General features: G+C 34.3%; 47 protein-coding genes and 2 pseudogenes (2 of these 49 running past the window's edge). 24 read left to right on the forward strand and 25 right to left on the reverse strand.

Features of this window, described 5'->3' with window-relative positions:
- From IPJ23_16405 to IPJ23_16425, 5 genes are all read right to left on the reverse strand, one after another.
- A protein-coding gene (locus tag IPJ23_16405) for an MFS transporter (protein ID MBK7632251.1) crosses the window boundary here: on the reverse strand, positions 1–314 show its 5' end (the start). Its footprint begins 1,159 nt before the window's first position; only the first 314 of its 1,473 coding nucleotides appear in the window; it begins with the start codon at positions 312–314; the stop codon falls past the left edge of the window.
- A 92-nt stretch (positions 315–406) separates the two neighbouring features.
- Positions 407–1,228 carry a glycoside hydrolase family 16 protein gene (locus IPJ23_16410; protein ID MBK7632252.1) on the reverse strand — a complete coding sequence of 274 codons (822 nt, stop codon included), beginning with the start codon at positions 1,226–1,228 and terminating at the stop codon, positions 407–409.
- Positions 1,229–1,276: 48 nt separating this feature from the next.
- The gene (locus IPJ23_16415) at positions 1,277–2,524 is read right to left on the reverse strand and encodes an ROK family transcriptional regulator (GenBank protein ID MBK7632253.1); all 1,248 of its coding nucleotides are present in this window, start codon (positions 2,522–2,524) and stop codon (positions 1,277–1,279) included.
- 36 nt (positions 2,525–2,560) lie between these two features.
- Positions 2,561–4,477, reverse strand: a complete 1,917-nt coding sequence (locus IPJ23_16420; GenBank protein MBK7632254.1) for an Ig-like domain-containing protein — start codon at positions 4,475–4,477, stop codon at positions 2,561–2,563.
- 24 nt (positions 4,478–4,501) lie between these two features.
- Positions 4,502–7,669 (reverse strand): glycosidase, encoded by a 3,168-nt coding sequence (locus IPJ23_16425; protein MBK7632255.1) that lies wholly within the window; start codon positions 7,667–7,669, stop codon positions 4,502–4,504.
- Positions 7,670–8,488: 819 nt separating this feature from the next.
- Here IPJ23_16425 and IPJ23_16430 point away from each other — a divergent pair.
- Both IPJ23_16430 and IPJ23_16435 read left to right on the forward strand, forming a co-directional pair.
- Positions 8,489–9,256, forward strand: a complete 768-nt coding sequence (locus IPJ23_16430; protein ID MBK7632256.1) for a type IV toxin-antitoxin system AbiEi family antitoxin — start codon at positions 8,489–8,491, stop codon at positions 9,254–9,256.
- Positions 9,246–10,157, forward strand: a complete 912-nt coding sequence (locus IPJ23_16435) for a nucleotidyl transferase AbiEii/AbiGii toxin family protein (protein ID MBK7632257.1) — start codon at positions 9,246–9,248, stop codon at positions 10,155–10,157. Before IPJ23_16430 ends, IPJ23_16435 begins: the two co-directional genes overlap by 11 nt.
- A gap of 390 nt (positions 10,158–10,547) precedes the next feature.
- Here IPJ23_16435 and IPJ23_16440 read toward each other — a convergent pair whose 3' ends face one another.
- Entirely contained in the window at positions 10,548–11,012 is a 465-nt protein-coding gene (locus IPJ23_16440; GenBank protein MBK7632258.1) for a hypothetical protein, read from the reverse strand.
- Between the two features lie 294 nt (positions 11,013–11,306).
- Between IPJ23_16440 and IPJ23_16445 the strand changes: the two genes are divergently transcribed.
- From IPJ23_16445 to IPJ23_16540, 20 genes are all read left to right on the forward strand, one after another.
- A complete protein-coding gene (locus IPJ23_16445; GenBank protein MBK7632259.1) occupies positions 11,307–15,431 on the forward strand; it encodes a response regulator in 4,125 nt (1,374 codons plus the stop codon).
- Between the two features lie 159 nt (positions 15,432–15,590).
- On the forward strand, positions 15,591–15,902 hold the full coding sequence (locus tag IPJ23_16450; GenBank protein ID MBK7632260.1) for a T9SS type A sorting domain-containing protein: 312 nt from the start codon (positions 15,591–15,593) through the stop codon (positions 15,900–15,902).
- A 20-nt stretch (positions 15,903–15,922) separates the two neighbouring features.
- Positions 15,923–19,069 (forward strand): T9SS type A sorting domain-containing protein, encoded by a 3,147-nt coding sequence (locus IPJ23_16455; protein MBK7632261.1) that lies wholly within the window; start codon positions 15,923–15,925, stop codon positions 19,067–19,069.
- A gap of 65 nt (positions 19,070–19,134) precedes the next feature.
- Positions 19,135–20,598, forward strand: coding sequence for a tetratricopeptide repeat protein (locus tag IPJ23_16460; GenBank protein ID MBK7632262.1), 1,464 nt, complete (start codon positions 19,135–19,137; stop codon positions 20,596–20,598).
- A gap of 246 nt (positions 20,599–20,844) precedes the next feature.
- Positions 20,845–21,408, forward strand: coding sequence for a hypothetical protein (locus tag IPJ23_16465; GenBank protein MBK7632263.1), 564 nt, complete (start codon positions 20,845–20,847; stop codon positions 21,406–21,408).
- Positions 21,409–21,669: 261 nt separating this feature from the next.
- Positions 21,670–22,944: a T9SS type A sorting domain-containing protein gene (locus tag IPJ23_16470; GenBank protein MBK7632264.1), complete on the forward strand. Its 1,275-nt coding sequence runs from the start codon at positions 21,670–21,672 to the stop codon at positions 22,942–22,944.
- A 258-nt stretch (positions 22,945–23,202) separates the two neighbouring features.
- Positions 23,203–25,434, forward strand: coding sequence for a T9SS type A sorting domain-containing protein (locus tag IPJ23_16475; protein MBK7632265.1), 2,232 nt, complete (start codon positions 23,203–23,205; stop codon positions 25,432–25,434).
- A gap of 63 nt (positions 25,435–25,497) precedes the next feature.
- Positions 25,498–26,826, forward strand: coding sequence for a hypothetical protein (locus tag IPJ23_16480; GenBank protein ID MBK7632266.1), 1,329 nt, complete (start codon positions 25,498–25,500; stop codon positions 26,824–26,826).
- 224 nt (positions 26,827–27,050) lie between these two features.
- A complete protein-coding gene (locus IPJ23_16485; protein ID MBK7632267.1) occupies positions 27,051–27,500 on the forward strand; it encodes a T9SS type A sorting domain-containing protein in 450 nt (149 codons plus the stop codon).
- A 146-nt stretch (positions 27,501–27,646) separates the two neighbouring features.
- Complete coding sequence (locus IPJ23_16490) at positions 27,647–28,114, forward strand: hypothetical protein (GenBank protein MBK7632268.1); 468 nt, start codon at positions 27,647–27,649, stop codon at positions 28,112–28,114.
- Positions 28,115–28,331: 217 nt separating this feature from the next.
- The gene (locus IPJ23_16495) at positions 28,332–29,240 is read left to right on the forward strand and encodes a T9SS type A sorting domain-containing protein (protein MBK7632269.1); all 909 of its coding nucleotides are present in this window, start codon (positions 28,332–28,334) and stop codon (positions 29,238–29,240) included.
- A gap of 250 nt (positions 29,241–29,490) precedes the next feature.
- Positions 29,491–29,820: a hypothetical protein gene (locus IPJ23_16500; GenBank protein MBK7632270.1), complete on the forward strand. Its 330-nt coding sequence runs from the start codon at positions 29,491–29,493 to the stop codon at positions 29,818–29,820.
- 61 nt (positions 29,821–29,881) lie between these two features.
- Positions 29,882–30,124: a hypothetical protein gene (locus IPJ23_16505; GenBank protein ID MBK7632271.1), complete on the forward strand. Its 243-nt coding sequence runs from the start codon at positions 29,882–29,884 to the stop codon at positions 30,122–30,124.
- A gap of 160 nt (positions 30,125–30,284) precedes the next feature.
- Positions 30,285–30,443, forward strand: a complete 159-nt coding sequence (locus IPJ23_16510; protein MBK7632272.1) for a hypothetical protein — start codon at positions 30,285–30,287, stop codon at positions 30,441–30,443.
- 1,081 nt (positions 30,444–31,524) lie between these two features.
- Positions 31,525–32,130, forward strand: a complete 606-nt coding sequence (locus IPJ23_16515; GenBank protein ID MBK7632273.1) for a T9SS type A sorting domain-containing protein — start codon at positions 31,525–31,527, stop codon at positions 32,128–32,130.
- A gap of 159 nt (positions 32,131–32,289) precedes the next feature.
- The gene (locus tag IPJ23_16520) at positions 32,290–32,580 is read left to right on the forward strand and encodes a hypothetical protein (GenBank protein MBK7632274.1); all 291 of its coding nucleotides are present in this window, start codon (positions 32,290–32,292) and stop codon (positions 32,578–32,580) included.
- A gap of 6 nt (positions 32,581–32,586) precedes the next feature.
- Positions 32,587–32,760 carry a hypothetical protein gene (locus IPJ23_16525; GenBank protein MBK7632275.1) on the forward strand — a complete coding sequence of 58 codons (174 nt, stop codon included), beginning with the start codon at positions 32,587–32,589 and terminating at the stop codon, positions 32,758–32,760.
- A gap of 176 nt (positions 32,761–32,936) precedes the next feature.
- On the forward strand, positions 32,937–33,710 hold the full coding sequence (locus IPJ23_16530) for a hypothetical protein (GenBank protein MBK7632276.1): 774 nt from the start codon (positions 32,937–32,939) through the stop codon (positions 33,708–33,710).
- A 26-nt stretch (positions 33,711–33,736) separates the two neighbouring features.
- Positions 33,737–33,925, forward strand: a complete 189-nt coding sequence (locus IPJ23_16535; protein MBK7632277.1) for a hypothetical protein — start codon at positions 33,737–33,739, stop codon at positions 33,923–33,925.
- 48 nt (positions 33,926–33,973) lie between these two features.
- A complete protein-coding gene (locus tag IPJ23_16540) occupies positions 33,974–34,162 on the forward strand; it encodes a hypothetical protein (protein MBK7632278.1) in 189 nt (62 codons plus the stop codon).
- A 587-nt stretch (positions 34,163–34,749) separates the two neighbouring features.
- Here the strand turns inward: IPJ23_16540 and IPJ23_16545 are convergent.
- The 3 genes and pseudogenes from IPJ23_16545 to IPJ23_16555 all read right to left on the reverse strand — a co-directional run bounded on the left by IPJ23_16545 (position 34,750) and on the right by IPJ23_16555 (position 39,089).
- Positions 34,750–36,020 (reverse strand): annotated as a pseudogene (locus tag IPJ23_16545) (amino acid permease).
- 76 nt (positions 36,021–36,096) lie between these two features.
- Positions 36,097–36,615 (reverse strand): HEAT repeat domain-containing protein, encoded by a 519-nt coding sequence (locus IPJ23_16550; GenBank protein MBK7632279.1) that lies wholly within the window; start codon positions 36,613–36,615, stop codon positions 36,097–36,099.
- A 20-nt stretch (positions 36,616–36,635) separates the two neighbouring features.
- Entirely contained in the window at positions 36,636–39,089 is a 2,454-nt protein-coding gene (locus IPJ23_16555) for a plasma-membrane proton-efflux P-type ATPase (protein MBK7632280.1), read from the reverse strand.
- 829 nt (positions 39,090–39,918) lie between these two features.
- Here IPJ23_16555 and IPJ23_16560 point away from each other — a divergent pair.
- Positions 39,919–42,027 (forward strand): phosphodiester glycosidase family protein, encoded by a 2,109-nt coding sequence (locus IPJ23_16560; protein MBK7632281.1) that lies wholly within the window; start codon positions 39,919–39,921, stop codon positions 42,025–42,027.
- Positions 42,018–42,347, forward strand: a complete 330-nt coding sequence (locus IPJ23_16565) for a T9SS type A sorting domain-containing protein (protein ID MBK7632282.1) — start codon at positions 42,018–42,020, stop codon at positions 42,345–42,347. The genes IPJ23_16560 and IPJ23_16565 overlap by 10 nt, the downstream gene beginning before the upstream one ends.
- Before the next feature lie 577 nt (positions 42,348–42,924).
- Here the strand turns inward: IPJ23_16565 and IPJ23_16570 are convergent.
- From IPJ23_16570 to IPJ23_16645, 16 genes and pseudogenes are all read right to left on the reverse strand, one after another.
- The gene (locus tag IPJ23_16570; protein ID MBK7632283.1) at positions 42,925–43,215 is read right to left on the reverse strand and encodes a hypothetical protein; all 291 of its coding nucleotides are present in this window, start codon (positions 43,213–43,215) and stop codon (positions 42,925–42,927) included.
- A gap of 79 nt (positions 43,216–43,294) precedes the next feature.
- Positions 43,295–43,831 carry a cation diffusion facilitator family transporter gene (locus IPJ23_16575; protein MBK7632284.1) on the reverse strand — a complete coding sequence of 179 codons (537 nt, stop codon included), beginning with the start codon at positions 43,829–43,831 and terminating at the stop codon, positions 43,295–43,297.
- A 59-nt stretch (positions 43,832–43,890) separates the two neighbouring features.
- Positions 43,891–44,415 (reverse strand): hypothetical protein, encoded by a 525-nt coding sequence (locus IPJ23_16580; GenBank protein MBK7632285.1) that lies wholly within the window; start codon positions 44,413–44,415, stop codon positions 43,891–43,893.
- A gap of 245 nt (positions 44,416–44,660) precedes the next feature.
- Complete coding sequence (locus IPJ23_16585) at positions 44,661–45,254, reverse strand: hypothetical protein (GenBank protein ID MBK7632286.1); 594 nt, start codon at positions 45,252–45,254, stop codon at positions 44,661–44,663.
- A gap of 120 nt (positions 45,255–45,374) precedes the next feature.
- Positions 45,375–45,698, reverse strand: a complete 324-nt coding sequence (locus tag IPJ23_16590) for a sensor histidine kinase (protein MBK7632287.1) — start codon at positions 45,696–45,698, stop codon at positions 45,375–45,377.
- A 44-nt stretch (positions 45,699–45,742) separates the two neighbouring features.
- Positions 45,743–46,759, reverse strand: coding sequence for a HAMP domain-containing protein (locus IPJ23_16595; protein ID MBK7632288.1), 1,017 nt, complete (start codon positions 46,757–46,759; stop codon positions 45,743–45,745).
- Positions 46,760–47,424, reverse strand: a pseudogene (locus tag IPJ23_16600) (response regulator transcription factor).
- An 11-nt stretch (positions 47,425–47,435) separates the two neighbouring features.
- Positions 47,436–47,933 carry a hypothetical protein gene (locus IPJ23_16605; protein ID MBK7632289.1) on the reverse strand — a complete coding sequence of 166 codons (498 nt, stop codon included), beginning with the start codon at positions 47,931–47,933 and terminating at the stop codon, positions 47,436–47,438.
- Between the two features lie 334 nt (positions 47,934–48,267).
- On the reverse strand, positions 48,268–50,226 hold the full coding sequence (locus IPJ23_16610) for a hypothetical protein (GenBank protein MBK7632290.1): 1,959 nt from the start codon (positions 50,224–50,226) through the stop codon (positions 48,268–48,270).
- Between the two features lie 12 nt (positions 50,227–50,238).
- Positions 50,239–50,799 (reverse strand): hypothetical protein, encoded by a 561-nt coding sequence (locus IPJ23_16615; GenBank protein MBK7632291.1) that lies wholly within the window; start codon positions 50,797–50,799, stop codon positions 50,239–50,241.
- Positions 50,800–50,807: 8 nt separating this feature from the next.
- Entirely contained in the window at positions 50,808–51,869 is a 1,062-nt protein-coding gene (locus IPJ23_16620) for a 6-bladed beta-propeller (protein ID MBK7632292.1), read from the reverse strand.
- Positions 51,870–51,928: 59 nt separating this feature from the next.
- Positions 51,929–52,549, reverse strand: coding sequence for a cytochrome c3 family protein (locus tag IPJ23_16625; protein ID MBK7632293.1), 621 nt, complete (start codon positions 52,547–52,549; stop codon positions 51,929–51,931).
- Positions 52,550–52,617: 68 nt separating this feature from the next.
- Entirely contained in the window at positions 52,618–54,306 is a 1,689-nt protein-coding gene (locus tag IPJ23_16630; GenBank protein ID MBK7632294.1) for a hypothetical protein, read from the reverse strand.
- Between the two features lies 1 nt (position 54,307).
- Positions 54,308–55,015 (reverse strand): 6-bladed beta-propeller, encoded by a 708-nt coding sequence (locus tag IPJ23_16635; GenBank protein ID MBK7632295.1) that lies wholly within the window; start codon positions 55,013–55,015, stop codon positions 54,308–54,310.
- Positions 54,999–55,268, reverse strand: coding sequence for a hypothetical protein (locus tag IPJ23_16640; GenBank protein MBK7632296.1), 270 nt, complete (start codon positions 55,266–55,268; stop codon positions 54,999–55,001). The genes IPJ23_16635 and IPJ23_16640 overlap by 17 nt, the downstream gene beginning before the upstream one ends.
- 1,256 nt (positions 55,269–56,524) lie before the next feature.
- Positions 56,525–57,671 carry the final stretch of a CHAT domain-containing protein gene (locus IPJ23_16645; protein MBK7632297.1) on the reverse strand. It continues 1,964 nt past the right edge of the window, so 1,147 of the gene's 3,111 nt are visible here — the last part of the coding sequence; its start codon lies off the right edge, out of view; it ends in the stop codon at positions 56,525–56,527.

Here is a 57,671-nt window from a genome sequence, read left to right on the forward strand (position 1 = left end):
ATTAAAGCAAATGTCAACCCGACTAATATGGCACCTATGAAAATGTACGGTCTGCGTCTTCCATATTTTGAGCGGGTATTGTCTGAAATGTATCCCATTATAGGATCTGTCAGCGCGTCAGTCAATCGAGGAATAGCTTGAAGTGTGCCAACAAGTGCGGGATTAATTCCCAAACCTACATTAAGTACAATTGACATATATCCAATTGCACCCCCGAGCAAGTTATTTACAATGGATCCTAAACCATAAGCGAACTTTTGCCCGTTAGGTATTTTATCCTTCTCTGCTGTTTTATGACTTTCTTTGCTGCTCATTAACTCTCCTATTATCTATAATTAGGATTAAGAAGAAAAATAATTTTTAGCTTTATAATATTTCAGTTCAAAATTCAAAAGATTAAATCAAATTAAGATCCCTTGTAAACTTTTATGTAATCGATTACCATACTCTGCGGAAAAGGAGTCTCACTTGTTGGGAAGCCAACATAGTTGCCACCAACAGCCACATTAAGAATTATAAAGAAAGGTGTATCAAACACCCAGTCGCCCGGTAAATCCCCAGGCTTAATTTCCTGATAGAGGACATCATCTACATAAAATCTGATGTAATTCTCACCCCATTCAACTGCAAAGAGATGAAAATCCTTATCAAACCGATCATTCTGAAAACCAAAAGTTTTTGTAATACTACTTCCGCCTGAATATCCGGGACCATGAACGGTTCCGTTTATAAGATTGGTTTGTTGACCACGAAATTCCATAATATCAATTTCACCGCATTGAGGCCAACCGACTGTTTCTACACCAGAACCTAATAACCAGAAGGCAGGCCAAATGCCTGGTCCCCATGGCAATTTTATTCTTGCTTCAAACCTGCCATAAGTCTGTTCAAATAAACCTTGTGTTTTTATTCTTGCAGAAGTAAAAGGCTGACCGCCGAAAGATTCTCTTTTGGCTGTAATTACCAAATTACCTGTTCCATCAAGAGATACATTCTCCTGGCGGTTTGTGTAATACTGCAATTCCTGATTTCCCCAACCACCTGCTCCAACATCGAAAGCCCAATTGGCTGAATCAGGACTTTGACCCTGAGGTCCATCAAAATCATCCTGCCAGACGAGCTGCCAGCTGGGAGCTGGAGGGTCAAGAGGATTATCACATGATGGAACTGAAATAAGTATTAGTGCACAAACCAAAAGCATTAAACCGTATTTATTATTGGTTTTCATAAATTCTCCTATAACTTCTTATTTCTTAAAACAAATAATTAAAAAATCTTATTTGATAACAGCTGGAACAATATTCTTTCTAAGAATTCTGGGATCTATAAAAGCTTGTTCAATAGCTAATGTTGCTGCACCTATGGCTATTCCTTTTGAACCGAGCATACTATTCCGTAATTGAGTCTTACTAAGCGTATTTACAAGAGCAGTTTTATCCATTTTTTCCTGGATTGAATTAAGAACTAAATCTCCAAGACGCGATAAACTACCGCCGATTATTATCATATCCGGATTCATTAAATTGACAAGACTTGTAACAGCTATGGTTAAATAATTTGCTGCCTCCATAACCACCTGCAAAGCCAATTGATCACCTGCTAAAGCAGCATCTTCTATATCAATCAAACTCAATTTTCCATTCAATAAGGAACTATTAGGAAAGAGTGTAGCAAGCGTATTAACCCTTTCTTGTAATGCCCAAATAGAAACTACAGTAGACAAACAGCCTCTTAATCCACAGCCGCACAATCTACCGTTTGGATCAATTGACATATGGCTCAATTCACCTGCAATACCTCTGGATCCACGATAGAGTTTACCTCCGAAGATGTAACCAGCACCAATTCCACTGGATATTTTAATATAAATAAGGTCATTAACATTTTTTCCTGCTCCCCACCAATGTTCAGCAAGTGCACCTAAGTTTGCATCATTATCCATGTAAACAGGTACGCCGAACTTTTCACGAAATCTTTCAAGTCCACTTTTTCCATGCCAGGAAGGAATTATTGTTTCGGATAAATATTCTGGACGAATAGGATCAACAGGGCTTGGTACTGATACTCCAATACTTAAGAGCATCTTAGAATTATATTTCAAAGATGAAAAGCATTCGTTACAGAGCTCATCTATTATTCTGTGCGTACCATCTGGATCTTCTCTAACAGGGTATTCTTTTTCTTTCCAGAAAAGTAATTTTCCTCTAAGATTTGTCATCGCAACAGAAACGTGGGTTGCACCAATATCAATACCCAGTATTACTTTTGCATCATCCTGAAATTCAAGCACGATCGGTTTTCTTCCTCCGCTGGATTTTCCAATACCTACCTCAGCAATTAGATCTGTAGCTAGCAATTCTTTGACTATTTCGGTAACAGTTGATCTTGATAAATCTAACTGGCGTGAAATCTCGGCTCGTGAGATTTGATGTTCACGCCAGATTAATCTTAACACAGAATCTTTAAGTGAAAATTCACTTTGCTGATATATCTGAGTTTCAGCAGTGCTGGTTATTCTGTGCATATCATTTCAAGAATTTAAATTGCATTACAGATTCACTTATCTATGAAAAAGTACATTATCTACATAAACAGTTGTTGTACCAGTTGGTTGACCAATTAATATATATTGAGCTATATGGTTCTTTGTTGTAAGTCCTGTAAAATCACTTAACGGAATATCTAGACTTACCCATCCTCCTTTAACTGGTGAATTGAAATCCACCTGATGTTCAACATCATCTCCACCTCCAAAAGCTCCATCTGCTCCGAAATCGACCAGTTTAACACCAAATAATGTAAAATCAGGAGACCAAACATCAATGTGGAAATTCGTCATACTTGAAATGTCTAATTGATTGTTTACAGTTTCAATTCCAACAAAATCTAGTTGTGAGTATTTCTTAGTAGGATTTCCTGCAATGTTCACATCTGTAAGAACTGCGGATGACCAATCAGTTCTCCAAGTATCCACTGGAACGTTTGTATATGCATCACTAAATAAGGAGATAACATTTCCTGCGGGATAAGTTGGTGTAGGTGCCGGTGTTGTTGGTTCATTACCAGTTCCTCCTCCTTGCTTATAGAAATAAACATTATCAACATAAACTGTAGGAAGATCTCCAGAGATTACTAATTGAGCTAAATGTGCTTTTGTCGTTAATCCGGTAAAGGCTGAAAGAGGAACATCAATCTGAACCCACTGTTTAGTTGTTAAACCAGGATTGGTATTTGCTGTAAAGGTAAGTTCATGAGATACATCATCTCCACCACCGAAAACTCCGTCTGCGCCAAAATCAACTAACAAAACTTTAAATGCCGCCGGCGGGGTTGTTGGGTCCGGAGTCCAGATATCCATATGGAACCGTGTCATCTGGGTTGCATCAATAGTCTGTGATGCGAATTCGATACCATTAAAGTTAAGGTTTGTATATAGTTTTACATCATCGCCGTTTATTTGAATCTCTTGTAAGACAGCAGTTGAATAGAGCCATCCTGTTGCCCAGGTATCAACTGGTACATTTGTATAGGCATTACTAAATAATGAAATAACATCTGCGGAAGGTACTGTAGGAACTGGTGCGGGAACAGGAAGTTCCTCAACATTTACTGTAATTGAACCTACAGCATTCTTTGAACCAAATGCAGCAGTTATTTTAGCAGAACCCATTGCCAGTATGGTTATCTGTCCGTTTTCATTAACTGTCGCTACTGATTCATCCGATGAAGTGAAAGTAAAATAACTGGGTGAAACATTAACTCTTTCATCTGTTCCATCAGGCATATTAAAAAGAACATATATATCCCCAATGCTAAGAGTCTGACCAATAGTTGCTATAGTATTTTGATCTTGCCCGTTTAATATATATGGTCTTGGATGAGCAATTGTTCCAAGTTTTTCAAACTTTACTTCATCAAACCATATTGTATAGCCGAGATTATTTTCAGGTCCCTCGGAATAAAAGAACATTCCACTTTCTTCTTTAAACCTGCTTGCATCAGGTATTGGAATAATATACTTTTTCCAATTGGTGTTAACGGCTAATCCGGTTATAGTGGCCAGATTTCTTGATAGTCCAAGGTCATTGCCAATTCCAACAATATCTATATTTGCAGGAAGACTTGATTTGGCCCAAAAAGTTAATGCATCGTAGCCTGTAAGATTTCTTCCGGCTTCAGTAAAATATGCTCCACCTGCATAAGCTCCCATGGGGTCTTCAAAATCAGGAACTTCAATACGCATCGAAGCTGTGCCTTTATACTTTACTTCTTTATCAACATCAAATGCAGTTACTTTTGATCCGCCAAAAGCAGCATAGTTAAGACCGGCACTAAATCCATCAATAAATACTTCAGGAACATCCGGATAATTTGCAGGCTCTAAAACGTTGGGATCTCTTTCACAACTTGCAAAGAATAACGCCGAAATAATTGTGAAGATAGTTATTATCGAATAAAAAATATTTTTCTTAATCATTACAAACTCCAATATTTATTTAAATTACATGCCAAGGTTGAAATGTAAGTATGTCCGAATTTCCCACTCACTGCCATCCGAAAAACCTGGAGCTTTCGGGTCACACACAGGTTCACCGAGAACGTTTAAGTTTGTTGTTGGACAATATCGTGGAGAATACTTATCTAATGAGCGCCAGGTACCAATAACTCCAAATCTTGTCTGTGGAAGATCAAACCATTCAGTCATTCCTAAATTCGTTGAAAGATCCAATACTAGCTGAAGAGGATAAGTCAGATTAAAATCCCGATGATAATCATAAGGACCCCAGTCGTTTACTTTAACCTGGGTAATGATCTTGATTTGTTTCATAACGAAGCGAATATCACCACCATATCTTTCAATTAGTCTGGCGTCGCTGCCATTTGCTTGACCCAATCCTCCATAAAGGTTAGCTATTAATCCAAGACCCGGACTCAATTTCGAAACGATCCTTGTGTAAACCTCCCATAAGTCGCGAGCTGGAGGGGCACCGGGGAAAGCAAAAATTGTTCTGCCATCGGCTAAAATACCAATAGAAGCATCCCTTGTGGTTGGCTGATGTCTGAAAATATATCCGGCATTGAAAGCGAATTTAGCATCTTCACTTTCGTCACTATCCCAGGCATAAAACCAAGTAGCTGGAGTAGGATCGTAAGTAATTAATAGTTCCCCTGCTGTCGTTTCTCTATTTCCTAATACAGCAAAAGGATCTGATAAAATATTTCTTGGTCTGCCCGGGGCAGGGACATCACCAGGAATGGGACCCTCAATTGGTTTTTGCCATAAAAGGTTTGGAGCGATCTGAAAGTCACCAAGTGTAACAGCTAGACCGGTAAGAAAATTATAATTATTTCCTAGTCCGCTTGATTTTAGTCTCCAACCTGTAAAAGTAAGAGCTTGATTAACACCGCCATCTGCAACCAACCCCTGCACAGCACCCTCGCCATACCAATTCCATCTTCCACTTTGAACCGTAAATTTAATTTTGCCTCCAAATGCGTCAGATGATTTTATTTTATCTTGAAGAGTGGTGTAGTTCCCCTTACTGCCAGTAACTATTTGAAATACTTCATCTTCTTTGGTGCTGCCCGACCAAATACCACCGACTTCAACACCAAATATGTCGTATTTATATCCGAGGTATAAAGTTGCTCTTCTGGTTGCTGGTACCGGTACTGCAAACGAGCTGACTGTTTGCGGTGCCTGATCTAAATCTTCGTGGTAAATACCTGCAACATTAAGCGAACCAAACTTTTTCTGATATTTTAACAATATTGCCGGATTTGCACCCCACCATAGTTCAGGTCCAAATGCAATTTTAAATCCATCAAGAAAATCTTTACCTGCTATTTCGAAACCATTTGGAGCTTTAGCGTTATATATATCAATGTTAGGTCCGTAATTTGATTCAGGGTACAAGCCGAAAAAATCACCTTCATATCCCCAATGATAATGACCGGTTCGATAAAATCCATTTAATTTAAATAATTTGTGATCCCATTCTACGCTTGCTCTATATACTTGTACTCTCTCTAACCCACTTAATGTTGACTCACCATTTTCAGTTGGTATTGTTACTGGTCTTCCACGATTTTCATAAAATATTTCATTAATTGGATTATCAGGTACATTGCCCAGTACGTTTAAGGCTAACTTACCGGATATGTTGGGTGCGGGATTAGCTTCAAATTCTGCGAAGAATGATTCCATATGATCAAAACCCAGAAAAGCAGGGTAAACAGGATTTGCAATATTTCCTTCCACTCTATCGTCAGGTGTACTTATCTTATCACCGCCTGTAGAATAGGTTTCAAGCTTCATCCACAATCCGCTTAAACGGAGAAGACTATTTTGGGATGATTCAAGTGCCGCATTGTCGCCTCGTGCTTTGAGCAAATATTCTGTTGGAATTAATTTATTAAAGTAATCTTCAATCAACCTTGCATCAACTTTATCATCATAAGGATTAATTTTGTTAACATCTTTTAGAGCGTAATATGCTGCTCTTGGGTAAAGCTGATAAAATCCTTTAGCATCTGTAGGACCTTTAGCACATATTCCAAACCATTCTTCGTTCATATTGTTTTCACCCTCAATATAATCTTCGCTGTATCCGCCATTTGACCATGAAGCATGGGTATCATGAACTTCTAAATTACTATCTTGTAAATATTTCCACCAACCATCACTAAATTGGAAAGTCATACCTCCTATTGAATTTCCCGCTTTACCGTTTCCGAAAGCGTTTTCAAAAATCTCTTTCCAATTTCCCAATAAATATTTTGTCTGCATCATTTGATCTTCACGCATCTCAACTTCGTTGAAAGCATCGGAACCAAACTCAGTAAACATAAGCGGTACATTTAGCTTTTCCTTTACGGTTTGAAAAGCATCAGTAAACGAAACACCTCTGTAAGCATTCATTCCTAAAACATCCAGATCAGTTACTTCCTCAGCTATAATATCAATGAAAAGTGCATCGCCATTACAAATTGCGACAGGATGATCGGAATCAATTTTTTTAATTTCTTTAATTCCTTCATTGAATAAATTATACATGTGTTTAGCTCTTACTGATTCCAAAGTTTCACCTTCTGGTATATCCTCGGTTTCTGCACCGCCCCAGAAAAGTCCATAATTGTTTTCATTCCCGAGCAACCACATTAATAATCCCGGCACATTCTTATACTCAGTAACAAGAGATTTTACCTCATTAAGTATTTGCTCTCTGGTTTGAGGATCAGCATAATCTGTATTTTGAATATACACTCCATCAATGGTTACGCCATAACGACCGAATGAGTGATTAAGAATAGTATAGATACCATAATTTTTATAGATGTACTCAATCCATTTGGGTTGAATTCCAACATACTGCCTAATGGCATTTACCCCCATATTTTTTAGGAGCGCCATTTCTCTATCAAGTGCAGCTTTGATAAAATCATCAGGTTGAGTCCATAGACTATATGTATAATTGGTCCCGATTGGGAAATAATCCCAATTCATTCCAATTATAAAAAAGTCTTTGCCATCGATTTGTAATTTCGATCCTTTCTCATTATTTACAATCGAAACCCGTTCGACTTGAGCACTAACGGTTGTTAGTGTAATGGAAAAGATGAAAAGTAAAAGCTTGATCCGATTAAAGTTTAGTCGAATAAAGGTCATAATAACCTCCCTACAATGTGGTGTATATAATTTTTGTAATAGGATAACAGTTTATTAAACTTATAAAGTGGCAAATAAAAAAAGAGAAATAATATTAAAGGAGAGAAACTTGGCGTAGATTGAATTTGCTTATCAAAATTTACCCACAGGAAAGAATAGTTTTTGGTTCCAAAACATTGCGAAATTTTTATACGCATTTTAAGTTTCCAACTTTTTTGCAAAATATTTTAAGCAATAGAAAAGTTAAGTATTTAAATACTTTGTTCGTTTCCCGAACAAAGTTATAATTATTATTTTTCTTTGTCAAGAGATGGGTTGTAATTAAATTTCAGTCCATAATTATGATTAGATATTAATTAAGTCTAGATCGGGAAATCAAAAGAAACAAAATTTATTTAACGAATTCGAAGAGTCTGTTAGAGATAATATCATCACACAAATTAATTATTAATTGGTACCAAAGTGGACCCCATCGCTCAAAATATTATGATTTTAAGCTGAAATCCATCTTTTTTTGATATTGAACACAGTCCCTGACTCTCCACTAAGTCCTTATATTATAAGAAGTTACGGATATATTTTATATCATTTTTTAGTCACCAATTCTGAAAATCAATTATAGCTCGTTTTCTTATCTTTTTCTCTTTTATTTCTAATTAACATTTGGATCTCTTTTTGGGGGCAGGTCATTTTTACTAACCCCTTAACTCTTGATTTATCCTAGCCGGGTTTTTATTTGTTGGAATTCATATATATATTATATATCAAATATAACAAAATTAAACCAATGAGTTAGTTTACAATTGTTTGGATTTATATATGAATGATATATCAAAAGCAACAAAAATAAACCAGTTAATACGTAACTGGCCTAAAGGCACAGTAAAAACGGTAAAAGAATTAAAATTTCTTGGTTATACACCACAACTTCTGAAGATCTACTCTAATTCAAAATGGATAGAATTGTTTTCGAGGGGAATCTATAAACTATATAATGATGAGGTGAGCTGGCAAGGCGTATTATTTGGATTTCAAAAAAAGTTATCTATGCCAACACTTCATGCTGGTGGTAAAACAGCTTTGAATTTAATGGGATATAGTCACTATTTATCAAGGAATGAAAATAAGGTGTTCTTGTTTAGTGATAGAAAGGAAAATATTCATTACTGGTTAAAGAAATTTAATAATGTCATATTGAAACGAAATGAGGTGTTTAATTATACAAGGCCAGAAAACATCAAATTATACAATACAGGTAATTTTTATATAATGATTTCAACTCCAGAACTAGCAGCAATGGAGATGCTGTACCTTATACCAAATGAACAATCATTTGATGAAGCTTTGAAGATAACTGAGGGATTGACAACTCTTAGGTCTCAGTTTATTCAGAGTCTGCTTGAAGAATGTAATTCTGTAAAAGTGAAACGATTATTTTTGTATATGGCGGAGAAAAGTCAACACACGTGGTTTAAGGAATTGGATTTAACAAAGTTAAACTTAGGCAGTGGTAAAAGAGTAGTCGTACAAAATGGTGTGTTGGATAAGAAGTACCATATAACTGTACCGAGGGAATATGCAGAATGAAAGATATTTAAAACAAGCTGAGCTATTAATAAGGGTGTTGCCTCATATAAACCGTGAAGAAGTATTTGCACTTAAGGGCGGAACTGCGATAAACTTTTTCTGGAGGGATTTCCCAAGACTATCTGTTGATATAGATTTAACATATTTGCCAATCAAGGGACGTGAATTATCGCTTGTTGATATCAGTGATAGATTAGCAAGCATTGAGGTAAGGCTTAAAAGAATTTTTCCAAAAATTGAGATCACACAAAAAATTAATGATAAAAAAATATATGGATTAATTCTTTATCTGGATGGTGCGACAGTAAAGGTAGAACCTAATACAATTATAAGAGGAACCGTACTCCCAGTTGTTAATAAAAAGCTATGTGCAAAGGCAGAAGAAAAATTTGAACTGACAACTTCAATTAATACTCTCTCGATTGAGGATCTATATGGTGGAAAGATTTGTGCTGCACTTGATAGACAACATCCAAGAGATTTGTTTGATGTTAAACTGCTAATAGAGAATGAAGGGATCACAGTCGGCATAGTTAAAGCATTTGTATTTTATTTGATAAGTCATCCAAGGCCGATAGTTGAAGTGCTTAATCCAGGATTGCAGGATATATCCCGATTATTTGAGAATGAATTTGCAGGAATGACAACAGATGAGGCTAAACTTGAAGATTTGATTTCTGTAAGACGTGATTTGATATCGAAGATAAAAACTTCATTAACTGATGAACAGAAAAGTTTTATACTATCATTCAAGAATAAGAAACCTGAGTGGAAGTTGTCCGGTATCGATGGAATTGAAAATTATCCATCTGTAAAGTGGAAGTTAATGAACTTAGAAAAAATGGAAACTAAGAAACATCAGATTGCTTATGATAAATTGAAAGAGTACCTACTCCCATAGTTCTATATGTCCACAGTAAGATCAAATCCATCTGAAAAATGAGTGCTGTGGCTGGTGGGATGCTTTCCAAGAAAGAAAGGTAAATGATGAAATTAATAAAACTCACTCCCCTGCTATAAAGACTTAACAAAAGTTTTTGGAACACAATAAATTTAGTATTTAAGATAGAAGACATTTAGAAGACATTCTTAAAAAGATGCGAATTTAATCTAAAAACAAATGATTTTTGAGTAAGCAGAGCTTCCCTGACTCTCCGCTAAGTCCTTATATTATAAGGAGTTACAGATATATTTTATATCATTTTTTAGTCACCAATTCTGTAAATCAATTTTCAACCTATTTTTTATCTTAGTTCCTTATTTAATAATTAGATTTATTTTAGGGGACAGGTCATTTTATCTTCGATTTATTTTCGCAATCTAAATCCTTAATATCAGGATAAATTTTCTTGAGCTTTGCCGCTATAATTGGACTAATGTTTATAAACAACGTGCAGGTGGAATCCCAACAAACGATTTCAATTTGTGCCCCCCGAGCTTGTGGTTTGGGGCTTCCCACCCAAAAATTTGGATTTCCATCCGCGTAGGGATAATCCTCAGGAATTATGGTCAACTTTTTAGAATAACCAGATAGCACTGCCCAAATGAATTGCATTTTTGTTTTCTGCAAGATTTCATTCAATGACACACCGTCAATTATGATTGGTTCTTGAAAAAGCCGCGGGTCATCGACATAGTTGAGTTCTAAATCAGTAATAAGCCAATCCATTTCTTGTAATTCCTGGATCGCGGAAAAAACACCATCAAGAAATGTGTAGTAATCAACATACTTTGAATTTTCAACTATTAAATTCATATGCAATTGTACTTTCATCAACAGCTTGTTATAAACTAAACTATTATTTGTGAAATTTCAATTAACAATTTACAAATAGATAAAAAATGCTGAACAACAAGGTTGACCCGAGAATGAATTTGCAGAAGATCTCATAATTGACAGAGGTATGGAGTAACTTGGGGGCACCAGGGCAGAATCGAATTTGCATTGATTGCTAAATGCGTAACGATACTTCTTGACTATTATGATTTCCTTAATTACGTTTCTAACAGTCCCCTAAACTAATTCTTAAATTTGAGGTTAGATTCTGTTATGGATATTAACTCCATCAAGATCAGAATACATCTTCCAAAAAACTTTTTAAGAGTTACGTTTATAATTACTTGTCTTTTTTGCATCACATCATTCCCGCAAATCAAAGAGCCACGATTTGAACATATTACTATTGAAGATGGGTTACCTGAGAATAGCGGTACTGCAATCTTTCAGGATCATTTAGGATATATGTGGTTTGGTACGCAAAGAGGTCTGGCAAAATATGATGGTTATAAAATGATCACATATATTAATTCAAAAGTTGATCCTGGTAGCATTAGTGGTGATTATGTACAGTGTATTTATGAAGATCATTTAAATAATCTTTGGATTGGGACTAAACCCATAAAATCAGCTGGAGGGGGCCTTAATCGTTTTGATAGAAGTGCAAATAAATTTATACGTTACCTACATTATCAAAATGATGAAAAAAGTATAAACTCAAATTTTATTAAGTGTGTTTATGAAGATAAAGCTGGAAACTTATGGGTAGGTACAGATGCTGGTCTAAATATTTTTAATCGAGAAAAAGAGAATTTTATTGACATCATATTACCTTTCCGTTCCTATGGAACAAAAGAATCATTAATTGTAGAAAATATCCTTGAAGATAGAGTAACAAAAAAAATGCTCTTTGCTACTAATTATGGTTTGTACTCCATAACAAGACTTAATTCAAATGCCCCACTTTCCGATTTTCAAATCGAATTAATCGACAATAACGAGCTGAATTGGGTAACAAATCTCTACCAGACTAGAGATGGAATTATCTGGTTAATAAGCGATTATAAATTGTATTCATATGATTCGAAGAATGAAAAATTTACACCATACCCCATAACATTGAGTTATAAAAATGCGATATTTGAAGACTCTTACGGAACGATATGGATTGGGAGCTCATCAAAAGGGGTTTTTAGTTATGATAGAAAGAAAAGTGAATTTACTCTTTACAATCACAATCCTAATAATATTCACAGCATAGGAGGCAACTTAGTAAACTGCGTTTACGAAGATAGAAGTGGCAATTTATGGGTTGGAGCCCGATTGAGTGGTATAAATAAATGGAACAGACATAATAGTAAGTTTAAAACACTCGAATATGACCCTAAAAACAATTCCAAATTATTGAACAAGGATGTGTACTCAATTTATGAGGATGACAATCAACAACTCTGGATAGGGACTAATAAAGGAATCACAATTCTTGCCAGAGAAACAATGGTATTTAAAAACAAACCTAACTCATCCAATGATTTAAATAGATTATCGAAAGAACAAATTTCTAATATAATAGGTGATCCAGCAAGGGGAAATGTATTCTGGATAAGTACTCTAGACGCTGGAGTCTTTAGGTATGATGCAATAAAAAAAACTCTGCAGCAATTTAAGTGCATTCCAGGAGATTCTTTAACCTTAAGTGATTCTCTGGTCAATACATTAGAAAATGCTGAAGACAACTATTTGTTAATCGGCACAAATCGTGGGCTGGATTTATTAAATAAAAAAAACAAGCAGCTTAGAAAATTCGATGAAAATATTAGTGGGCCTCTAAAGTTGGAAAATGCTCAAGTAATAACCTTACTAAAAGATAATTTAAATAATATATGGATTGGCACAAATGGTAACGGCTTGTTTAAGTTTGAACACGGATCAAAACAATTGGTATCTATTAAATCATTATTTGATAAAAGAGACTATCAAACTATTTCAGTCATATTTGAAGATTCTAAAGATAGATTATGGGTTGGGACTTTTAGAGATGGCATATACCATTTAGATAAAAAAACTATAGAAATTGTCCACCATTACTCGTTTGAAGATGGTCTATCAAATGCTGGGATATGTGGTATTTTAGATGATGAGAAAGGAAATCTTTGGATTAGTACAAATCGGGGCTTATTAAGATTAAATATACTTGAAAATACTTTTAGAAATTTTGACATATCAGATGGGTTATGTAGCAATTTTTTTAATCTCGGCGCATCGCTAAAAAGTAAAACTGGTAGAATGTATTTTGGCACAAATGCAGGTCTCGTCTATTTCCATCCCGATAGCATTGTTGTAGATTCAGTCCCCCCTCTAGTAGTTATACAAAACATTTCACTTTTCAATCGACCAGATGAAAATCTAGAATATGAAGGATTTATATCAGAGATAGATGAGATTACCCTACCATACAAGCACAATGATCTTCATTTTGAGTATGTTGGGTTGCATTATGGTGAGCCACAAAGAAATAAATACAAATACATTTTGGAAGGATTTGATAAAGAATGGATTGACGCTGGAAACTTGAGAACAGCAACCTACACTAACTTAGATCCAGGTGAATATGTCTTTAGAGTTAAAGCGTCAAACAGTGATGGCGTCTGGAATGAAAAAGGTGCCTCGTTAAAAATAATTATTAATCCACCATTTTGGACAACAACGTGGGCATATCTTTTTTATTTAATATTGTTTGGAAGCATACTTTATTATGCCTGGAGAATGCAGCTTAAAAGAGTTAGAGTAAAACACGAATTTGAAATGAGCAAGTTCGAAGCTCAGAAGCTGCACGAAGTTGACGAAATGAAATCTCGTTTCTTTGCAAACATATCACACGAATTTCGAACACCTCTTACTCTTATCCTTGGTCCTGTAAAACAAATTATTGAAAGAACAAAAGAAACCAGAACAAAAGAAGACTTGAATCTTGTTCACAGAAATGCAAACAGACTTCTGGGATTAGTAAACCAGTTGCTCGATATATCAAAGATTGAATCAGGTAATATGAAACTGCAGACAACTCCGATTAATATTATCCCATATCTCAAAGCTCTTGTCCTGTCTTTTACATCTTACGCTGAAAGAAAAAGAATTTCACTAAACTTTGTCTCAGATGTAGATGAAATAATAGTTTATATCGATAAGGACAAATTTGAAAAGATAATCAACAACATACTTTCAAACGCATTTAAGTTTACCCCTGATGACGGTTTAATAAAAGTAGTAGTTAATCAACATAATGAAAATTTGAAGATTACAGTTAGTGATACCGGCGTTGGAATACCACAAGAGAAGCTGCAAAAAATATTTGATCGGTTCTATCAGGTGGATGGAAGTCATACAAGAGAACAGGAAGGCACTGGGATTGGGCTTTCTTTAACAAAAGAATTAATTGAATTACATAAAGGTAATATTGAAGTTGAAAGTGAAGAAGGTAAAGGTTCTTCATTTATAATTAGTATTCCGTTAGGAACAGACCACTTAAAACCAGATGAAATTATTGAGTTAGAATCAGAGAAGACAGAACATCCTATAACTGAAAGTATCCTGGCAAACACACCCGTAAGTAAAACTAATCTACCCGATATTGATTTAGTAACTAATACAGATAAGCCAATACTTCTAATTGTTGAAGATAATTATGATGTCAGAAATTATATCAGGACTAATCTTGATAACGGTTACAGGATAATAGAAGCTATTGATGGTGAAGATGGATGGAATAGATCAACCAATAATCTTCCGGATTTAATTGTTAGCGATGTAATGATGCCAAGAATGGATGGATTTGAACTTTGTAAAAAAATAAAGACAGATGAAAGAACAAGCCATATCCCAGTTATACTTCTAACTGCTAAAGCCGCCAAACAGGATAAATTAGATGGGTATGAAATCGGAGCCGATGATTACATTATGAAACCATTTGAACCTGACGAGTTAAGAGCAAGAATAAAAAACCTGATCATACAAAGGAAAAAACTTCAGGAGCATTTTAAGAAAAATGGAATATTTGGATTTACTCAATCACAAATCACATCAATAGATAAAAAGTTCTTACAGAATGTATTAAATAAAGTTAATCAACGTATATCAGATGCATCCTTCAGCGTAGAACTGCTATCAGACGATCTTGGTATAAGCAGGTCTGTTGTGCATAGAAAAATCCTATCATTAACCGGGGAAACACCCGGAGAATTGATTAGAAGAATAAGACTAAACAAAGCTGCGGAGCTTATAAAAAATAAGTTCGGAAATCTATCAGAAATCGCACTAGAAGTAGGTTTTAACAATCCGGCTCATTTCTCTGAAAGCTTTAAGAAGCAATTCGGCGTTTCTCCCTCGCATTACCAGTAAAAGTATCAACAGTTAATAATAGTAAAATTATTTTTCCGACTTTTGACAGAAAAGCGGAAGAAATTGACAGAAATCTGGTAGAAAATCCTTTTCTAAAACCTTACCATATCCCCAGTCAAATTATTTTATTTATCCAACAGAATGTAATCAGACTTAATTATGAATGAATTTCTTCCATCAGAGTTTTTCCTAAGCCAGAATTATCCAAATCCATTTAAGGACAAAACAGTAATTAAATATTGTGTCGGTTATAAAACCAGAGTGCAGCTAACAGTTCATAATTCTGATGGTGGGGTAATCATAAAACTAGTTGATGAGGTAAAGCAGCCAGGAACTTATGAAATAAAATTAAATGCTCTTTCTGTAAACGCCAGTAGAATCCTGAAGCTGCCTGATGGATTTTATCTTTATCGCCTGGATGCCGGAGAATATTTCAGTGATAAAAAGTGGTTCTGTAAAAACAGTTTATAAATAATTAAAAGGAGTTCGTTATGAAAAAAGTTATTTTTTTATTTGCCATTCTTCTTCCCATAATATTTTCCTACCAGATCATTGCTCAAAAAGTTGACTCCCAAAGGAAAACATATGTGAATGTTATTCCAGAAAAAACTCAACAACCATTTGGATTGCCATTACCAGCAGGAACATATACTATAGGGCTTACTGGATATTTCCCAACCATTGATTCGGCATTTAACAAGTTAAGTATTGACGGCATCGCTGGACCGATAACTCTTGAACTCATCGACGGCCTTTATCAGGCACAGGATGAAAGCTACTTTTTGTTAAGTGGTCCGATTGCGGGTGCTAGTGAAACTAACCGCATTCTAATAAGGCCTGCAGCAAATAAAAATGTAACTATTCAGAGTAATGGATTTGATGTATTCTTCTTTTCAAGTGTAAGCCATCTAACGCTTGATGGAATTAGCTTAACAGGTAATACCACTATGACCGTTAGGTCTATTCTGAATAGCAACGTAGTTCCTGCTGCGATAGATTTTGAAGATGATTGTGATTATAACATAATTCAGAATATAACGGTAATTGTGGAGGACTATATTGAAGGATGGGGAATTGATTTATGGGTTTATGATCCCCCGTCAGGTAAAACGCCCGATCATAATATTATCCAGAATAACTTAATCAAATCAGCTGGTATTGGAATAATAGTAACAGGAAATCTAGATAACATAACTCCTGTAAGGCCACTAGACAATATTATTAAAAATAACCAAGTGGGCTCGCCAAGCGATAGCTTAATCGCCTGGGGAATACAAGCAGAATACTCAAAGGGTACAATAATCGAAAACAATGTGGTTCAGAACGTTCGCTATTATAATGACTACACAAATCCTGGTATTAATGTCTATTGTTCTAATGAATGTGTTATAAGAAACAATCTTGTATATAACATTAGAGGATCCAGTAATATGGGTACAGACGGAATTAGTTTATCTGGGTCTACCGGTGAAATTGGGAATGATAATCAAATCTATAATAACATTGTATATGATATCCAGTGCAATTCTACTTATCCCGGGGCAAGAATTGGAGGTATTCAGCTATGGTATCAGAATAATCCAAAAATATATTTTAATTCAGTTTATCTTAGTGGAAAGGGAGCAACACCATCAGGCTCAGCTGCACTACTTGTGGATTATATAAGTGCCAACGTATCAATCAAAAACAATATCCTTGTTAACATAAGAGATGAATCACCTTACTGCGCTTCATCAATTTTCGTAAGATCAGGATCAACAATCACTTCTGACTTTAATGATCTTCATTATACACCGAGTCAATATAATTGTCTTGTGAAAGTTCAAACCACAGATTATTTAACCTTGGCTGATTGGCAGACGACTGGTAATGATCCGATGAGTATAAACCAGATGCCATTTTTTAATTTACCTGATTTACATTTGAACAACGCCATTGCAACAAATATTGAAAGTCGGGGTGTTGCAATAACTGGAATAGATACTGATTATGATGGACAAGTAAGAAGCACTACCTCGCCGGATATTGGTGCTGATGAGATAGATGGGCTAATCCCAAATATCTGGCATCCACAATACACTTATCAACCAAGCAATATTTGGCCAGTAAAATTCTCTACTGTAAGTGATGAAATATGCTGGGCTGCTGGATATAATATTTCTGCACCATATATTAGTAGTTTTTTAAGAACTACGAATGGAGGAATAAACTGGAAATATGGAACAATACCCGGTACAGAAAATTCCAGAAGTGATTGTATTTTTGCTAAGGATATAAATACAGCTTATGTTGTTACGGGGAATGTCTCATTTACAGGTGGAACGGGGATATACAAAACGATTGATGGTGGCTTGACCTGGCAAAAACACTCAACAGCATACTTAAATTCTTACTGGGAAGTTTGCTACATCCATTTCTTTGACAATAATAATGGGGTAGCGATAGGTCAACCAAAGAATCAAGGAGAACTCTATTATGAAATATATACGACTAGTGACGATGGTATAAATTGGAATCGTGTACCTGATTCAAATATACCGATTGCTAATATTAATGCATTTGTTTCTTTTCCAGGAATGTCTGCTTTTGGTAATTCTATTTGGATTCCAACTGTAGCAAATTCACCACTTGGGAATCCAAGAATTTATAAATCAACGGACAGAGGTTTAACCTGGAGTGTAAAAGAGATAGTATTGCCTAATGCAACCACCCGTCAGTACTGGCTTGGATTAGCATTCGAAAGCGAAACAACAGGAATTTTAACGGCTGCACATTCATCCTCTACAGAAGCTATAATAAAGAAAACAACTGATGGTGGTAGTACCTGGTTTGATATCACTAAGCCAGTTGGCATAATTTCAGGTAATTCTCTTAGCCATATACCCGGAATAGCTGGAGGATACGTTGTTTGTGGAGATGTGAATGATGGAACTGCATATACGCTTGATGGTGGAAATTCCTGGAATTTATTAGACAATAAAGCTAACTTTTTACCCGACTTTCATTCTGCGAGTACTGGCTGGAGTGTTGAGTATCCATCACTTAGAATTGATAAATATATCGGTCCACCAATTCCTTTACCGGTTGAATTAACCTCATTTACTGCTCAAGCAGAAAATCAAAAAGTAATTCTTAGATGGACAACAGCTACTGAATTAAATAACAATGGTTTTGAAATACAAAGAAAAGTTGCTGAAAGTGATTTTGCGACTATTGGTTTTGTTAAAGGTGAAGGGACAACAACAAATAAAAAAGAATATTCTTACATTGATAAAGATTTAGTTGATGGAAAATATTACTACAGACTAAAGCAGATTGACTATAATGGCACCTATGAATATTCAGATGTAATTGAAGTTGACGTAAGAAGTCTTAATGATTATGCACTTGAACAAAACTTTCCAAATCCTTTTAACCCGATAACAACAATCGGTTATGTTTTAAGAGAAAAGACAAATGCAAAACTAATATTGCTAAATGCAATTGGTGAAGAAGTTGCTGTAATTGTTAATGAAGAACAGGAAAAAGGATTTCATAAAGTTGATTTTAATGCAGGTACGTTAGCTAGCGGTGTTTATTTCTACAGAATACAAGCTGGAAGCTTTCTGCAGACAAGGAAGATGATACTACTCAAATAAAAAATTTATCGAGCCTCTCACTAAGGGAGGTTTTTGTTTTTAATTATTACACAAGGAGGTCCACTATGAAACGACAACAAGTTTTATTACTCGGTTTATTTAGAGCTGTAATTTTTGTTTTGTTTTTCTCTGCTTGTTCTACAAAAGAAAAAGAAATGCCAATCACAACTTCATCCGAAGAGGCAAAGCAACTATTTATTCAGGCAAGGGATTATTATGAAAACATTGAATTTCAGAAATCCCTTAAACTTTTAGATGATGCGATAGCAATTGATACTAATTTTGCACTAGCATACCTGTACAAAGGATTAGTTAGTGGAAGTCTTTCAAAGCTTTCTATGAATATTGAAAGAGCCTCGCTTCTCGCTGAAAATGTTACAGATGGTGAAAAACTATTAATTGATATGACAAAATCATCAAACTTGGACAATGATCAGAAAAAAAGTAATGAATATCTGGACAAACTAATTGTAATGTTTCCGAAAGATCCCAGAGTTTATTTATATAAAGGCTGGCATATGGCAAACACAGGCGAATACGATTCAGCAGTCGTATACTTAAAGACAGCATTGGAATTAAATCCCAACTACACACCAGCACACAATCTTTTAGGTTATGCTTATTTAAGAACCAAAAAATATGATATGGCTGAAAAAGAATTTTTAGAAAACATCAGAATTGCACCTGATAGACCAAATCCATATGACTCTTACGGAGAGTTTCTTTTTGGATTAGGAAGGTATGAGGGATCTCAACAAAATTATCGCAAGGCAATCGAGCTGGATAATAGTTGGGTGGGGTCTTCGTATAATATTGGCGACTCATATTTATTTATGAATAATTATAGCCAAGCAAGAGAAGAGTATAATAAATTTATTCAAAGAGCGGGATCATTTAACGAAAAATATGCGGGTTATTTAAGTGTTGCCTTATCTTATCTGTATGAGAATAAACCGGAAGAGTCGTTAAAACAGATAAAAGATCTTGAAAGATTATCAAAGGGAGAAAATGAGAACTATTATTTTCTTAACACCTTAGGTTATGAGGCAGCAATTCTCTGTGAATTTGGTAAGCCTAATGAAGGATTAATAAAATATCTTGAAATGGGGAAATTAATTGCCAGCGAAAAACTTTCTCAGCGTGATAGAGATAGACTTCTTTTATATATGAATAACAATCTTGCTTATGCTTATGCAATTAACGATGATCTTTTAAAAGCTAATGAAAAAGCAGAACTATTTAAACAAGATATATTAAAAAGTAATCGTAACGATATACGGGAAGCTCCGGAATGGTTGAAAGTATTTTTAGAAAATAAATCTGGAAATTATGCAAAGTCTATTGAGATGACTAGAAACCTTAAGAACCCCGATCTTGAGGATAAATATTATTTGGCAAAAGCTTATTTACAAACAGGAGACAAAATAAAAGCAAAAGAATTGTTTAATGAGATTAAGGAATCAAAAGAAAATTTTTTTCAATCAGCTTTATTGTGGACTAAGGTTAATAACGAGTTAGCAAAATTGTAATGTGCTACAATTGAACTAATAATGTAATTCAATTTTAATTAGGTATTAGTTAATAAAGAACAGGAGAAAGGATATTACAAAGTTGATTTTAACGCAGGCACGTTAGCAAGCGGAGTCTATTTATACAGATTGCAAGCAGGAGATTTTGTGCAGACCAGAAAGATGATTCTGTTGAAGTAACAAGCAAATTTAATTTCTATGGGCGGGATAAATTCTCGCCCGAATTAAAATTATATGAGGTGTGATATGAAAGTTATATTAAATGTAATATTCATATTGATTTTATCAACCTGCTCAGTAGCACCGCAAGGAAATGACTACTGGAAAAATGCACCAATTTCAGGCAGCAAGATCTACTCAATTTATTTTACTGATCAAAAAAATGGAATAGCAATCTCTGCAACTGATGAAATATTTATAACTAAAGATTCTGGTAAAACTTGGGAATATTTTAAAGATAATAATGGCGCATCAAAATCCAACAAAGATAAAAAAGTATGGTCTGCAGATATTTATTGTTCGGTGCTGCAAACTACGGATGGAGGATCAAGTTGGCTGCCGTATACTAAAGAAATGCAAGAACACTTTTGCAAAGTCTATTTAAAAGATCCCAATGTGGATTATAAAACTGCATCAGAATTTTTGGCAAAGGTTACTAATGATATTTTTGATAATCTTTCAAATAATAGAATTGAAGGTTTAATAAATCATCCCAAACAATGTACAGAATATTACAGTAACGAGAATGAAGGCTGGGCATTGGGATGGTGTATTAAAAAATTTATGATGAATGAAAACAATAAAGATTAGTTTAATCTTTTGTTGTGCTACTGAAAGTTTGCAGGAATATTTATTTGTACACATTCAGCAATCATTGGCAACTGGGAATCGAAACATTTTGACTTTAATAAAAATTAATTGATAATTACAAGCAGTAAATTTTCTCTACTCCGAGAGGGCTAAGTTAGAGCCATTTAACTGTAATAGCCTTGAGATGACAAATCGACAACTCTCCCGAAGCAGACTGCTGCTAAATAATATGTTTTAGATTTATTTTATTTGGAGGGTATTATGAAAACTATTTGTAGAATCTCGTTTTTCTTTTTTCTTGTAACGCAAATTTGTTTTGCGCAGTGGTGTTTGAATCAATCATTTACTAATCTGAACTTGAAAAACGCGTGCTATTCAAGTGATGGAAATATATTCATAGTAGGTGAACTCGGGTCAATCTATTTATCCTCTGATAATGGATGCACCTGGCAGTCAAATTATATCCCAAATACAGGAAATTTAAATTCCCTAATTATTATAGATAATGAATTTGGATACATAGTTGGTGATTATGGAAAAATTTTCAGAACCGATTTTAGTAGTATGCAGTTGGAAGATATTTCAATCTCAGAATTGTTTCATTTTAGAGATGTAGCCTTTAAAGATAATGAAAATGGTGTTCTAGTCGGCACTAAACAAGTACGAATAGATGGCAGAACATATTATCTTCCATCAATACATTTGACTACAGATGCTGGGCTAAGCTGGACTGAGAAATGTTTTGATGTTAGGGGAAAATTAAACTCGGTTTCGTATTTCGATGAAGAAAATATTATTACTGTCGGGGATAGTGGTAAAATTTTAATTTCAAATGATAATGGGATTAACTGGGTCCCATTAGTATTTGGTATATCTGCAAATTTGCAGGAAGTCAAGTTTTGTCCAGATGGAATTGGAATAATTATTGGCGAAAATGGGACAATAATTTTATCTTTTGATGGATGGCAGAGTTGGAGTATTATAAATGTTCCTGCATACTACCATATAAAAAGTGTTTGTTCCAAGGATATTTATCAACTAGTAGCTGCTGGTCATATGCGTGTAAGAATAGACGGCAGAGATTTTAATGTGGCAACTATCTTCAGTTCCAATGATGGGGGTATAAATTGGAATGAATCTTTTATTTCACAAAGAGGGTCATACAATTCTATTTCATTCTGCAATCCTAATTTAGCAATTGCTGTAGGAGATAGTGGACTTTTTTCTATGTATGAATCGCCAAATGCATTAGAAGATAATAATCTTACTCTAAGCGATTTTTCACTTAAACAAAATTTCCCTAATCCATTTAATAGTACTTGCGCAATAATATACTCAATACCAAAATCTTCTCAAGTTTCACTAAAAATATTTAATACAATCGGTGAAGAAATAGAAACTTTAGTTAATGGAGAAAAACCCATTGGCACTTATGAAGTAAATTGGAATGCAGAGAATATTCCAAGTGGAGTATATTTTTATCAACTTAAAGCTGGAGATTTTACACAGACAAGGAAGATGATTCTATTAAGATAATTTTTTAATTCTCTCCTGTTGATGAAAATTGGCAGAAATTTTTTTTTGTTCACATTCAGCAATCATTGGTAACTGGGAATCGAAAGTTTTTGACTTTGATAAAAATTAATAGCTAATTATAAGCAGTAAATTTTCTCTACTCCGTGCGAGAAAGAGTATAGAGTTAGTTACAGACACTTACCGAGATAACACCAAGAATACTCACACGAAGCAGACTGCTGCTAAATAATGTTTTTTATTTATTACAGTGGAGGCTTTATGAAAACCTTTCTTAAAATTATGTTTTCCTTTTTTCTTGTAACACAAATTTGTTTTGCACAGTGGTATCAACAGAATCCACTACCGACTGGCAATAATCTCAACTCTGTTACCTTTACAGACTCTAACACAGGTACGATGGTGGGAGACTACGGAACAATAATTCATACTACAGATGGAGGTGTAACGTTTACCAACCAGATGAGCGGAACGACTTATAATCTCAGAGCTGTGTCCTTTACCGATACACAGAATGGTTGGGTGGTAGGTGGAAATTGGGTGGATAGCCTGCAGACCTATATTGGTAATATAATACTTCATACTACAGACGGAGGAATAACCTGGACTCCACAAACAAGCGGAATTACAAATGGGCTGTTGGGTGTCTCCTTTCCCGACTTGAATAACGGTATAGCTGTTGGCTATATCGGTACAATTCTGAAAACCACAAACGGAGGAACAACCTGGACCCCACAAACAAGCGGAACAACAAACACTTTATTTGATGTCTCCTTTACGGATGCAATTAACGGCATAGCGGTGGGCGGGAGCGGTACAATTCTGAAAACCACAAACGGAGGAACAACTTGGACTTCACAAACAAGCGGAACGGCAGCAGAATTGTATGCAGTCTCTTTTCCCGATACAATTAACGGGGTGGTAGTTGGTTATAATATTATGGGTGGAGGTGGTATAATTTGCAGAACCACAAACGGAGGAACAGCCTGGACTTCACAAACAAATGGAATAACAAATGCGCTGTTTGATGTGTCTTTTACTGACTTGAACAACGGTTCGGTTATTAGTGATGGCGGTGGAATCCTAAGAACCACAAACGGAGGAACAACCTGGACTTCACAAATAGCACCTTTATCACGAACTATGCTGAGTGGTGTTTCCTTTTACGACTTGAATAACGGTATAGCTGTTGGCTCGACCGGTACCATACTAAAAACCACAGACGGAGGAATAAATTGGATTAGACGATCCAGTGAAAACACCGGTTTTATGCGAGGAGTATCATTTTCAGATGCAAACAACGGTACCGCTGTCGTAGGTGAGCATATTTGGTTTAGGAAAATGGGATCATCAGGATTGTCGAGAATACAATGGGGGCATATTGTGCGAACCACTGATGGTGGCAAAACCTGGTTGACACAGACAGAGGCTGTCCCCCTACTAAGTGCTGTGTGCTTTACCGACGCAAATATCGGGATCGCGGTGGGCGCAGGCTCAGAAGCTCCTGGTATATTTCGTACAACAAATGGCGGTGCTTTATGGACATCTGAAGGAATGCCTGAAGGTATTTTCAGCGACGTCTGTTTCACAGATGCGAACACTGGAACTGTAGTGGAAGGGTATGAACCTTGGGTCGGGGGAAGAATTCTCCACACCAACGATGGAACAACTACGTGGACAACGCAATGGAGTGATCCCAACATTGGGCTCAGCGGCGTCTTCTTCACTGATGAGAATACAGGAACAGTGGTCGGTAGAAGTGGAACCATTCTGCGAACAACAAATGGTGGCGAAGTATGGACGACACAATTAAGCGGTACAACAAATGACCTTCTTGATGTTCACTTTATTGATGCTAATATCGGTACAGCGGTTGGTGATAGTGGGATAATTCTCCATACCACAAATGGTGGCGCATTATGGACACCACAAATAAGCGGGACAACGTGGCTACTAAATGCCGTTTATTTTGCAAATAACTATAGTGGAACAGCAGTAGGCAGTTACCGAGAATCTGATGGAACATCCTCCCCATATGGGATAATACTTCACACCAATAATGGGGGTGATACGTGGGCAGCTCAGTCAAGCGGTATTCCTGAACCTCTCCTCAGCATTTCATTCATTGATGAATATAATGGGTGGGTAGTTGGTAAAAACGGCACCATCCTCCACACAACAAACGGCGGTGCAACTTTTGTTGAAGAAGAAAAGATTGATGAAATACCAACAACATATTCCTTGAGTAATAATTTTCCCAATCCTTTCAACCCGAGTACACAAATAAAATACTCTATTCCACAATCTTTTCAAGTAGTAATTAAAGTATTTGATGTTCTCGGTAACGAAATAGAAGCATTAGTTAACGAAGAAAAACCTGCCGGCACTTATGAGTTAAACTGGAATGCTGCTAACCTGCCAAGTGGAGTTTATTTTTACAGAATACAAACAAGTAGTTTTACGCAGACGCGTAAAATGATTTTACTGAAGTAAAAAATTAGTTAAGCCTCTCACTAAGGGAGACTTTTGTTTTAATTATTTTTATGGAGACTTGCAATGAAAAAAATTATTTCTATTATCGCAATTTCCTTCTTGCCTGTTTTAAATATTTACGCTCAAGGGGAATTATTATCTGAAGAGTTTAAGGATATAAAAGGATATCGCGAAACTGCTGCTAAACAAAAAGAAGCTTTGATAAAGCAATCTTTGGTTGAACCAGTTTTTCTAACAGCGAACAAAGAAGGTTATGATGTCAAATACTATTCTATTGATCTAGACATCAATCCCACAACTCATATTATTACTGGGAGCGTTTTGGTCCGTGCCGAGGTAGTATCCGATAGTTTGACACTAATTGATCTAGATCTGATGAATAATATGAATGTGGATTCAATAACTCAAAATTCTTCCCTCCTTACTTATACTCATTCACAAAACTTAATTACCATCGACTTATCTCAGACATACTATTCAGAAGAGATATTTGAGATAAAAATAAATTATTCAGGTACACCAGCATCTACAGGCGGATTTATTGGAACGCCCTTTGTTTTTGGCAGCTATAATTCAAAGCCCATGATTTATAGCACTGTTACTTCAGCCCGATATTGGTGGCCCTGCAAAGATTTCCCTGTTTTTCCATTTGAAGGTTATCCTTATGATAAAGCTGATTCAATGGATATCAACATTAGTGTACCGGCAAATCTTATCGTCTTATCAAACGGTAAGTTAGTTAATGTGATTGACTCCGGACAAAATAAAATCTATCAATGGCAAGAGAGGTATGCGATATTGCCTATGGCGGTATCTCTTTTTATTTATCCCTATCTAGAATATTCAGATTGGTTTAAATACTCTGATTCAGATTCGATGCAAATCAAATTCTATTATTTCGAAGACCGGTATCCCAGTATTTCTCCTTATTTTTCAAAAGCTAAAGAGATGTTAAAATTCTTTTCTGATTCATTTGGACTCTATCCATATATAAATGAAAAATATGGCTGTGCGTTATGGAATTTTTATAATTTATCGATGGCAGCTCAGTCTATGGCTGTTTTTTACTATGGTCACTCTCAAATGGAAATCTTTGTCTCGCACGAGTTATCTCACCAGTGGTGGTGGTATAGAAATAATAATGATGTTCGGCATGATTGGCTATCGGAAGGTTTCGCCGATTATAGTGCAGCATTATGGGGAGAATATAAATATGGTGAAGCTTACTATGATAATTTTATGCAGCAACAAAAATATTTTGGTAGTGGCTCAATTTATTGGGAAGATCCAGCGACCCAAAATTATGATGTAGATTTAATATATCTAAAAGGATCGTGGGTGCTTCATATGTTGCGGCATATATTGGGTGATACCACATTTTTAATGTTTTAGAATCTTATGCAACAGAACCAGCGTATGAAAATAGATTAGTAACAACAGAAGATTTTCAAAATATTGCAGAACAAGTTTCTGGTGTTGATCTTAGTGAATTTTTTCACCAATGGATTTATGAGTCTGGATATCCGACCTATACATATTCATATACATCGAGCAAGAATGCTGAGAACAATTATGATGTCGATGTTACCATCAATCAAAGTGGGCCAATATTTCAAATGCCCGTTGATATTACAGTTCGAACAGCAACGAGTGATACTACATTCATTGTTAATGTAAATCAGCAACAGAACACATTTCAATTCACTGTCGCAGAAGAACCAAATGATGTACTTTTAGACAAAGACGACTGGATTCTGTCTAAAATAATTACAAGCGTTGATGAAGATGAAGAACTAGTACTCAAGGAATATTCCTTATCACAGAACTATCCGAATCCGTTTAATAGTAATTGCGCGATAAAATATTCAATTCCAAAATCATCTCAAGTATCGTTAAAGATATTTAACGTTTTAGGGTCGGAGATAGAAATTTTGGTCGATGAAGAAAAACCTATCGGTACTTATGAGTTAAACTGGAATGCAGCTAATCTTCCAAGCGGTGTATATTTCTACAGATTGCAAGCTGAAAGTTTTGTTCAAACAAGAAAAATGATTTTGTTGAAGTAAAGGTAGAATAATTAAAGTAAGCCCCTATCAATGTTAGTTGGCAGGGGTTTATTTTTACTAAATACCAAATAAATTTTGACAATTTTATGACAACTCCTTTTTCACCGTTTATTATCTTATAAGTAGAAATTCTTAAGGACTGTAAAATGAAAAGATATCTTTCAGCAATTTTAATTCCTTGCTTGTTATTGCAATTGTTTGGTTGTTATTCAAATAAATATTTGAGTAAAGAAGAATTACGACCAAATTATTCGTATGATCCAATAATGATTACTACAAATGATGGAAGAGAATTTATTATAAAAAAGAATGTTACTATTGATAAGATTGAAAAAGATTCAACCACAATATATTGTTCTGATTTTTATTGGATAGATGATAGTCTAATTCTGTCAAAAAACAGTATCGAATTAAGTGATCAAAAAGATGGAAATGGAAATAAGATAAAAGTCGATAAAGTAGTACTCTCAAATGATGTAATTAGCAAAATCAGTGTTAGTGAATATAATGGTCCAGAGAATAGAACCGTTTTAATAGTAGCTGGAGTAATAGGTTTGACTTTATTTGGAGCGTTAATTGCTTATGCGGTAGTGACGGCTAGTGTTTCTCTTTAAATAATTAATAATATATCACATATTTTCTACATTGTCCCGACTTGCCCAGATATATCAGGGATTGCATCCTGACAGAACTACCATTCGCTCCCAGTAATTCCTGTTTTTAAATGAGTTTTTATTGCTTGCGAGCACTAAAGTCACTTTTGACAATTTTATGACAAGTCAAAATTTAGATTAGGTTATATTGCAAATAATAATTTAACGGAGAATGAAAATGAAAAGTTATCTTTTGCTTCTCTTGTTACTTGCTTCAGCAATCCAAACTGCTTTCTGCCAACAGATAAGTAATGCCAGTTTTGAAAATTGGCAAACTTTTCAAGGATATCAGGTGCCGGATTCGTTTTACACATTTGACCAAGTATTATTTCTTGGAACTGCAACAACAGAAAGAACCAACGATGCGCATACCGGACAATTCGCTGCATTACTAAGGACTATAGCAGGATTAGCGACAACTAATTTCGCCGGCTTATTAAGCTATGGCAGTTTCCGGACCATAGGAACAACCAACTATTTTTTAGGATGGCCTTTAAGTAGCCGACCAACAAAAATGAATTTCTGGTACAAATTTGAACGCGCAGGTAATGACTCCGCTATGGCTGAAGTGACCCTTTCAAAGTGGAACGGGGCTTATTCAACGATCGTCGGGACAGGAAGCCTATACATATCTTCCAATACGCCCACTTACACGGTGGCAGAGGTTCCCATATCATATTCCTCAAGTGCAAACCCAGATACAATACATTTTAGCTTCATCAGCAGTTTTAATGAAAGTCCCACTGCAGGCACGTTGTTTTATATCGATGATATTTCTTTAGATTCCGGACCTGCGGTCATAGATGACCACAATCAAAGTTCAATTTGTTTTGTACTGGATCAAAATTATCCAAATCCGTTTAATAGTTCATCAGTTATAAAATATTCAATTCCAAAATTTTCTCAAGTAACGCTAAAAATATTTAATACAATTGGAGAAGAATTAGCAACTCTTGTTAATGAAGAAAAATCAGTTGGCACTTATGAGTTAAACTGGAATGCAGCTAATCTTCCAAGCGGAATTTATTTCTATAGATTACAAGCAGGAGATTTTGTTCAGACAAGGAAGATGATTTTGTTGAAGTAAAACTCTATCCAATTATTTATAAAATCCCTATCAATGAAAGTTGGCGGGGATTTTTATTACTTGTCAGTGTAAAATATTTTTTGACATTTTTATGACAACTCCGATTATTGTAGTGATTATGTTACCTTCAGATATTTAAAGGGACTGTAAAATGAAAAAATATATTTCAGCAATTTTAATCCCTTGCTTTTTGATGCAACTATTTGGGTGTTATTCACAGAAAGAAATAACTTATAAGGAATTTTTTTCTATGCAAAACGTTAAAAATCCAATAGTTCTAACAAATAAAAATAAAGCATTCAAGCTTACAGCTGATTCGGTAAAAAATAATTATGTTATGTGGGAAGTTACTCAGGATACCCTTATCATCTTGTCCGAAACTTCAATTCCGAAAGATCATAATAATCGGAATGTTGTTCTTGATACATTAAAAATACCCTCCTCAGAAATTAAAAGTGTGTATATAGATGGTTATAATGTAGGAAATGCTGGGATAGCGATATTACTTGCTTTTGTTGTGGTTGGTGGTTTGTTAATCCTGGTCAATAACAGCGGGCCTTTTAGAAATGACAATAAATAAAAATTTTAGTTTAATTAAATAAAACCTGAAATTAATAGTAAGATTATTAGAGAGGTGTAAAATGAAAAGATATATTTCAGCAATTTTAATCCCTTGTTTTTTATTGCAATTCTTTGGATGCTATTCATACCAGGAGATAACAAAAGATGAGTTCATTAAGGCAGACAACTATGTAGATTTACTGGTTATAACAAAAAATCAACACACCTATAAATTTAATGAGGGCTATTACTTAGTCAAAGAAGATTCCATTTATGGCAATGGAAGATTTGTAAATAATAAGCTTAAGAAAAAAGATTATTAAGACTTTACAGGTAGTATTTATCTCGGAGACATCAAATCACTTAGATTTGATAGCTTCGATGCACTAAGCACAATCATATGGACCGTAATTATAGTTGGACTACCTGCATTAATGATTAGTAATAATCAATTTTTTAAGACCTTTTAAGATTAAAGGATATGTGTTAACCAGAGAAAAATCAGTTGGCACTTATGAGTTAAACTGGAATGCAGCTAATCTTCCAAGCGGAGTTTATTTCTATCAATTGAGGGCGGCTTCTCCTTCGACAACCTCGGGACAAGGTTTTGATGAGACAAAAAAGATGTTGTTAATTAAATAATCAGCTATCTTAATTATTAGGAGGTGTTATGAAATCTATCGTTGTGTGCTTTTTGTTTGTTTTTATATGTGGGATGTCTCTCCTTGGTCAAATCAATACTGGCGCAGATGGAATTCTGACTAATGACAATAACAATTATATTTCTGTAAATGAAGTAAAGATGTGGTTAGGCAATAATGGTATGGGCTCGCATAACCCAACGACCGATGGAAGCGGGTTTTATTGGCCCGGTGGCAACCAAGGTTCGATAACTTCAGTTTTTGCTGATGGCTTAGTTTGGGGTGGGATATTCAATGGTCAAACTAATGTAAATGGCAGTACATACAGATATGGTTTACAAGCAGGTAAAATATTACAAAATGGAATTGCCGATGACCCGACGCTAAGTAAATACAGAGTCTACAAAATACTATACGGATGGGAAAATCTTCCCCCTGGCCCCAGTCGAGATCAGTATGAATTAGATTATAATGAATGGCCTATGGAAGATGGTGCACCATACATAGATGTTGATGGCAACCGGGTTTATACACCAGGCGTTGACATACCAGAATATGTAGGTCACGAAACATTATGGTATGTTTCAAATGATAAGGACCCTTCTCGTACAACATTTACTTACGGCAGTACCCCTATGGGTTTAGAGTTTCAGACCACAATTTATGCTTTCGATCAGGCAAATGTTCTAGCAGATGCTGTTTTCAAAAAATATCGAATTATAAATAAAAGCAGCAACACAATAGATAGTATGTACCTTGTTTATTGGATGGATGATGATCTTGGTGATGCCAGTGATGATTATTCAGGTTGTGATACAATCCTTAATCTGGGTTACACTTACAACGGAGATAATGATGATGTGGGGTTTTATGGTTCAAATCCTCCGGCTGTAGGGCATCTATTATTACAGGGACCTATGGTTTCTGGTACGTCACAAGATAGTGCATACTTTAATAATGAATGGCGCAAAGGTTATCACAATTTACCGATGACTACATTTTCGTTTTACATAAATGGGGATCCATTTTATTCCGATCCGGATTTGGGTGTATATGATGGAACATTACAATTCTATAATTATATGAAAGGAAAGCTATGGAATGGTGATCCATATCTTGATCCAAACACAGGTAATGAAACAATTTTTCCATTAGCTGGTGACCCGGTAAATGGCACTGGGTGGTACGAAGGCGTCGGCTGGCCTGGTGGTCCTATTCCGGGAGATAGAAGGAGTATGATAAGTTCGGGTCCATTCACAATGGAGCCTGCCGACACACAAGAAGTTGTAATAGCTATATTAATGAAAAGAGGTATAAATAATATTAATAGTATAACCAAATTAAAAAATTATGCTTCTACAATACACAAGTGCTATTATAATCTTTTTACTACAGATATTGCCGGTGAGAAAGAAATATTACCAATTGAGTATTCACTCTCGCAAAACTATCCCAATCCATTTAATCCATCAACCAAATTAAGTTACAGTATTACACAACCAAGTATAGTTTCACTAAAAGTTTACGATGTGCTTGGAACCGAAATTGAAACATTAGTTAACGAAGAAAAACCTGTTGGTGTTCATGAATTAACGTGGAATGCAGCTAATCTACCAAGTGGAGTTTACTTCTACAGGTTTCAGGCAGGAGATTTTGTGCAGACTAAGAAGATGATATTGCTGAAGTAAAACTATCTTTAACCTTTTTATCAAGCCCCTATCAATAAAAGTTGGTAGGGGTTTTTTATTGCCAATTACAAATCAATTGTAATCCATTTTTTACAATTTTATGACAACTCTGCCTTTAAATTACATTAAATTAAAACCAGTCGATTTAAGAGGTGCTAAATGAAAAGATATATTTCTGCAGTATTAATACCTTGCCTTTTGTTGCAGCTGTGTGGTTGTTATTCGCTTAGAGACATTACATTGGAGGAAATGGAAAATCGGGAGGAACTAAAAATAACCACGAAAGATTCATCAGAATATAATTTAGTGCAGGATATTGATAAATCTAAAGTGCTTAAAAATCCAGGGGTTTACTATTCAAATGAATGGTTACTAAATAAAGAAGCAGAGACTATAAATTTGAAAACATATCATGCTATAGAATACTATAATCAGGTTGAAGGATGGTAAATTAAAGTGGAAACGCAAAATATCAGTTATGGGGAAATAAGTAATGTGGAGGTTGAGGAATTTAATTTGGGAGACACATTATTATTTACAGGGATTACACTTGTTAGTATTTCTGCTTTATTATTTCTAATAGCATTGGCTGGATTTGGCGGCTCAGGAGGTATGCATTGGCAGCAATAATTTCAAACGAAATGATCAAGTAAAGAATAAAAGTTATTTTTTTAACAAAGATAATCTTATGGTGGGAATTAGAAGACTCTATTACCTTATTGAACTTTTAATTTTTTTACAATTTTATGAGAACTCTATTTAATATATCAATTATAATTCTGTTGAGATTTTCAAAGAGGTCTAATATGAAAACACTTTTAGTTACTTTTTTAATAATACTCTTCGCATCAGAAAATATTCTATTCTCTCAGGAACAATTAAAACCATTTGTTTTAAGCCCATTCATTGGTGAAAAGGTTGATCGTGTTGAAGAGTCTTATTTCAATTTATTCCCAGGAGTGACATCATTCAACGAAGCGACATTTTATTTAGATGCGGATAGTTCATTATTCATCAATGTTCAGTTTTATGAAAACAACATATTAAAAGACAGTTTAATCGGTAGTACACGCTCTGCACAATTTTTAAAAGATAAAATCAATGAGGTTATTTTAAAAGATATTAAAGAGGGAAGAGTTAAAGAATTGGAATTCATTACTAAAAACAAAGAGAAATATGAGGGAACTGTTTATTCATTCAATGATGAGCAGATTAAATTAATTGATGATGGATTTGCCAAAGTAAATGATAATAAGAGGCAGGATGATTATATCTCATTATTAAATTATTCAAAAATTGAAAAGATGAAAATATATAGAAGCAGTACTACATTCAGTCTTTTATTTTCAATTATTGGTGCAGTCGGTGGTTGGTTTATAGGAGGTGCATTAGCGCCAGAACCGAAACCTGGTGAATTGGATTTTAGTGAGATAGGCACAGCCTTTTTGGGAGCTACCATAGGTAGTGTAGCTGGATATTTGGTTGGAAAGACAATTCAAGTCCCTGAAGGATATGATGCTTTAGACTCTGAAACTAAAACCATTATTAAAAGAAATAGTTTACTACCAAGTGGATTGTAATAAAATATGAAATATTGAGGTGCAAAATGAAAAAATATATTTCTGCGATTTTGATACCCTGTGTTTTAATACAATTATATGGTTGTTATTCTATGCGCGTAATTACCTCTGAACAGTTAAAAAGCTTTAAAGGTTCAAACGATATAATTATAAAAACCAATCAAAATGAAATAATGATATACAGAAAATCGAGTGAGTTTAATCCAATGGACTAGGTGGCAAGTGATAGTTCAATTAGTATTAAAACAAAGGAACGGGTTCAGTTGGAAAATTATTACAAGTTGGTTGATAAGTGCACAGAAATAAAATATAATGAAATAGAAAGTGTTGAAATAGAAAAATTAAATATACTCACAACAGCGTTATTGACAGCCGGAATATTGAGCATAATTGCACTTGGTGTTGCAGCTTCACAGCTATCAGGATTTCCAGAGGACGGGATTCTAAAATAAATTCCGGGAATATCCAGAGTTATTAAAAAGTTAAATGGAGATGCCCTATCAATGAAAGTTGGCAGGGGTTTTAATTCACTTTTTTTTAAATAATTGGAGACATTTTGGAGACTAGTGTGAAAATGCTTTAATTTTACTTTATTTTTAAACAATTTTTAATTTGAATCAAGTCCCTGACTCTCCGCTAAGTCCTTATATTATAAGGAGTTACGGACATATTTTTATTATTCTGCAACCGCACGTTCTAAAAAGCAATTTTAATCCATTTTCTTACCTTTTACGAACCTATCATTAAGAATAAAATCAGAAAAGTTGATTCAATCCTCACTCTGTAATCTGTATTTATTTGATTATAGAAATAGATTACCAATTACGAAAAATTCTATTCAACAGCTAAGTTGATCAGATATTGTGCTATTATATATAAACAAGAAAAACATTTTTTTTGTAGTTACGGTATCAGACGACCCAAGGGGACTCAGCAAGTTTATTAAATTACTTGAATCTATTCGCTTGAAAATTTGGTGGTCGGCGTTGAGTCACTTAATATGGGTTTATTGAAATATCTTTATAAAGATTAATAAAGTTCATCCAACAAATTTTCGTTTTTTAAGGTAGCGATAGACATATTCTAAAATTAACGCAGCCAATAAAGTTATTATCGTACCATAAAAAGCACTCCGTTGTGTTTGCCACTGATAATATACTAGCACTAAAAAAACAATTAAGAGAATTATAACATTTAGCAGGATAAAACCTTTATTACCACCATAATTATCTGCAAGGCGATAATGAGAAATTAAAACAAAAATATATATAATAGTAAAAATTGCACTTGTTATTGTCGCTATTGCACCAATATCAAAGGTGAGTGCAAAGAACAATCCCAATGCAGCGGTGATGTATAAACCTTCTGTACATTTGAACCAGATTGTAGTTCACCATCCTTAGCAAGAGAATAGGCGATATTTGCTCCACCATAAAGTGTAGCGTTTAAAGCAGATGATATTGAAAAGAGTGCTCCAATTGAAATTAGTATAAATCCAAAACTTCCGAGAAAAGGTTTTGCAGCAACTGCAAGTGCATTATCCTGTGCCTTTATAAGTTCAGCAATTGAAAGATTTCCTATAGCAACGAATGAAACGGCAACATAAACAAACATAACAACTGCAATGCTTATAAAAATTGCAAGAGGCACGTTCTTTTTTGGATTTGTCATATTTTCCGATGCATTTGTTACAAGTCCAAAACCCATATAAGAGAGAAAAAAGACAACTGCTGCAGAGAGTGTGCCATTCAAACCATCTGCACTAAGAGAGGGAACAATATAATCGTGGTTTATTTGTAGAAATCCTAACAAAATAAACACTCCTAAAATGGAAAGCTTTATTAGTACAATATAAAATTCTAATCTACCCACAGCCTTACTCCCCAGTGAATTAATAGCTGTAAAAAAAGCTATTAATAACACTTCTGTTATGCCCAGAGATAAATGCGAAACACTAATGCTTAGCAAGGGAAGGAAATAACCTGCAAATCCTTTTGCGAACAAAGAGATTGAAACAACATAACTCAACCACATTAATATAGCTAATGCTCCGGTAACAATATTGTCTCCAATTCCTTGAAGTATAAAAGCTATTGGGCCTGCATTGGATATTATTTTGCCGCCAAGTTTTGCATAAGAATAAGCGACTAACAAAGCAAATATTCCTGAAAGAATAAAAGCCTCAGGCAAATTTTGACCTGCAATTTTTGCACCTACACCAAAAATTGAGAATATACTTGCTCCAATCATCGTTCCCACCGCCATCGCAACAGCTTGCCAGAGCCCTATCTTTTTATTCTTTGATTCCAATACAATACTTATATAAGTTTTTTATATCTTATCAATTAAGCCTGATTATGTTATCTGTTGATGAAAGAACATTTCTTTAGGATTTAAGACCATTCAATATTTCATAAGCCAAAGGTTTAACACTATCTACCCAATCTGGGGTTCTGAGTGATGCTAATAATTTATCAATTGGAAATCCTTTTGGAAGCTCTTTATTTTCTCTAAGATCAAAAAAGACATGGTGTGCCCCTTCTAAAAGCAGAACGGAATCAGATTCTTGTTCAAGCATTTTAAGAAGTGGCCTAATAGAAAGTGACCCTAATTTAATAAGTCCTTTTGCTGCTATCCAGCGAACATCGCCTTTATCATCCTCTAATGCTTGAATTAATAAAGGTATAGAGACAGGATCCCCGATTTCTTCAAGGGTTTTTATTGCTTCCCAACGATAAATGTGTTTAGGGTGAGATAGTAATTCCATTAAAAAGTCTATAGATCCTCTACCTATTTTAACTAATGCTTTTCTTGCTTTTTCTCGTTCGATTCCATTATCGCTACCAAGTTTAATAATCAATTCATGCAGTTCAGAATCTTTATATTTCTTATTTTTGCTTTCCATTTTTTATCCCTTAATTATATCTATTTGTAAAATTTTATATCCTTATGATCTAATAATTTATAAATTCTAACTTTCAAAAAGTCAGTTATTAAAAATGCTGTTATTGCGTATCCCCAAACCAGTAAAGCTAAATTCCAAGAAATTGGCGTGATAAACCAGCCATAAACTGCAACAAAGGTTGCAAGTAATTTAGTTATAACTGCAGACCAAAATAGAACTGCGCTTGGCTTAATTGACCAGAATGGGCCACGAGTTCTTGTTAAAAAAATTGTTAAGTGACCTGCAACAGCTAATTTTAAAAATATAAAAGACTGCACTGCTTCTTTTGATAAATGAAGAACTTCTTGCCCGATGTAGAATATTCCAAAGGAACTTATTACACCTATTAATCCTAAGAATGTAGCCATACTCAAGACAACTCTCATATCCCATCGTTCTGGCTCCTGAGAATATTTCACATTATCGTATGCAATTGCCATAATAGGAGCATCATTAAACAAGGCAAGCAAAACTATCATTATTGCAGTAACAGGATAAAAATTAAATACAATTATTGCAAGAGTTATAAATAAGAGTACGCGGATAGTTTCAGCAATTCTGTATATAGCATAACTATTCATTCGTTGAAAAATTTTACGACTTTCTTTTAACGCATCAATAATTACTGAAAGCCCCGGCAATGTAAGAACGATATCTGCTGCTGATTTTGCGGCATCAGTAGCACCGGCTACTGCAATTCCTACATCAGCTTTTTTTAAAGCCGGAGAATCGTTAACTCCGTCGCCAGTCATGCCAACAATATGTTTTCTCTCCTGAAGTAGTTCAACTATTCTATATTTGTGTTCCGGAAAAACCTGAGCAAAGCCTTCGGCTTTTTCTACAATTGCGCCTGCTTCTTTATCGGGCTTATCTAAAAATGCTGCAGCTTCCAGTATATTATTCTTAAGATTAACCTTTTGAGCAATTTGTTTTGCGATAGCGGTATGATCACCTGTTATCATCTTAACATCAACACCCATCCCCTGCGCAGTTTTAATTGTTGCAGCAGAATCTTCTCTAGGCGGATCGAAAAGTGGAATCAATCCAACGTATTGCCATTTACCTTGCTCATTTGTTCTCGCTGTACCAAGAGTTCGAAAACCTTTTGCAGCAAATTGATCAATCTTTTGACTGATTAGGGCTGTGGCTTTTTCTTTATCTGCAGCTTCCATTAATGCTGTTATTACTTGAGGAGCACCTTTAGTAATTTTAAAAGATTTATTATCCTTATCAGTAATTGTAACTTCGCTTCTTTTTATAACCGGATCAAAAGGTTTAAAGTCTTTGACTTGATAAGAACTTAGTTTTTCTGAAACCGTTTTAATAGATTTAGCTTTTTCAATTATTGCGGTATCAATCGGATCTTTATCTTCTTCCCGCGAAGCAAGCGATGCGTAAACTAGGACATCATCAGACGTAAAACCCTCGAATGCTTTGACATCTGCAAGAGTCAATTCGTTTTTTGTTATCGTCCCTGTTTTATCTGAACATAGAATATCCATTCCGGCCATTTCTTCGATTGCAACCAGCTTACTTACAATAGCTTTCTTTTTTGCTAGTACTGATGCACCGACAGCCATAGTTACAGATAAAACTGCAGGTAACGCAACAGGGATAGCGGCAATTGTTAGAACTAATGCAAACTGAAGTGTCGCAAAAAAACTCTCGTGCCTGTAGAATGATACCATAAAAATAATAGCGACCATAAAAGCAGCAAGAACAATAAGGTAGTTACCAATCTTAATTACTGCTTTTTGAAAGTGGCTGATTGTCCTGGCTTCTGCAACAAGTTTCGCTGTTTTGCCGAAGAAAGTATTTAAACCCGTTGCTACAACTAAACCGTTCATTTCACCCTGGCGGATTACAGAACCTGAATAGGCTAAATCTGATTTGTGTTTTTCGACGGGAAGTGATTCGCCTGTTAAAGCAGATTCATCTATTGAAAGATAATCACCGGAAAAGAGTTTTAAATCTGCTGGAATAATATCACCTAATCGAACTCGTACAACATCTCCGGGCACAAGCTCTCTTGCTAACATTTCGCTCCACTTTCCATCACGAAATACTTTTGCGTTAAGTGCAAGTTTTTTCTTTAATAAACTTATCGCATCATCTGCCTTGTATTCCTGCCAAAACCCAACTATTGCATTTAAGAAGAGCAAGGCAAAAATTACCCAAAAGTCTTCCCAGTGATTTATAATTGCGGATAAAATTGCAGCAACTTCAATCATCCAGGGAATTGGACCCCAGAAGTAACTCAAAAACTTAACAACAGGATTTACTTTTTTTTCTGAAATTTCATTGTATCCATAATCTTTGATAAGATTAGTTGCTGCTGAATTTGAAATTCCTTTTTCAGTCGAGGAGAATTTCTCGAATAATTTTTCTATGGATTGTATTTTGATTTCGGAAATATCTAATATGGTTCTACTCATTTTAGTTCTTCCTCATTATTACGCATAACTAATACTTATAATGAATGGTATTCACTTGATTATTGGCCATTCCAGATTTAATTAATTCTAATATCATTTTAGATTTTTTCACTAATTTTTAAAAATAATATTAATAAAAGATTTATTTTTTCTTTTTGTAACATATTAAGATAAAGTGAATACTAATACCACATTTTAACCTCTGTGCATATTAGGAATCAATTTCAAAATAAAACTTCTCGTAAACTCCCTATTTTTTTTATTTAGTTTTTCCAGTTTTGGATTGGTTCCCTCTTTAGTAAAATATTTGTACTAAAGTGTTATACATAATTACAGACTAAAACTAAAATTAAATAATTAAATGTTCAACGATTTTGTATCAGTCATTATTAATATTTGGCAACTCTTTTAGAGATGCTTTTGATGCGTCGTTTAAAGAGTTTTTTTCCTATAAGTCAGTTTTATTTATGATAAAAAAATACAAACTCAATTCTATATAGGAAATCGGATTTACCTGAGAATGAGTTTGCAGTTAATCTGATAATTGACAAGGGCAAGTACATTAACCGGTACCTGACTTTAAGAATGGCTTTGAACTTAATTTTTATTTCTTTTTTATGATGTTTCCCACATCAGGATTTGTTGTTAATTGAATATACTTGATAATTAATTACACTTGCCAATTAACTACGCCAATCATTAATCATAAGAATATTTAGTTGTTTATATATCCTGCTGGGAAATATTTTTATCTTTTTTCTCATATCCCTTAATAAAACAAATCAATTTATTATTTTTATTAATACCTCTCTGTTTTTTATTCTAAATATTGTGGAGTTACTATGAAAATCAGGATTTTCTTCTTACAATTTTTCTTTTTACAGCACTTATTTATGCCGGTTCACTAGACAGTGTCCGTGTTGGACCAGGCGTGATTCAATATCATCAAGTAATTGATTCAGGTCCCTGGAATATTAATGTTATAAAGATTGATATTCAAAACTCTTGGTTAAAACTTCAATCAGTCAAATCTGGTGATAAACTAACTGCTTTTGAAAAGACATCTTCAATGGCAGCTCGAAACAATTATGAGGAACACAGAGTTGTGGCCGCAATCAACGGTGATTTTTATAATACGAGTACTGGTGAGCAGGTAGGAACACAGATTGCAAACGGTGAACTGCTGAAAGTTACAAGTGATTGGTTAAACGTTGCTTTAGATGTTAATAAAAATCCAATGATTGGATTACAGAGCTTTTCAGGTTCTGTAATAACAAGCGACAGTATAAAAATTATTTCCGGTGTAAATAAAATTCGTAATACAGACGAATTGATTATCTACAATTCCTTCATGGGCACAACTACTTCAACCAATCAATTTGGAACTGAAGTTCGAGTTATCCCAATAGATAACTGGCTCGTTAACGACACAATCAGGTGTATTATTGATACAGTAGTGTCAGGTGTCGGCAATATCTCTATCGGGACAAACAAAGCTGTACTTTCCGGTCACGGAATATCAAGCGCATTTTTAGTCAACAATCTATTTAAAGATGATACAATAAAAATTGTCTTAAACTTGAATCCTGCATTACCAAAACTTGAGCAACTTATAGGTGGAAATACATGGCTCGTAAAAGATGGAACTGCAAATCCTGATAATGGTGACCGTCATCCTCGCACGTCTGTTGGATTCAACGAAGATTCAACCCAATTTTATATGTTTGTTGTTGACGGAAGACAGCCTGGACTAAGCGTTGGAATGTCTTACAAAGAACTAGGTGATTATATGAAATTGTGGGGAGTACATCAGGGTTTGAATCTTGATGGTGGAGGATCATCTACTATGGTTGTAAGAGGAGCGGTAGTTAATAGCCCCTCTGATATTGGCGGCGAGAGATCTGTTGCGAATAGTCTTCTATTAATCAGTACTGCACCAACAGGGCCACTAGCACATATAAGAATTCAACCAGAAGAGATTTATACCCTTGGGGGTTCTAATGTTAATCTTACTGCTTCTGGATTTGATCAGTATTTTAATCCTGTAAGCATTACCTCTGGTAGTCTTTTCTGGAGTTGTGATCCAGCAATAGGCAACATCACTCAAAACGGAGTATTTACAGCATCGTTCGATACAGTATCGGGGTACATTTACTCTTCTGTTGGTGATATTTATGATTCGGCATTGGTGCATCTTACCAAGATTTCGCAGATTACTTTAGAACCAAATCCAGTAATTCTGCAATCCGGACAGTCACAGCAAATGACAGCAACTGCGTATGACAATTATAATAATGTTATCCTTCTTCAACAGACTGATTTTCAATGGTCGGTTGTGGGCGATCTTGGCAGTATAACATCAAGCGGATATTTTACTGCTACAAATACAGGCAGTGGAGAGATAATTGCTAAGATTGATACAATCATTGGCGCAGCATCTCTTACTGTAGGAACATCTGCCACAATAATTATAGATGATTTTTCTGATCTTTCCGGATACACTCTTACCGGGACAAAAGTAAATTTGCCGCAATGCAGTTTCGTTTATGATAATACAAATTTTATTTCTGCCCCATCTTCAGGAAAACTTAATTACAGCCTGACCACCGGTGGAACCAGCGCTTTATATTTGAACAAAGAAATTCAGATTTCCGGTACGCCTGAAAAACTGAGCATTCAGGTTTACGGTGATGGCAAAAATCATTGGCTGCGCGGTGAATTTAAAGATCTTGATAACGAAATATTCTTAATCAATTTTACATCCGCTGATCCTGGTATTGATTGGATAAATATGTGGAAATATATTGAAGTGAACCTGAGCGACGCTGTTCCTAGCTGGGTTAACCCAAATGCGATTCTTACATTTCCGATTAAGTGGACCCGAACTTATCTTGTCGAAACAGATGATACTAAAAAGATGATGGTGCAATATCCTTAGATGATTTTCGTGCACATTTTATATCCACCGGAATTGGAAGCAATGATGTTTTTCCTAAAGAGTTCAGGTTGTTTCAGAACTACCCCAACCCGTTTAACGGTAATTCAATAATAAAATATTCAATTCCAAAATCTTCTCAAGTTCAAATCAAAGTCTTCGATGTTTTAGGAAATGAAATAGAAACTATTGTTAATGAAGAAAAACCTATTGGAACTTATGAGTTAAACTGGAATGCAGCTAATCTTCCAAGCGGGGTGTATTTCTATAGATTGCGAGCTGGAGATTATGTTCAAACAAGAAAGATGATTTTGTTGAAGTAAAAACTATCTTTAATCTTTTTATCACTCCCCTATCAATGAAAGTTGGTCGGGGTTTTACTTTTTAAAGGACAAAATGAAAATTTCTTAAAAAAGATGGAGAGTTTTTGGAGACATTCTTAAAAAAGATTCGTTTTTGATCGAATTTCAAAGCTTTTTAGGAATAGCGGAGCGTCCCTGACTCTCCGCTAAGTCCTTATATTATAAGGGGTTACAGATATATTTTATATCATTTTTTAGTCACCAATTCTGTAAATCAATTTTTTACCCATTTTCATTATCTTATCGACTCATTTTATAACTTAATCAATCCTTTCTGAATAATCTGTTTTATTTAATTCAATAGACACTAAAAATGAAAATATTCTTTTGAACTAATAAACAATATTAGTCACTTAGAATAAATCTTGAATAGATAATATAATTACATTAATATATTTAATTAAAGCTTTGCTTCTTTTATTTAAAATTCAATGCTTAATAGTAACGTCCTCTTTTGTAATGATTTTTAAGCTGGGTTAAATAGTAAAAATGTTTTTAACATTTTTCCAAAAACTATCATAATGTAATTTGTAGAAAATTAGTTATGTGGTTCACTATGGATCTCATCATGCATATCAATTGGCTCTAAATGTGTCGTAATATTGGTCTGAGCGCTCAAGCTCTTTTTAATTGTTGTTTCTAGTGCCGTCGCTATGTTATGTGCATCTTCAAGAAGAGTACCTTTAGGAAATAGCAGATGAAATTCGAGCCATAAAACATTTCCACTTTCTCTGTACCTTAACTGATGATACTCTAATCCCTTTGAAATAGTTTCTTGATCAAGAACCTTTTTAATAGCATCTGCGGTTTCTTTATTCCCTTCATCCATTAACCCGCCGATGGATTGTCTGACTAATTTTCCGCCTGACCATAAAATATTTAACGCTGCAATTATAGCTACTATAGGATCAAAGGGGAAGCCAGCCGGTTATCCAGGTAAGTAACAAACCTCCAACAACTCCAAAGCTTGTCCAGGAATCCGTAAGCACGTGTTTACCGTTTGCAACAAGAATTATAGAATTTGTTTTTTTTCCTTTCCATACAATAAAGCCACCAAGAAAAAGATTAATTACCGATGCAGCAAATGTAAAGTAAGTTCCCTGATCGAGATTTGAAATTTCAATACCAAAAATTAAACGCTTAACAGAAATATAAATTATAAAAATTGCTGCTAAAATTATCAGGGCCCCTTCAAAACCTGCTGAAAAATAGCCTATCTTTTGATGACCATAAGTATGTTCTTCATCGGCAGGTTGAAAACTATACCACAAACTAAATACTGCAAAGCCAACACCTATTACGTGAATTACAGATTCGGCAGCATCTGATAAAATTGCAGTTGAGCCTGTGAGGTAATATGCATACCATTTCATTGCTAACATTAAAAGTCCAAATGCAAATGAGAGCCTAATTGCAAACATCTGAGCTGATCTATCTGTATTCATAAATTTTTTCTAAAATGTTTTTTAAAAAGATTTACTTGAGTTAATCAAAGTAGAAAGATTTATTTCTTATTCTTAAAAAGTTTATTACTTTTTTCATTACTTAATTTATTTAATACAATAGCTGTAAACCAACCGATTCCAAGCATACCAAGACCAAATAGGGAATAGGATAAATGCCAGGGCATTCCGCTAGTCATCATACTGAACTCCGACATTCCTCCAATACTAGCAATAAGATTAAGGGGCAGAAATATTACGTTTATAACTGTTAATCGTTTCAAAAGAATATTCATATTATTGTTGACCAGATTACCTCTTGCATCCATTAACCCACCAAGGACAGTTGAATAAATTTCAGCCTGCTTATAACATTGATTATTTTCAATACTCAAATCTTCTATAAACTCAATACGCGAAACTTCATCTGCATCAAGTGCTGAGGATAATGTATGTTCATCAAAATCCAGACTTTTTAATATGATTTGCTTTTCAGCATCATCCGGATTTAAATAAAAATCTATTGTATTATCTTGACTATTGCTTAGAACAATGGATTTGTCGACTATATCGAATCGCTTGTGCATTACTTTAAATCCTTTCTAAAGGATATTGGAAATAAATCAGAGAATTGATAAGCATCTAATTATTTCCAGTTTTACTAAATAATAATCTAAAAGCAACAAAGTAAAATTACAGAAAGTATTTACCTATTTTTAATTGAGTTAGAAGAACAATTTTTCTAAATAAAAAAACCCCGCCACTGGAAAAATCCAGAAGCGGGTATTTTATGGAGGCAATTACTTAATAGCGATAAACCTGTCCTTTGGTGTCATTGAAATTCCGCATCTGTTTGGAGCCTGACCTGCATAAGTATTGCCGCAAGTTGGGCAGACATAATAATTAGATGCAAGCGTGCCCTCTTTTTATTGTTCAGTTTTTCAAGTGCATCTTTATAAAGTTCATTATGTTTCTTTTCAGTTTGATATGCATAGTTAAATGATATTACTGCAAGATTGACATTACCTTCATTAGCAGTTTTAATAAAATCAGGATACATAGTAGAAACTTCATATGATTCTCCGTTTATAGCATCTTGAAGATTTTCTTTAGTAGACTTAACGTCAAATTTAGGATTTACTTTATCCATAGTAATACCAAGCTGTTCAAGAACTGCTCTGTGGTTTTTTGCGTGGATCCCTTCTGATTTTGATGCTGCTTCAAAAAGAACAGCAATTTTAGTCAGACCTTCTTCTTTTGCTTTTTTAGAATAAGCAAGATACTTTGCACTTGCAGTAGTTTCACCAATTATTGCATCTTTAAGATTATCTACTGTCTTTGAATTAACTTTACCAGTAAATGTGAAGTTATAACTTATTGCGGCAACAATAAGAATGACTAGGGTACTAAAGATTTTTGCTTTCATTTTATCTCCTTTATGTTTTAAATAATTTAATTTGTTGATTCAAAACTACAATTGAAGACTAAAATGAATCTTAACGGATTCTTAAAATATGCTTAAAATTAATGAAGGGGAGTTAACAGTCTATTTGTTTATTTGAAGATAAAAAGTAGTGCCTGATCCAACTTTGCTTTCAACATTTAGTTTAATGTCCTGTACTTCACAAAGTTTTTTTACAATTGAAAGACCTAAACCGAAACCACCAACTTCAGAATTTCTGGAATTATCGTTCCTGTAGAATCTATCAAATATTTTTTTTACCTGTCCATCAGTCATCCCAAAACCCTGATCTTTAATAGAACAAATAAGAAAATCAGAATTACTTTTAAGTTCGATATTAATTTCCTTATTGCTATCGGAATATTTAATAGAATTGGTTATAAGATTTTCAAAAACTATTTCCAGCATTGAAGGATCAACATTTGCAACCGGGTCTTTATCAAGGTTTAGATTTAAAGAAATATTTTTTCAACGATCAGCGAGTTTAGCCTGCTAATGGTATCGGATATAATGGGTTCTAAATCAATTTTAATTTTATTTGGCAGTACATTTCCTGAGTCATATCGTGCAAGAAACATTAATTGATCTATAAGCTTTGTTATCCTATCAGTCTCTCTAATGCAATAGTTTATCTTTTCTTCGTACTGATGAACTTCGCGAGGTTTTCTTATTAACACTTCCAGAGTTCCTTTAATGACCGAAAGGGGGGTTCTTAATTCGTGAGAAGCATCCGATGTAAATTGTTTTTCACGCAATAGATTATCTTCAAGACGGTTTAATAATTCATTTATGGTCGAGATTAGTAAATATATCTCGTCTTTATTTTCGGGTAATGAAATTCTTTCCTTTAAATTTTCACGGGTTATTCTATTAGCAGTTGTAATTACATTATTTATAGGTGCAATAGATTTTCCAGCAATGTATCTGGCTGTAAAAAACAATATGATCAGAATGATTGGGAATGAAACTATAAGAGCTTTTTGTAAATTTTCTAAAACTATTTCTGATTCCTGCAATGGAATAGCAACGAGGATGTAAGCAAGAATTTTGTTTTTACTATTTACGATTGGATATTGAACCTGATATACAGGAGAATTTGAAAGATGAGTATTATTATAAAATTTAGATTGAATGTTCTTATTTAGAATAAGACTGTCGCTTAATAAATTTGATGTTTTCTTTATAGTGTTACCAAATTTATCAGATACTTGTATAAATGTTGGATTTACTTCTATCTGTCTGTGTTCTCCTTCTTCCCATTCAAGAGGATTAGCAAACACTAGTGAACTATCATTATACATGATAATAGTACTGTTTAATTCTTTTAATTCGGAATCCAGATCATCCTTTAGATGGGAAAAGACAGTTTTTTGGACAATTAAATAAATGGCGATAAAAATAATAGCTATCATCATAGCTGTAGCAAAAAGATAATAAGCTGAAATTCTATTTCGAAATGAGAGATTCAATTATTCATCCTTGGCGATATATCCTATACCTCTTAATGTAAATATGAATTCTTTTGGCCCAATACCTAGTTTTTTCTGATAAAATTTATATAAGCATCGATCACAGAAGTATCAGCATTAAAATGAATATCCCAAACGTGTTCAATGATTCTAGATCTAGTGCATACCCTTCCTTTATTCCTCATAAGATATTCAAGCAACGAAAATTCTTTCTGAGTCAGGGTAACCTCAATATCATCTTTAAATACCTGATGTGTGTCTGAAGATAATTTGATTGGTCCCAAGACAAGATAACCTGATTCAGTAGTTTTAGTTCTTAGCTGAACTTTAATACGAGCAAGAAGTTCAGAAAACTGAAATGGTTTTTTAATATAATCGTTAGCTCCGCTTTCTAATCCAAATATTGTATCGTCAACGGTATCTCTGGCAGTGAGAAAAATAACGGGTATATTAGGATTATTTTTTCTTATTTCCCTCACGATTTCAATTCCACTTAATCCGGGAAGCATCCAATCCACTAAAAGTAAATCATAATCATTGGAAAGTGCCATTTGCAAACCATTTTTCCCATCATAGGCTAAATCAACAGCAAAATATTCTTCGGTAAGACCATCCCTTAAAAAGTTTGCTATTCCTTTCTCATCCTCAATAACAAGTAATCGCATCAGAAAATATCCTAATCTTCATTATTAACAGAATTCTCAGAATTTGATGAATCTAAATTACCAAAACCTAAATCAAATTGGACACCGGCAGCGTGTTTGTACACCAGTTCACCGCCATAAAATCCTGTTCTTGCAATTGATAGTACACCTAAAAAGAAAATTATAAAAGCTACCCATCGATAAACACCAATGTACTTTTTTAATAATACCATACCAATTCTAACCAATGCAGCTCCAATCATTACCCAGAGTGTTAAGGTAGCTGCACTTTCGTGAGTTTCAAGAGCCTGTTTGAGGGCACCAGCTTCCGTTACACCTTCACCTGCATAATTGCCGGACAAATATGCAGCAACTACACCAAGTGTGCCCAGAATTAATAAATAGAATCCCGCTTTGGTAAAAAAATCCTTTTTAAATATTAATCCAATTGCATCAGCTAAAAATCCAACTATTAAAAGTGCTATTGGAAAATGAACGATCATTGGGTGTATGTGGGTTAAGTCAAACATAATTTTTCCTTTATTTTTGATTTAAACATACTTATGCATTCTTAAAGCATTCTAAGTGTTTCCTTAAAATTTGATTAAAAATCAAATGTTGATAGTTATTTTTCTTCTAATAATTTCTTTTCTATCAACCAAAAGATATCTGGTCTATTCATATTGAGAGGTTCATCTAAAATATTGTAGTTGATTTTAATTATTCAGGCAAGAAAGAAAATTTTGTTGAAGTAAAAAATACTTTTTTTTTAATAAATGATTGATTTAAGCCGCTATGCTTTGGTAACAGAACTTATAATCCAGTAGTTAAAGATATGAATGAGTAAAATATTTAAAATCTTCTTCAGATTTTAGCATACACACCTGAATACCTGGTTTCATCAGTAAGTAATTTACGATTATAATTTTCAAAACCTACAGTGATATCAATTTTTCTGAAAGCAGTAGTGTATTCCAACCTCAACGTACTTAGATTAAGATCGATTTGCCTGCCTTCCTGAAAAATGTAATTACCCTCAAAAGATAATTTGGAATTTGAACCTAACAAATAAGCTAACATTAAAGAAACATCAGCAAAATTTTGTCTCGAGTTATCATCTATCAAATTATATATTCTGTAACTTCCGTTGATTGTGGCTATTAGATTATCGCTTGTTTGTCTGAATATTCTCAAGAAATATCTGCTGGAAGTATAAGGAGTAATGTTGCTCTGATAGTCTTCATATTCTGCACCTAAATCAAGATATTCATAAGAGAATTTAATGCCGTATATTTTTTGGTTCAGAGTTTTTAGATAATCTGAGTTCATTTCTGTGACATTTGAATAGTTTTGATTATTTCCGCTAAAATAAAATTCTACAAAATTATCCAGTATAGTCAGACTGGCGCCGTACCTATTAATTTTGGAATCGAAGCTAAGTGCAGGCTGCTGATCTGCCCTATACGAAACTAAAACAATTCCACCGTCGGAAATCTGACCACCGGGTACTCTTTGTATCTCAGTATAGATGCCTCTTTGAATTAAAATATAATCAAAATTTTCCTGGTAAATAATTGTACCTAACGAATTTTTGACAGCAATACTGTTCCTGTCAACATAAGGATTATTAAGAGTTGCTACAGTTCCTTCCGAAAGTAATTTTGATTCATCAAGAACAGTAATGGTTCCATAAACATTTTCTCTGTTCTGATGGCTGAGAGAGAAACTGTAATTTAATCTTAACATTCCGGTTGGAATATTTTTTTGATAATCGAAACCTACTTCACCACGATTAATTTTTTCATCATAATATGTCTGTGAAACAGTCAAGTAATTATATGATATGTGTGATCTTAAACTTGCAAATAGTTGATGTTCTAATCTCGCTTCAACATCATGCTGCTTGGACTCTATAATTTCCTGAATAATCTTATAATATTGATAACGGCCATAAACACTAAAACCTGAAGGTAAATCTGATCGAAGGTTTTCATTAACCAAAAACCTGTTTATAGGCTGGCTGCCGACCTGATTAGTAAGAGAAATTAAGGAAGCAAAATTGAAATTACTGGAACGGTCAATTGTAAAATTATCGTTCAAACTCCAATTCATAGCCTTGTTGTGGATAGTAGAATTTGTAGTATACTTTCTCGTATAATCAAAATAATCTATATTTAATCTGTTATTGCTAAAGTCACTTATTGATCGATTGAATTCTGTGTTAACTGAAAATTGATTAGTGCTGAAATTTCTACCTGTCTGAAACTCATTTTCATCCCAATTATTTTGTGAAACATTAAAGTTGAACGGTAAAATTAAATTTGGGCTGGATAATCTTGCACCATAATTAGTATAAAAGGATTCAATATTTGTCGTGTATTCTCTTCGACTAAATGAGTGATTAAAATTAAAATAAGGATTTAACGATACAATTCTTTCCGAAAAGAAAATACCACTTAGATCTACTCTTTCATTAGTATTTATTTCAGAGTTATCAGGAGAAATAACATAGAGATCTAGATTTTTAACCGGACTATATGAAAAATTAGCGTCAAGTTGAAAAAAATTTGGATGCCATAAAAAACTTGATGTGTTCAGATCTATTCTGCCTGACAGATAAGTTGATTTTCGTTCGTCCGTAAAATAATCAGGTAAATAGTATGTGCCCGATCTATAATTACCTTCAAGAGTTAGGAGACCGGAAAGGGATTTTATATTCCAAAAGCTAAATCCGTTTTCTTTTTTCCTTAATTTACCAGAGCAAAGTCCTACTTCAGCAAGGAACATAAAAAATAAAAGCAAATATGTAATAACTTTATTCATTTTATTTAGTTGCTATCTCAATAATGAACTTTCATCCGATCCGTGAGGGTTATGGCATTCAGAGCAATCCATATCACCAATCCCATTATGTATCTCTCCTGCGAGAAGCTCATCAAGATCATGACATTCAGCGCAGAGTTCACGCACGGGCTTTAGCAAAAGTCTATCAAGTTTTGCCTGATGCGGATGATGACATGAGCTGCACTCACCTGCTTCCACAGGATAATGTAGCTTTTTATATTTTGATTGAAAATCCTCATGGCATTGATAACACAGCTCAGGTAAATTCATTGTCTTTTTAAATGAGTTTTTAATATCGTGACAGCTTTCACACATTTTTTCTTTATATGGTTCATGCAATACTAATAATGGTGTAATTGATCTATTGTCGTTTTGAGTTGATTTTGATAATGAATCTGCTTTTAAACCCTGTTCATTTAAAGATTTTAAAGAATCAGGTGATGATGCACCATCAAATAAAAAATTAAGAACGTTGTCACTTGAACTTGAACTGCAGGAATATAGAACCATCGAGAATATTATAAGAAGACCGTATGTATATTTAATTTTCAAACGAGGTCCTATTTATTTTTCTTGGATATAAATCCATAAACATTAATCTTATCTGGGCCGTATTGATTTGTTACAAAAATCAGATACTTTAGATTAAATGATGGATCCACGTATTCTTGAAAGTAATCTAAATTATTATAGTCTATAACTACTTTTGCGGGCAGCCACATATCCCCACGTTTTGTATAACTTCCTCCAAAATACATTAGAAGATTTCCATCTTTGTCAAATATCTGCACATTTTCAAAACCCGCATCAACAACAAACAAATTCTCATCATGATCAAGAGCAATTCCTTTAGGACGTGAAAACTTTCCGGGTGAATTCCCTATTGTACCTATGGTTCTAATGTAATTACCGTCCAAACCATAAACCTTAACTTTTGAATCTCCCAGATCGCTTATGTAAACCTTGTCATTAAACACAGAAATATTTGTAGGAGAAAAGAGATTTTCCTTTTGGTTTGATTCCGAGGGAATACTTTTTATGAATTTCTTTGAAAATCTATCATACACATCAACAGAGTGTTTATCAATATCATTTATAAAAATCTGTTTTTCAGTAACAAATACATCTGTTGGTTTTAATAAAGTACTGTCGCCAATCTCTCCGACATAGTCGAGCTCGGAATTAAAAATAACAACCTGTCTCCTTTGCGCATCAGCTACATATAAAAATCCCGTGTGATCGACAAAACAATTAATAGGTTGTTTTAATTTCCCCCGTCCTTCTGGAACAAAGTAACCAAAGGAACCATCTTCCATATACATAATTTCTAAACCACCCAGCTGAGTATCACAGATATATATTCGATTGAAACCAACCGCCAAGCCATATGGTTTAAGAATCGGTAGTGGTTCCTCTTCACCCATTATAAATCCCGTTATTGCAGATTGCTCACCTGTAAAGTCTGTGGATTTGCTGAATGAAGTTAGGAACTGGATTTTCGGTTCATCCGGTGCCGGAGGAAATACAACTGGTTCGATATTATCTGAAAGTTGTTTACTTCCGGAACAAGAGATAAAAATAAGGGCATTAATGATGAATAATATTAAAAGTGAATTTTTCATTACCAAACTGTTCTAAAAGTAAAGAGCAGTAAGGACTGCTCTTTATGATTTATTCCTAATTATTTATTATGGCAAGTGAGACAGAGTACACTGGCATTATTTCCAATCTTTAACAGACTTGCATTATTATAACTGTTGTGAACATCATGACATGATGCACACTGAAGTTTACCACCGATTAATAAATCGTTATTTATTGTTCCGCCTAAACTTGTTATATGTGTTGCAGGGTCAAACAATCCACCGTCTGCTGTTGATAGAGCAGTGTTGTAAGTGAAGGATACAGGATGATCATCTGCTAATGATGTTCCAAGATTATTACCTCCTGTAATAAAATGTGTGCCACCTGTAGTTCCGCCGAAATTCTCTAAAGCGACAGTACCATCGTGGCAGCTCAAACATAATTTAGACGATGCATCCGGCTGCGTTAATGTAGTCGTATTTAGAGTTGAACTGGAATACAACGCAAACACTGTGGTTGTTGATTGATGATTCCATAATGGTGCATTCTGAATAGATGCATCAGAGTTGTGTGGTGTATGACAGGGTTCACATATCTCTGTGGTTCCCCATCCTTGTCCGGAAAAATCGTGAGCAGATCCAGTTATGCCAGTTTGAGCAAAAATAATTTGCCCGATTCCAAATAAGCACATGCTTATTAACAGAGTTTGCTTTTTCATCATTCCTCCGATGAATTAGTGATTGAATAATATATTTTTAACAATGTTCTAATTATTTGCTAATTCTTTTAATAGGATTTTGGGTTATGACTTGTACCATGACAAACAAGATAACATCTCCCATGAAAAGTACCGTTATCCTCAAATCTCAATCTTCCCTGATTATCAGGCTGCACAATGGCTATGTTGAAATTTATTAAATGAGTATTATTTGTTGTATTTCCCTGTGAGCTGCTAATGCCGTGAGGATCATGACATGTATTACATGGTGTATCTTCTCCCACTATATGTTTCCGATGCACATTCTGACCAAAACTGCCAGTGCTGTTTAGAATCGTATTTCTGTTATGACAAGAATAACATAGAGCATAAGCTGCAGCTGATTCTGGTGTATTATCTAACTTTAAGTACTGCATCTTTAAAATTTGGGGATAGATTGATCCGTGAGGCCCTGCCGGTGAATTAGTTCCATCACTTGCATGGCAATCACTGCAATATATCTTACTGCTTACTGTTAATGGTGAAATTAAACTTGGTACATTAGGATTTACTCCGGCACCTTCAACTGGATGAAATGATGGATTGCCCAGATCAAATTCAAGACGCACATTGTTTTGTGCAATTTGTCTTACAGTTGGACTGCCGGGTTTATCTGGACTATCTGCATGGCATCGATAACATACTTCATATTCATACTGAGATATAATTACAGGAGTACCATTTGTATTTACTCCTTTTACGCCAATAAGAAATCCATTTACGTCTGGGGGCGATGCAGTTTGATTATTACTTGCATGAGAATTATGACAATCTTCACACTCAACATGTTTTGTCAGCACTATACCTGGTTCTTCGGGATCGTGTACTTCCAGGTAGCCAGCCACATTGTGTTTATAAAGTTTAGCGAACTGTGTCTGAATATTTTTGGCTGCAACATTAGAATTATGACAATTGTAACAGTTATTTTCTTCCTGCTGATAGTTTCTTAATCGATTTTTGCCATCGGCATTATGCGGATTGTGACAGTTTTCGCAGGCATTTCTGGATACCGAAGTAAATTCTGTATGAGGCCAGGGATCGGTCCCACTTCCATTCCAGGTTGAGTTTGATAAATTATGACTTGAAGAACTCCAGTAGGTTCTATCGTGGCAATATTGACACAATATTGAATACTCATTTGATGCAACTAAAAAATCACTAAGTACATTTTGATGAGGATCGTGACAGGAAATACATTGCATTTTTTGATTTTCAAGTTTGACTGGTCCGGTCAGAGACACGGGATCTTTCAGTTGTCCATCAACGGTAACAAGAGTAGAATTATAAATAAATGATACCGGGTGATCATTGGATATATCCTTAGTCAGATTTGTATTTCCCGGCGGCATGGTAGTTACACCTCCGGTCATCTGAATCGGAGTAGTTCTGCTCAAAACATTTCCAAGTGCAATCGTACCATCGTGGCAGGAAAGACAAAGCACAGAAGAACCGTCCGGTTGTCCTATAGTAGCATCCGTGGTCGTGCTTGTATAAAGGGTATAGTTCGAAGCCGGATCCTGTCTGTTCCATAAAGGTTTTTGGGGACTGCTATTATGTGGTGTGTGGCAAAAAATGCAAATTTCACTTTCACTGGAGGCTTTAATCGTTCCGGGTCCTGAAACAGAAAGATTATGTTTAGAATTAATAATTGATTGAGCCCGCGTGCAAAAAGTAATGACAAGTAAAATTGAAAATATTTTTATTATACTTTTGACCACCCTAATTCTCACATCTTAATTGATATATCTGAATTCTGGAATTAAAGCTATCCGCAACAAATATTTTGTTCTGCTTATCAATAAAAATTCCGGTCGGAAGCCAGAACATCTCCGGGTCTGTACCCCGCTCGCCAAAGACATCAAGTAACCTGCCCGACTGATCAAATACCTGTACATTATTAAAAAGAGCGTCAACCACATATATATTGTCGTAAGAATCGGTCGCAATTCCTTTTGGTCTTGAAAAATCTCCGCTTCCATCACCAGACTTGCCAAATTGATTGTTAAATTTTCCATCGGAGGAAAATATTTGAATTCTGAAATTCATACTGTCATTAACATATATATTTCCGTTTCCATCAGACCAGATAAACGTCGGAAAATTAAATTGACCCTGCCCGTTGCCCCGTTGTCCGATTGTTCCGATAAGTTTGCCATCTTTATTCAATCTTGCAATACGATGCTGTTTCGTTTCACAAATCCAGAATTCCTGTATACTTTGTAAATAAATAATCCCGGTCGGTTGTTCAAGCGAGGAGTTCAAAACTGATGTTTCCTCTGAATAAAAATCATACTTAAAAACTGTATTTAGTTCAGAGTCTGTAAAAATCAAAGCTGTTTCGTTGATACATAATCCAATGGGTGATTCCAGTTCTACATCATCATTTAATAATGATTCAAGTTCATTTTCATCAAAAGAGTATTTCAAGAAGTTTTTTGCTATCCTGATCAATAAAAAATATTGATCCTTCAGAATCAGTGACTAAGCTGAAAGGTTTTAAAATTGTCAGATCATCACTTCCAAAGATTAAATCAAATAAAGATTCGAAAAATCCGCCACTTGAAGTTTTGATTGATTCTGAAGAGATTTCCTGAAGCCATTCAATTTGGGGAGATTTACATATTGATGTTTCTGTGATTTTATTTCCGGATTGCGCAATGCAAATTGAAATATTGCTCAATACGATTACCTGAAGTAATATCCATAAAAAATATACTTGCAAAACTCTCATTGTATCAATCTATATAATTATTGATAAAGACATCTAAAATTAAATAAACTGCCTTTAGTAAAAAACAAGTAATAATTATTTCAATTATTAAACCGAATTTAAAACTATTAATATGGCCATTTTCTTTACTCAAAGACAAAAAATTTTAATTGATAATAAGTCCTTTCTTAGTATTTAGAACAGCTATTCTTATCATTGATAAAAACAAATAATTCAGCACTCCCAACATTTGCTATTAACAAAGCTGATGATTTAGGTGTAATAGATAACTGCACTAAAGTAATGCTTGCCTTTAGGTATACTAAGCGAAACGAGATTTCTGGACTGACTAATCTTTATTAGAAGTTTAAATAATGATTGGAATAGTACAAATTGATTAAACAGTGTGAGGTAGAAATATTTTGTTCATTTTAAGGAATCATTTTGAAAATATAGATAATGATGATGATGGTGAAGAAGATTAAAGTTAATTTAAAATAAAAAAAATTCTGAGGGAGCTTCGGCTCCCTTTTTCAATTAACAATAGTATTTTCTAATAAAACATCCTATCCATCAGTAAGTTCTTCAGACTTCTCTTTTTTAACCTGCATGTGACGAAGTGAATCAGCATCAGTCTTAGTTTCTAAATCGATATATCTTGTTATCAATTTCATCGAAGTGAATTTAATATCAAGGAATTATTGGTACAGTTCTTCAGAGATTAGTGGAAGATTAGAAAGGTCTTCTGCAAACGAAGTTATTTATGTAGGTTTTAAGCAGACTCTTTCATCGAATCAAGAAAGCTGATTCTACTAAAATAAATTCAGAGGAGGCAACTCCCCTATTCTAATCTCTCATCATATAATTCAGGATCCTTTATATATTAAAAATGGTACCAAAGTGGACCCCTACATTGTAAAAGTTTTGATTTCAAGCTAAAAACAAACGATTTTCACATACGCAAACAGTCCCTGACTCTCCGCCACTTAAAAATAAGCCTCAATTACGTTTTGAATATGCGTTCTTGAGGCATTTTTGTAATATTTCCATACAATAGATACAATAAAAACAATAGAAAAAATAGGTCATAGAAGACATTTAGAAGACATTTTGGTTTTTATTGAATCAAAATTCTACAATTTTATAAAATACAGATCAATAGCTAATTAGGATTTCCAACTAGATAGTCTCCTGCCTTCTTTTGGATTATTCATTGTCTATACTGTTTAATGAAATAGCTTTAAGAAATGCTTTCTGTAAAAAAAGTAACCTCCAACAATAGAAATAAAAACTCCTGCAAGGATATATAAAAGATAATTTGTAGAGGAAGCCTTAATAATATTTATTTTTGAAACGTCCCCCGAAAGGATAAACGCGGACCAGTAATATGGATTTGCCGAATAGTTCTTCTTAAAGAATAATTTGGCTTTTTGCAATGATTCTGATTTGTTAAAACCCTCACTAAGGTATTTATAAAAGCTTTGCATAAACAACGATGTATATTTGTCATTTACATCCCATAAGGAAACCACAACACTTTTTGAACCGGCTTCAAAGAAAGCTTTCTGCATCCCTATTATCCCTTCGGCATTATCAACCTCCCCCAATCCCGAACGACAGGAGCTTAGCACTACCAAATCAGAATTCAATTTTAGCTGTAATATTTCGCCTCGTTCAAGATAGCCATCTTCACTTTCATTCTTGTTTTGTGAAAAGATAATCAATGGCTGATTTTTATATAGGAATGAGTGAGTTGATAAATGGATAATGCTGCTTTGTGCGGCATTTTCTTTAAATTTTTTTTCTGTTGCATCACTTGAAAGCAAGACATAACCGTTAGAAAACATAGAGTTTACATTTTGTATTTCTTCTTTAGAATATTTTAGAGGAAACAATACTATATTTCTTGCATTAAAGGAGTCCTCTTCAAGTAATCCACCACGATAACTAAGTGCAAAGTCTTTATTGCTTATTTGTGGATCCCCGACCAGCAATACTTTATCTTCATTCTTTTGCTTCATTGTTTTCTGCAAAACATAAATTATTGATGAGGGTGAATAAGAAATTGCATAATCGTCGATTAAATATTTTTTATTGTTATAATAAAAAGGGCTATCATCTTCCTTGAATTCAGTAACCAGGAATTCAAAAGGCATAAACGCCAGTTCTGATGGCAGAGAAAATATAAGCTTCTGTCCTTTAGGAATATTATTTATTATTGGCCGAAGTACTTTAAGATAGAACTCATTTGCTGCTTTAGTGTTGAATGAAAATAAATCTTGGTTGAAATAAAGATTAAGGTTGTGATATTCTGAATCGTAAATAGGTGCAATTTTTTTTAATAATTTTAAAACATCATCTTTTGTCAGACTG

The sequence above is a fragment of the Ignavibacteriales bacterium genome (assembly GCA_016709765.1).
GTDB lineage: Bacteria > Bacteroidota > Ignavibacteria > Ignavibacteriales > Ignavibacteriaceae > IGN3.

Excerpts from the sequence above, each read along its gene's own strand:
- IPJ23_16610 (MBK7632290.1), bottom strand. The coding sequence starts at position 50,226 with ATGAATAAAGTTATTACATATTTGCTTTTATTTTTTATGTTCCTTGCT.
- IPJ23_16590 (MBK7632287.1), bottom strand. The coding sequence starts at position 45,698 with ATGCTGGAAATAGTTTTTGAAAATCTTATAACCAATTCTATTAAATAT.
- IPJ23_16485 (MBK7632267.1), top strand. The coding sequence starts at position 27,051 with ATGCCCGTTGATATTACAGTTCGAACAGCAACGAGTGATACTACATTC.
- IPJ23_16465 (MBK7632263.1), top strand. The coding sequence starts at position 20,845 with ATGAAAGTTATATTAAATGTAATATTCATATTGATTTTATCAACCTGC.
- IPJ23_16410 (MBK7632252.1), bottom strand. The coding sequence starts at position 1,228 with ATGAAAACCAATAATAAATACGGTTTAATGCTTTTGGTTTGTGCACTA.
- IPJ23_16415 (MBK7632253.1), bottom strand. The coding sequence starts at position 2,524 with ATGCACAGAATAACCAGCACTGCTGAAACTCAGATATATCAGCAAAGT.
- IPJ23_16550 (MBK7632279.1), bottom strand. The coding sequence starts at position 36,615 with ATGGAAAGCAAAAATAAGAAATATAAAGATTCTGAACTGCATGAATTG.
- IPJ23_16480 (MBK7632266.1), top strand. The coding sequence starts at position 25,498 with ATGAAAAAAATTATTTCTATTATCGCAATTTCCTTCTTGCCTGTTTTA.
- IPJ23_16575 (MBK7632284.1), bottom strand. The coding sequence starts at position 43,831 with ATGAATACAGATAGATCAGCTCAGATGTTTGCAATTAGGCTCTCATTT.
- IPJ23_16515 (MBK7632273.1), top strand. The coding sequence starts at position 31,525 with ATGAAAGGAAAGCTATGGAATGGTGATCCATATCTTGATCCAAACACA.
- IPJ23_16505 (MBK7632271.1), top strand. The coding sequence starts at position 29,882 with ATGAAAAGATATATTTCAGCAATTTTAATCCCTTGTTTTTTATTGCAA.
- IPJ23_16530 (MBK7632276.1), top strand. The coding sequence starts at position 32,937 with ATGAAAACACTTTTAGTTACTTTTTTAATAATACTCTTCGCATCAGAA.
- IPJ23_16440 (MBK7632258.1), bottom strand. The coding sequence starts at position 11,012 with ATGAATTTAATAGTTGAAAATTCAAAGTATGTTGATTACTACACATTT.
- IPJ23_16585 (MBK7632286.1), bottom strand. The coding sequence starts at position 45,254 with ATGAAAGCAAAAATCTTTAGTACCCTAGTCATTCTTATTGTTGCCGCA.
- IPJ23_16535 (MBK7632277.1), top strand. The coding sequence starts at position 33,737 with ATGAAAAAATATATTTCTGCGATTTTGATACCCTGTGTTTTAATACAA.
- IPJ23_16475 (MBK7632265.1), top strand. The coding sequence starts at position 23,203 with ATGAAAACCTTTCTTAAAATTATGTTTTCCTTTTTTCTTGTAACACAA.
- IPJ23_16490 (MBK7632268.1), top strand. The coding sequence starts at position 27,647 with ATGAAAAGATATCTTTCAGCAATTTTAATTCCTTGCTTGTTATTGCAA.
- IPJ23_16555 (MBK7632280.1), bottom strand. The coding sequence starts at position 39,089 with ATGAGTAGAACCATATTAGATATTTCCGAAATCAAAATACAATCCATA.
- IPJ23_16520 (MBK7632274.1), top strand. The coding sequence starts at position 32,290 with ATGAAAAGATATATTTCTGCAGTATTAATACCTTGCCTTTTGTTGCAG.
- IPJ23_16425 (MBK7632255.1), bottom strand. The coding sequence starts at position 7,669 with ATGACCTTTATTCGACTAAACTTTAATCGGATCAAGCTTTTACTTTTC.
- IPJ23_16455 (MBK7632261.1), top strand. The coding sequence starts at position 15,923 with ATGAAAAAAGTTATTTTTTTATTTGCCATTCTTCTTCCCATAATATTT.
- IPJ23_16445 (MBK7632259.1), top strand. The coding sequence starts at position 11,307 with ATGGATATTAACTCCATCAAGATCAGAATACATCTTCCAAAAAACTTT.
- IPJ23_16500 (MBK7632270.1), top strand. The coding sequence starts at position 29,491 with ATGCAAAACGTTAAAAATCCAATAGTTCTAACAAATAAAAATAAAGCA.
- IPJ23_16460 (MBK7632262.1), top strand. The coding sequence starts at position 19,135 with ATGAAACGACAACAAGTTTTATTACTCGGTTTATTTAGAGCTGTAATT.
- IPJ23_16470 (MBK7632264.1), top strand. The coding sequence starts at position 21,670 with ATGAAAACTATTTGTAGAATCTCGTTTTTCTTTTTTCTTGTAACGCAA.
- IPJ23_16625 (MBK7632293.1), bottom strand. The coding sequence starts at position 52,549 with ATGAAAAAGCAAACTCTGTTAATAAGCATGTGCTTATTTGGAATCGGG.
- IPJ23_16495 (MBK7632269.1), top strand. The coding sequence starts at position 28,332 with ATGAAAAGTTATCTTTTGCTTCTCTTGTTACTTGCTTCAGCAATCCAA.
- IPJ23_16420 (MBK7632254.1), bottom strand. The coding sequence starts at position 4,477 with ATGATTAAGAAAAATATTTTTTATTCGATAATAACTATCTTCACAATT.
- IPJ23_16570 (MBK7632283.1), bottom strand. The coding sequence starts at position 43,215 with ATGGATGAAGGGAATAAAGAAACCGCAGATGCTATTAAAAAGGTTCTT.
- IPJ23_16620 (MBK7632292.1), bottom strand. The coding sequence starts at position 51,869 with ATGAAAAATTCACTTTTAATATTATTCATCATTAATGCCCTTATTTTT.
- IPJ23_16605 (MBK7632289.1), bottom strand. The coding sequence starts at position 47,933 with ATGTTTGACTTAACCCACATACACCCAATGATCGTTCATTTTCCAATA.
- IPJ23_16450 (MBK7632260.1), top strand. The coding sequence starts at position 15,591 with ATGAATGAATTTCTTCCATCAGAGTTTTTCCTAAGCCAGAATTATCCA.
- IPJ23_16580 (MBK7632285.1), bottom strand. The coding sequence starts at position 44,415 with ATGCACAAGCGATTCGATATAGTCGACAAATCCATTGTTCTAAGCAAT.
- IPJ23_16435 (MBK7632257.1), top strand. The coding sequence starts at position 9,246 with ATGCAGAATGAAAGATATTTAAAACAAGCTGAGCTATTAATAAGGGTG.
- IPJ23_16430 (MBK7632256.1), top strand. The coding sequence starts at position 8,489 with ATGAATGATATATCAAAAGCAACAAAAATAAACCAGTTAATACGTAAC.